Source organism: Gammaproteobacteria bacterium, from assembly GCA_034522055.1.
Taxonomy (GTDB): domain Bacteria; phylum Pseudomonadota; class Gammaproteobacteria; order JAABTG01; family JAABTG01; genus JAABTG01.
In genome coordinates this window covers 3,421,172-3,478,842 of the sequence record JAXHLS010000002.1, presented here as the reverse complement: position 1 = coordinate 3,478,842, position 57,671 = coordinate 3,421,172, and the positions used below count along the sequence as shown (strand labels likewise).

The 57,671-nt window shown below is 60.9% G+C and carries 47 protein-coding genes and 6 pseudogenes (1 of these 53 cut by a window edge); 15 read left to right on the top strand and 38 right to left on the bottom strand.

The annotated features are described in order from the left end of the window. Nucleotides 1-149: 149 nt before the first annotated feature. The 6 genes from U5S82_16765 to U5S82_16740 all read left to right on the top strand — a co-directional run bounded on the left by U5S82_16765 (nucleotide 150) and on the right by U5S82_16740 (nucleotide 4,561). Nucleotides 150-1,475: a tyrosine-type recombinase/integrase gene (locus U5S82_16765; protein MDZ7753253.1), complete on the top strand. Its 1,326-nt coding sequence runs from the start codon at nucleotides 150-152 to the stop codon at nucleotides 1,473-1,475. Between the two features lie 200 nt (nucleotides 1,476-1,675). Then, complete coding sequence (locus U5S82_16760) at nucleotides 1,676-1,864, top strand: hypothetical protein (GenBank protein MDZ7753252.1); 189 nt, start codon at nucleotides 1,676-1,678, stop codon at nucleotides 1,862-1,864. 114 nt (nucleotides 1,865-1,978) lie between these two features. After that, nucleotides 1,979-2,155: a hypothetical protein gene (locus U5S82_16755; protein MDZ7753251.1), complete on the top strand. Its 177-nt coding sequence runs from the start codon at nucleotides 1,979-1,981 to the stop codon at nucleotides 2,153-2,155. A gap of 270 nt (nucleotides 2,156-2,425) precedes the next feature. Beyond that, a complete protein-coding gene (locus tag U5S82_16750) occupies nucleotides 2,426-3,616 on the top strand; it encodes a hypothetical protein (GenBank protein MDZ7753250.1) in 1,191 nt (396 codons plus the stop codon). Nucleotides 3,617-3,647: 31 nt separating this feature from the next. Next, nucleotides 3,648-3,992 carry an MbcA/ParS/Xre antitoxin family protein gene (locus U5S82_16745; GenBank protein MDZ7753249.1) on the top strand — a complete coding sequence of 115 codons (345 nt, stop codon included), beginning with the start codon at nucleotides 3,648-3,650 and terminating at the stop codon, nucleotides 3,990-3,992. 17 nt (nucleotides 3,993-4,009) lie between these two features. Next, complete coding sequence (locus tag U5S82_16740; protein ID MDZ7753248.1) at nucleotides 4,010-4,561, top strand: RES family NAD+ phosphorylase; 552 nt, start codon at nucleotides 4,010-4,012, stop codon at nucleotides 4,559-4,561. 32 nt (nucleotides 4,562-4,593) lie between these two features. On the opposite strand, the pseudogene U5S82_16735 reads toward U5S82_16740, so the two are convergent. From U5S82_16735 to U5S82_16710, 6 genes and pseudogenes are all read right to left on the bottom strand, one after another. Continuing rightward, nucleotides 4,594-4,949: pseudogene (locus U5S82_16735) on the bottom strand (type III restriction endonuclease subunit R). Nucleotides 4,950-5,136: 187 nt separating this feature from the next. Next, nucleotides 5,137-5,911: pseudogene (locus tag U5S82_16730) on the bottom strand (IS5 family transposase). Between the two features lie 153 nt (nucleotides 5,912-6,064). Next, nucleotides 6,065-6,439, bottom strand: coding sequence for a hypothetical protein (locus U5S82_16725; GenBank protein MDZ7753247.1), 375 nt, complete (start codon nucleotides 6,437-6,439; stop codon nucleotides 6,065-6,067). 103 nt (nucleotides 6,440-6,542) lie between these two features. Beyond that, the gene (locus U5S82_16720; GenBank protein MDZ7753246.1) at nucleotides 6,543-12,116 is read right to left on the bottom strand and encodes a DEAD/DEAH box helicase; all 5,574 of its coding nucleotides are present in this window, start codon (nucleotides 12,114-12,116) and stop codon (nucleotides 6,543-6,545) included. Beyond that, the gene (locus U5S82_16715; protein MDZ7753245.1) at nucleotides 12,113-13,057 is read right to left on the bottom strand and encodes a hypothetical protein; all 945 of its coding nucleotides are present in this window, start codon (nucleotides 13,055-13,057) and stop codon (nucleotides 12,113-12,115) included. Before U5S82_16715 ends, U5S82_16720 begins: the two co-directional genes overlap by 4 nt. Continuing rightward, nucleotides 13,054-14,283 (bottom strand): hypothetical protein, encoded by a 1,230-nt coding sequence (locus U5S82_16710; protein ID MDZ7753244.1) that lies wholly within the window; start codon nucleotides 14,281-14,283, stop codon nucleotides 13,054-13,056. The genes U5S82_16715 and U5S82_16710 overlap by 4 nt, the downstream gene beginning before the upstream one ends. 1,182 nt (nucleotides 14,284-15,465) lie before the next feature. Here U5S82_16710 and U5S82_16705 point away from each other — a divergent pair. After that, a complete protein-coding gene (locus U5S82_16705) occupies nucleotides 15,466-15,600 on the top strand; it encodes a hypothetical protein (GenBank protein MDZ7753243.1) in 135 nt (44 codons plus the stop codon). A 281-nt stretch (nucleotides 15,601-15,881) separates the two neighbouring features. Here U5S82_16705 and U5S82_16700 read toward each other — a convergent pair whose 3' ends face one another. Both U5S82_16700 and dcm read right to left on the bottom strand, forming a co-directional pair. Beyond that, on the bottom strand, nucleotides 15,882-16,721 hold the full coding sequence (locus tag U5S82_16700; GenBank protein MDZ7753242.1) for a hypothetical protein: 840 nt from the start codon (nucleotides 16,719-16,721) through the stop codon (nucleotides 15,882-15,884). Continuing rightward, nucleotides 16,718-17,983, bottom strand: coding sequence for a DNA (cytosine-5-)-methyltransferase (gene dcm / locus U5S82_16695; protein MDZ7753241.1), 1,266 nt, complete (start codon nucleotides 17,981-17,983; stop codon nucleotides 16,718-16,720). The genes U5S82_16700 and dcm overlap by 4 nt, the downstream gene beginning before the upstream one ends. A gap of 315 nt (nucleotides 17,984-18,298) precedes the next feature. Between dcm and U5S82_16690 the strand changes: the two genes are divergently transcribed. Beyond that, a complete protein-coding gene (locus U5S82_16690) occupies nucleotides 18,299-18,424 on the top strand; it encodes a hypothetical protein (protein ID MDZ7753240.1) in 126 nt (41 codons plus the stop codon). A 262-nt stretch (nucleotides 18,425-18,686) separates the two neighbouring features. On the opposite strand, the gene U5S82_16685 is transcribed toward U5S82_16690, so the two are convergent. The 4 genes from U5S82_16685 to U5S82_16670 all read right to left on the bottom strand — a co-directional run bounded on the left by U5S82_16685 (nucleotide 18,687) and on the right by U5S82_16670 (nucleotide 21,906). Next, the gene (locus U5S82_16685) at nucleotides 18,687-19,058 is read right to left on the bottom strand and encodes a hypothetical protein (protein ID MDZ7753239.1); all 372 of its coding nucleotides are present in this window, start codon (nucleotides 19,056-19,058) and stop codon (nucleotides 18,687-18,689) included. A 239-nt stretch (nucleotides 19,059-19,297) separates the two neighbouring features. Further along, entirely contained in the window at nucleotides 19,298-19,744 is a 447-nt protein-coding gene (locus U5S82_16680; GenBank protein MDZ7753238.1) for a hypothetical protein, read from the bottom strand. Beyond that, on the bottom strand, nucleotides 19,741-20,295 hold the full coding sequence (locus tag U5S82_16675; GenBank protein ID MDZ7753237.1) for a Panacea domain-containing protein: 555 nt from the start codon (nucleotides 20,293-20,295) through the stop codon (nucleotides 19,741-19,743). Before U5S82_16675 ends, U5S82_16680 begins: the two co-directional genes overlap by 4 nt. Before the next feature lie 921 nt (nucleotides 20,296-21,216). After that, nucleotides 21,217-21,906: an SOS response-associated peptidase gene (locus tag U5S82_16670; protein MDZ7753236.1), complete on the bottom strand. Its 690-nt coding sequence runs from the start codon at nucleotides 21,904-21,906 to the stop codon at nucleotides 21,217-21,219. 239 nt (nucleotides 21,907-22,145) lie between these two features. On the opposite strand from U5S82_16670, the gene U5S82_16665 reads away from it, so the two are divergent. Further along, nucleotides 22,146-22,355, top strand: coding sequence for a hypothetical protein (locus U5S82_16665; GenBank protein ID MDZ7753235.1), 210 nt, complete (start codon nucleotides 22,146-22,148; stop codon nucleotides 22,353-22,355). A gap of 12 nt (nucleotides 22,356-22,367) precedes the next feature. Here the strand turns inward: U5S82_16665 and U5S82_16660 are convergent, their stop codons facing one another. The 14 genes from U5S82_16660 to U5S82_16595 form a co-directional block, all read right to left on the bottom strand. Beyond that, nucleotides 22,368-23,933: a conjugal transfer protein TraG N-terminal domain-containing protein gene (locus U5S82_16660; GenBank protein MDZ7753234.1), complete on the bottom strand. Its 1,566-nt coding sequence runs from the start codon at nucleotides 23,931-23,933 to the stop codon at nucleotides 22,368-22,370. After that, on the bottom strand, nucleotides 23,930-24,313 hold the full coding sequence (locus U5S82_16655) for a hypothetical protein (GenBank protein MDZ7753233.1): 384 nt from the start codon (nucleotides 24,311-24,313) through the stop codon (nucleotides 23,930-23,932). The genes U5S82_16660 and U5S82_16655 overlap by 4 nt, the downstream gene beginning before the upstream one ends. Then, complete coding sequence (locus U5S82_16650) at nucleotides 24,297-25,676, bottom strand: integrating conjugative element protein (protein MDZ7753232.1); 1,380 nt, start codon at nucleotides 25,674-25,676, stop codon at nucleotides 24,297-24,299. The genes U5S82_16655 and U5S82_16650 overlap by 17 nt, the downstream gene beginning before the upstream one ends. Then, nucleotides 25,673-26,785, bottom strand: coding sequence for a TIGR03756 family integrating conjugative element protein (locus tag U5S82_16645; protein MDZ7753231.1), 1,113 nt, complete (start codon nucleotides 26,783-26,785; stop codon nucleotides 25,673-25,675). Before U5S82_16645 ends, U5S82_16650 begins: the two co-directional genes overlap by 4 nt. After that, on the bottom strand, nucleotides 26,782-27,186 hold the full coding sequence (locus U5S82_16640) for a TIGR03757 family integrating conjugative element protein (GenBank protein MDZ7753230.1): 405 nt from the start codon (nucleotides 27,184-27,186) through the stop codon (nucleotides 26,782-26,784). The genes U5S82_16645 and U5S82_16640 overlap by 4 nt, the downstream gene beginning before the upstream one ends. 189 nt (nucleotides 27,187-27,375) lie before the next feature. Next, a complete protein-coding gene (locus tag U5S82_16635; protein ID MDZ7753229.1) occupies nucleotides 27,376-30,138 on the bottom strand; it encodes a conjugative transfer ATPase in 2,763 nt (920 codons plus the stop codon). 2 nt (nucleotides 30,139-30,140) lie between these two features. Continuing rightward, nucleotides 30,141-30,509, bottom strand: coding sequence for a TIGR03751 family conjugal transfer lipoprotein (locus U5S82_16630; GenBank protein ID MDZ7753228.1), 369 nt, complete (start codon nucleotides 30,507-30,509; stop codon nucleotides 30,141-30,143). 10 nt (nucleotides 30,510-30,519) lie between these two features. Continuing rightward, on the bottom strand, nucleotides 30,520-31,944 hold the full coding sequence (locus U5S82_16625) for a TIGR03752 family integrating conjugative element protein (GenBank protein MDZ7753227.1): 1,425 nt from the start codon (nucleotides 31,942-31,944) through the stop codon (nucleotides 30,520-30,522). 6 nt (nucleotides 31,945-31,950) lie between these two features. Further along, nucleotides 31,951-32,715 (bottom strand): TIGR03749 family integrating conjugative element protein, encoded by a 765-nt coding sequence (locus U5S82_16620; protein ID MDZ7753226.1) that lies wholly within the window; start codon nucleotides 32,713-32,715, stop codon nucleotides 31,951-31,953. A 37-nt stretch (nucleotides 32,716-32,752) separates the two neighbouring features. Beyond that, complete coding sequence (locus U5S82_16615) at nucleotides 32,753-33,412, bottom strand: TIGR03746 family integrating conjugative element protein (protein ID MDZ7753225.1); 660 nt, start codon at nucleotides 33,410-33,412, stop codon at nucleotides 32,753-32,755. After that, nucleotides 33,384-33,764, bottom strand: a complete 381-nt coding sequence (locus U5S82_16610) for a TIGR03750 family conjugal transfer protein (GenBank protein ID MDZ7753224.1) — start codon at nucleotides 33,762-33,764, stop codon at nucleotides 33,384-33,386. Before U5S82_16610 ends, U5S82_16615 begins: the two co-directional genes overlap by 29 nt. A 6-nt stretch (nucleotides 33,765-33,770) precedes the next feature. Beyond that, the gene (locus U5S82_16605) at nucleotides 33,771-34,127 is read right to left on the bottom strand and encodes a TIGR03745 family integrating conjugative element membrane protein (protein ID MDZ7753223.1); all 357 of its coding nucleotides are present in this window, start codon (nucleotides 34,125-34,127) and stop codon (nucleotides 33,771-33,773) included. 80 nt (nucleotides 34,128-34,207) lie between these two features. Beyond that, nucleotides 34,208-34,438, bottom strand: coding sequence for a TIGR03758 family integrating conjugative element protein (locus tag U5S82_16600; GenBank protein ID MDZ7753222.1), 231 nt, complete (start codon nucleotides 34,436-34,438; stop codon nucleotides 34,208-34,210). After that, nucleotides 34,435-34,761: an RAQPRD family integrative conjugative element protein gene (locus U5S82_16595; protein MDZ7753221.1), complete on the bottom strand. Its 327-nt coding sequence runs from the start codon at nucleotides 34,759-34,761 to the stop codon at nucleotides 34,435-34,437. Before U5S82_16595 ends, U5S82_16600 begins: the two co-directional genes overlap by 4 nt. Nucleotides 34,762-34,873: 112 nt before the next feature. Between U5S82_16595 and U5S82_16590 the strand changes: the two are divergent. Further along, nucleotides 34,874-36,207: pseudogene (locus U5S82_16590) on the top strand (BCCT family transporter). Between the two features lie 427 nt (nucleotides 36,208-36,634). On the opposite strand, the gene U5S82_16585 reads toward U5S82_16590, so the two are convergent. The 5 genes and pseudogenes from U5S82_16585 to U5S82_16565 form a co-directional block, all read right to left on the bottom strand. Further along, nucleotides 36,635-37,420, bottom strand: a complete 786-nt coding sequence (locus U5S82_16585; protein MDZ7753220.1) for a DUF6602 domain-containing protein — start codon at nucleotides 37,418-37,420, stop codon at nucleotides 36,635-36,637. Nucleotides 37,421-37,589: 169 nt separating this feature from the next. After that, complete coding sequence (locus U5S82_16580) at nucleotides 37,590-38,666, bottom strand: DUF4263 domain-containing protein (protein ID MDZ7753219.1); 1,077 nt, start codon at nucleotides 38,664-38,666, stop codon at nucleotides 37,590-37,592. Between the two features lie 91 nt (nucleotides 38,667-38,757). Continuing rightward, entirely contained in the window at nucleotides 38,758-39,426 is a 669-nt protein-coding gene (locus tag U5S82_16575) for a hypothetical protein (protein MDZ7753218.1), read from the bottom strand. Nucleotides 39,427-39,470: 44 nt separating this feature from the next. Next, on the bottom strand, nucleotides 39,471-39,941 hold the full coding sequence (locus U5S82_16570) for a PIN domain-containing protein (protein ID MDZ7753217.1): 471 nt from the start codon (nucleotides 39,939-39,941) through the stop codon (nucleotides 39,471-39,473). A gap of 634 nt (nucleotides 39,942-40,575) precedes the next feature. Then, nucleotides 40,576-42,056, bottom strand: a pseudogene (locus U5S82_16565) (ISKra4 family transposase). 2,138 nt (nucleotides 42,057-44,194) lie between these two features. Between U5S82_16565 and U5S82_16560 the strand changes: the two are divergent. The 5 genes from U5S82_16560 to U5S82_16540 all read left to right on the top strand — a co-directional run bounded on the left by U5S82_16560 (nucleotide 44,195) and on the right by U5S82_16540 (nucleotide 48,659). Next, on the top strand, nucleotides 44,195-45,370 hold the full coding sequence (locus tag U5S82_16560) for a hypothetical protein (GenBank protein ID MDZ7753216.1): 1,176 nt from the start codon (nucleotides 44,195-44,197) through the stop codon (nucleotides 45,368-45,370). A 345-nt stretch (nucleotides 45,371-45,715) separates the two neighbouring features. Then, nucleotides 45,716-46,084 (top strand): hypothetical protein, encoded by a 369-nt coding sequence (locus tag U5S82_16555; GenBank protein ID MDZ7753215.1) that lies wholly within the window; start codon nucleotides 45,716-45,718, stop codon nucleotides 46,082-46,084. 99 nt (nucleotides 46,085-46,183) lie between these two features. After that, entirely contained in the window at nucleotides 46,184-47,614 is a 1,431-nt protein-coding gene (locus U5S82_16550; GenBank protein ID MDZ7753214.1) for a DDE-type integrase/transposase/recombinase, read from the top strand. Between the two features lie 6 nt (nucleotides 47,615-47,620). After that, nucleotides 47,621-48,469 (top strand): ATP-binding protein, encoded by an 849-nt coding sequence (locus U5S82_16545; GenBank protein MDZ7753213.1) that lies wholly within the window; start codon nucleotides 47,621-47,623, stop codon nucleotides 48,467-48,469. A 1-nt stretch (nucleotide 48,470) separates the two neighbouring features. Then, nucleotides 48,471-48,659 (top strand): hypothetical protein, encoded by a 189-nt coding sequence (locus U5S82_16540; protein MDZ7753212.1) that lies wholly within the window; start codon nucleotides 48,471-48,473, stop codon nucleotides 48,657-48,659. Nucleotides 48,660-48,996: 337 nt separating this feature from the next. Here the strand turns inward: U5S82_16540 and U5S82_16535 are convergent, their stop codons facing one another. The 7 genes and pseudogenes from U5S82_16535 to U5S82_16505 all read right to left on the bottom strand — a co-directional run. After that, nucleotides 48,997-49,527 carry an IS5 family transposase gene (locus U5S82_16535; protein MDZ7753211.1) on the bottom strand — a complete coding sequence of 177 codons (531 nt, stop codon included), beginning with the start codon at nucleotides 49,525-49,527 and terminating at the stop codon, nucleotides 48,997-48,999. Then, a pseudogene (gene ltrA, locus U5S82_16530) lies at nucleotides 49,524-50,791 on the bottom strand (group II intron reverse transcriptase/maturase). Before ltrA ends, U5S82_16535 begins: the two are co-directional and overlap by 4 nt. A gap of 520 nt (nucleotides 50,792-51,311) precedes the next feature. Further along, nucleotides 51,312-51,830, bottom strand: a pseudogene (locus U5S82_16525) (IS5 family transposase). An 833-nt stretch (nucleotides 51,831-52,663) separates the two neighbouring features. Next, entirely contained in the window at nucleotides 52,664-54,091 is a 1,428-nt protein-coding gene (locus tag U5S82_16520) for a hypothetical protein (protein ID MDZ7753210.1), read from the bottom strand. Between the two features lie 355 nt (nucleotides 54,092-54,446). Continuing rightward, nucleotides 54,447-55,478 (bottom strand): IS5 family transposase, encoded by a 1,032-nt coding sequence (locus U5S82_16515; GenBank protein MDZ7753209.1) that lies wholly within the window; start codon nucleotides 55,476-55,478, stop codon nucleotides 54,447-54,449. 503 nt (nucleotides 55,479-55,981) lie between these two features. Next, on the bottom strand, nucleotides 55,982-56,725 hold the full coding sequence (locus U5S82_16510) for a phytanoyl-CoA dioxygenase family protein (protein ID MDZ7753208.1): 744 nt from the start codon (nucleotides 56,723-56,725) through the stop codon (nucleotides 55,982-55,984). 708 nt (nucleotides 56,726-57,433) lie between these two features. Then, nucleotides 57,434-57,671 carry the 3' portion of a hypothetical protein gene (locus U5S82_16505; protein MDZ7753207.1) on the bottom strand. 428 nt of this gene lie beyond the right edge of the window, so 238 of the gene's 666 nt are visible here — the last part of the coding sequence; its start codon lies off the right edge, out of view — the gene reads right to left on this strand; the stop codon is at nucleotides 57,434-57,436.

Here is a 57,671-nt window from a genome sequence, read left to right as displayed (position 1 = left end):
AGATCTGCAATTAACTTACTGTTTCTCAATATGTTACGCCTCTCAAGAGTCTCCTTCCCTAACGCTTCCAAACACCCCGGAACAGGGGTAGTCTGGTAGACAATTGGTAGATAATTTTTCCGACCAAGACCCACTGAGAGAAAATTAGTATGTCCAGGAAGCGCATCAACGACCAGGTGATCACCAACGCGAAGCCACCCCCCGGCAAACCCAAAGTTGACATCTTCGACGACTTGGTAACGGGCCTCTGCTTGCGAGTGGGCACCCGGACCAAGACGTGGTATGCCGTCTACGATCTTGGCAGCAAGACGGTATGGCAGAAGCTCGGGAAGGCCCGCACGTCGAAGGCGGACCCGGCCACCGGTAGCGCCGCACCAGAAGCCCGGAAGGCCGCACGAGCTGCCATCGAGCTTGCCACCAGGGGCGAGGACCCACGGCAGCAGCCCACCGAGGTGCTACCCGACACGGCCCGAGAGAGCTTCAACGCCGTCGCGGACGATTACGTTGCACTCCACGCCAAGGTGAAGCTGAAGCAGAAGACAGCCGATGCCTACGAGCGTGAGCTGAAGCGGGTGAAGAAGAAGATCGGGCACAAGCCCATCACCCAGGTGTCCCGCCGCAACATCCTGGACATCACTGAGGGCTACCTAAAAGACGGACACCCCGCGCAGGCCGTGCAGACACACCGCCTCTTGGCCGCCCTGTTCAACTGGTGCGTCGCCCGGGGCATCCTTGCGACTTCCCCCTTGGCCGGCCTCAAGATCCCCGCCAAGGTGAAACCGCGGGACCGGGTGCTGACCAACGAGGAGCTCCGGGTTTTCTGGCAGGCTACCGGAGCGCTAGGTTATCCCTTTGGGCCGTTCGTGCGCCTCCTCCTACTGACGGCGCAGCGGGAGACCGAGTTGGCCCATATGCGATGGAACGATATCGAAGGCGACGTCTGGACCATCCCGGACACCAAGCGCGGCACACCCCACCGCGTGACCCTCCCGAAGACGGCGCGGGAGATCCTGAAGAGACTACCCCGCTTTGACGACCCATACGTGTTCAGCGGGACCGGTGGGAAGAAGCCCGTCTCAGGATTTTCGAAGTCGAAGCGGCACCTGGATGCCGAGATCGAGCGGCTCCACCAGGAAGACCCCGACAGATGGCCCGTCGTCGCGCCATGGCGATATCACGATTTAAGAAGGACCGCGGCGTCTGGCATGGCCCGACTTGGTGTCCTACCCGCCGTAATCGAAGCTGTGCTGAACCACCGCAGCGGCGTCGTGAGCGGCATTGCCCGCGTCTACAATGTCCATTCCTATCAGACGGAGGGCACCGAGGCCCTTCGTCGATGGGGCGTACACATTGAGAAGATTACCGGTCGGGCCGAGCCCGAGGTGAAGTGGACTTCAGGCGATGAAGATCGAGAAGCAATAGACCGGGGCCAGGGTGAACCGAACCCTGATGTTGACCGGGCAGTGGTGCAATGAAGTGGCCGGAATGCAGTGATCGGAGATCGATTTCGATCACCGGACCTGGGAACTCTCGCGGAACCGAACGAAGAACAAACAGCCACACATCTTACCGCTGCCGTCGGCCATGCTGTCGATGCTTCGTCGACAGCTGAAATACTCACAGTGGCGTCGCCGATCGGCGGCTGCATGACCTGCATCGCATCGTCGTCACCGGCATGAACGACGACCTCGGGATCTGGCCCCACGTCGTCGAAGCCATCGTCAACCATGTCACCGGCGCCGCCAAACGGGGGGGCGCCGGTGTCTACAACCGGGCCGAGTACCGCAAGGAGCGGCGACGCGCGCTCGAGCGTTGGGGCCGCCACCTGCTCAAGCAGGTCGCCGAGGCTCGCCGAGCCCCCTGATTACCCGCCCTGCGGAAAACCGCGCACCCGGTTGACGGGGTTTTCTGCCGACACCCTACAGCCACGGACCTAGCATCGTACCCGTCCATATCAAGTTCTGACGGGAGACATACCATGCACCGACTACTCACCGACCGACAGCTGCGCGAGAAACTCGGCGGATGCTCCAGTATGACCCTCTGGCGCCTGCGCCGGGACGGGAAACTGCCCAAGCCGAGAAAGCTCGGCCAAAAGAATGTCACACCGGAAGACGAGGCGGACGTCGCGATCGCGGCACTCATTCGAACTTGATGCCATTTTTCGATCAAAACTCTTTTTAAACGCTTTTTCAATGGCTTAACCCCGTTTCGCCGACCCCCGACCTACCATTCGATCACCCTGCGTCTTCCAAATCCGGCTCAATGTCCGTTACTTGCGCAATGTAAAACGCTATGTTAATGTCAACTCCTGCGTCAATTCAAAGGCCGTATCATGTCGAATGTTGCCAAGTTTCCACGCGCTGTCCGCCCCGCTCCGTCTCCACTCGGCCTGTACTTTCGTGCCGGTCGCAATGATCACCGAGTGCTTTCTGAGCTGATTGCGGCGGGAGACGGCTCGTGTACCGGGATCGTCGTCGATGCCACCCATGCTGATCGTCACAAGGAGCTACGGACGCAAGCGGTGGAGCATCGAATTCACGTCATTCTCGACCCCAAGACAATGGAGATGGCAACGCCGGGCGGTTTTACCGACGCGCAGAATAAGTTGCCGTGGGGAACGGGTGGGCAGCATCGTGCCGATGACTTTCGCGGACACGCCGGACAACACTTGATCGGCGCGTTGGGTGATTTCGCGGTGGAAGGCGGTTACACCCAAGTGCTGGCGCCAACCCACCTCATCGAGTCGACCGAAGATGGCTGGCTCGACATTGACACCCAATCCGCACAGTTGCTGAAAGCACACCTCGACCGCAAAACCAATGGTCAGGTCTCGATCATCTACCCCTTGATCCTGCCATACAGTGTTCTTCGTGACCGTTCGCAGCGCCACGCAATTATCGATGCACTGCGACCGGTGAACGTCGATGCCATCTGGTTGCGTGTGGGCGGAATCAGTGCCAGCGCCGGCACGCCAGCCGCAGTCAAGACCTACATCGCCGCCGCCGCGGATTTTCATGCGTTGGGCTTGCCAGTGGTTGCGGACCAGATCGGTGGTTTATTCGGCCTCTCTCTGCTCGCCTTCGGCGCGGTTGGCGGACTGTCCCATGGGATCACTATGGGTGAACGGTTCGATCACGGACGTTATCGCCGCACGAGCAACGGCGCCCCGTTCACCCCCTCGCGGAAAGTCTATGTCCCGGCCTTGGATCTGATGTTGAAGCCAACGCTCGCCGAGGAGCTCGTGCGTTCTTCGCCACGCAACAAGGCTATGTTTGGTTGTCGGGACAAGCATTGCTGTGCCCGCGGTATCGACGACATGCTCGGTAACCCGGCAAGGCATTTCATGGTGCAACGGATCAAAGAAGTATCAGGGCTCAGCCAGATACCCGAGTCATTGCGCCCACAACGTTTTCTCGACAAACACCTGCGTCCCGCAACCGACGCTGCCGTCGCCGCGACCGCTGTGTCTTGGTCGGACGACAGTATGCGCGCCAAGGCGGCAAAGCATCGCAAGCGTCTGGATGCGATGCGCATCACGCTGGGCAACCAGGCTGCGAAGCACCCGCCAGTGAGTTTCGCCAAGCACCCGAAAACACTGGCGATGACGGGCTAACTTTTTTGATCACTTCAAGACAACCAACACCATGACCGCGAACAATGCGATTTCACGAAAACTAGACGCCATCAGGACGAAAGGCGCGATGCAGTCTGTCGATGTCGCCAATCTGCTGGGCCTGCGGCCCGAAACGGTTTCTCGCTGGAATCAAGGCAAGGCATTCCCCCGGCCGGGCGCGGAGCGGACCTTATTGGAGTTGGAGTACATCGTCGACGAACTCTCAGATTTCTATGAACCCGCGGATGCCCGACTGTGGTTGTATTCGCCGCAGAAGTTGCTCGGCGGCGCCCGGCCGGCTGACCTCATCCAGGCGGGTGATACGCAGCAAGTTATAGAGACCATCGACCAACTGCGCGATGGCGTGTATCTCTAGCCACGGCATGTCGAGACGTGATTCACGACGACAAACTGCTGGATAAGCTGAGTCAGTTCGAACAGATTACCTTCGAAGGAGAGGCTTACCGAGCCACTCGCTTGAACCACGACCCGCTCGCGCCGTCACGCAATGCCGGACGCTGGGCGTTTCGCGATGAAACGCCGGTTCTCTACACGAGTCTTGAGCGCGATGGCGCCATCGCCGAGTTAGTCCATCATTGGAGTTTGCTGACCCCTGCTCCCACGAAACCAGCCGTAATTCATCAATTGCGGGTAGGCACAGACGCCGCTTTACGGTTGATGCGCACAGACCTCGCCGAAGTGGGTGTCGCGATCGAGGACTTCGCTTCGATGGACTACAGCCGTTGCCAGGCCATCGGTACTGCGGTCGCCTTTCTCGAATGCGACGGTCTAATTGTGCCTTCGGCCCGATGGCCATGCGAGAACCTAATCGTCTTCACCGACAATCAGCTGCTACCGGGAAGACGCGCCTTACTGGAACTTGTCGGATCCGACGAATTTGATTGGCAGTCTTGGGCCAGAGAAAATGTCCTAGGCACCTCATGAAAGCTGTGCGAAGGAAACTTGCGCCAGCGACATCAAACGTCCGAAAAACGAAGCCGCCAATGCGTCGTCATTCGTGTATCAGTGCTGCCCACTGCGCCGCAATCGTGTCACGCGTCTTCGCCGGATCGAACACAACGGCAAAACACCACAGTCCAAATCCACCCTGCTCATTGACCGCCTGCACCCAGGTTTCCATTGCTGCACGCTTGGCACGATTCTGCTCGCTGTCCTGGCTCTTCACCTCGAGCACGAGAGTCTTGCCGTTGTTGAGACGGATCAAATAATCGGGGACAAAGTTACGTGACGAACCGCGGTAGAGATATCGGACCTGAAACCCGAGGTGATCGTTCTTTGCCCAAGCCGCAATCCGATCCTCCTTTTCACAGATGGGAACCTCTATTAATCCCTACTTTTGCATCTCGCGGCTAAAGGACGGACATTCGCCACCTTGGACGAATATCATGTCGCGATTACGGAAAGGGCAATACCGGGATATTCCCGTTCGTGCCATGCCGAACCGAGATTGTGATGTCCTCTATGGGCTTGCTCAATGCACGCCGCGTCTCCAGGTAGGCCAGTCGCCGAATGTTATAGACGATATTCATCATGCCAATCTTCACCCGCTCGGGCCAATCCAATAGTGCGTACCAGCATCCCGCCCATCGCAGTTTGGGTAGCAAAGATATGCTCAACCCGTACACGAACCTTGGCTCGCCAATGGTTGGCCTTGATATTGTCGATGCCCACGTGGTTCTTGTAGCCGTAGTAGGTCTTCCCGTGCTTCTTCGTCCAGCGGGCCTCGACAACCTTCTGCCGCAGCTTGGCGGGCTGGCCCTGCCACGCTTCCGGCGTCTTGCCTTCCTTGACCAGGGCATTCTCTTCCCGGCGATTGCGCTGACGCGGCGCCGCCACCATGCTCGCGTCCACGATTTGGCCCCGTCGCGCGATGTATCCCGATCCCTCTATCTGCTTGGACAGCTGTGCGAAGAGCGTTTCCACCAGTTCCAGCTCTTTGAGCCGTTCCCGGAACAGCCAGATGGTGCGGGCATCCGGAACCCGACCTTCCGGCGTCAGGCCGAGGAACCGGCAGAAGGAATAGCGATCCCGGATCTGATATTCGGTCTGTTCGTCGGCCAGGTTGTACAGGTGCTGCAGCACCAGGACCTTGAACATCAGCACGACATCGTAGGGCTTGCGCCCGGCATTGCTCTTGCGCTTCTTCTGGTGAATCTTTTCCAGCATCGGGCGGAAACTTTCCCAGTCGACTACCCGCTCGATTGTCGGCAATGGGTCCCCGAGTTTCTCCAGTTCCTGATAACGGTTATCCAGATCGAAAAAGCCGGGCTGCATGGGCAGATCCTAACGTTCCAAGATGCCGCCTATGATCTCACATTTGGCGCGGTATTTTTAGAAGTTTCCTACACCACTACCTGCCGAACTTATCGTAAGCACAACGAGTAAGAAAATCGTCTGAGTCTAGAGCCTTTCTAAAACCAACCATTCTCAAGGCGCGCATCCAGCCAGGTTACCGATAGCCATTGTCGTGCCACTCTTATCCTTAATATAAACTTCCTTTATACCTTGACCTTTCAGCTTTCGGTTGAAAATCGTTTCAGATCTTGCCGCCATACAGATTGCACGCTTTGTCTGCCGAGGTGTTGAATCCCTTTCGGTATTGGTGATCACTTCAGCATTGGTTCCAGTAACCTTGATTTCTTCAATGGCGCTATACCAAGAGGTGACAAAAGGCGTAGTGCCGAACGAGGCTTTTAGTTCTGATTTTATTATTTTTGCATTTTCGCCATACACATCTGCTCTGGTTCCAATCGGCGCTAAAAAAATGCTAATAGCCAATATCTCACACATTCGATACGTCATTAGCCAACGACCTCCTAAGAAATACGTAATACGTTTTAATGCTGCGTTTTCACTCTTACCAGTTAAGTGACGAAGAAAGCAGAGTATACCGGAATATACTTGATCAGAATGGCCGCCTCAGTATTTCGAAGACGGACTTGAAGCTCACCTGCTGGCATCCTGCTGCCCCCGCCTGCGCATAGGCGTTGGCGAGCTTGGGCCCATAACGATTCGGGTCGCAGTCCCAAAGAGGATGCGTGATGATCTCGGCTTGGCTTCCCCGCCGGCCCGCCTGCAATCCACCGAATGTCACCTGCTGCCATCCGGGAGGAAGTGCGGCGAAGTACGGCCCGGCCGCGGCCACATCGACTCCCTGCCAGTAGCCGACCGAAAAGTCGATTGGGGCCGCCGGATCAAGTGCGAGCCGCGCGAGATCAAGACCTAGCCGCCAGTCGAGGATACTGTGATAGGGCAGATTGCTGAAGTCGCGAAGGCAATCCGGGCACGATGTAGTACACCCCGTCGGTCCGGTGCCTGCGTGCTGCGATCCCACCAGAAACTGATAAAACGTCGGACTGGACTGACCAACGATGTATTGTAGGAGTGCTTCTGTCTCAGCCGGGTCGCCCAGCAGCGACGCGTACCCGGCTCCGTTCTCCAAACTGTCTGACAGAAAAATCTGCCCGATGATGTCGCCAACCGCGTCTCGGAGGACTCTGAGCCCGACTTTGATCTCTTGCTCATGTACATCGAGGCGGTCCGCAGCGGCGCGCCGAGCAAGAAAGCCAAATGAGTACAGCGCGGCCCGAACCCCCAGCCCTTCGTTACCTGCGGGCGATTTACGAATGCCGGTAGGCCAGTTAGCGATCCCTAGGACCATCACGTCGGTAGATTTGATCGAGCCCAACGCACGTGAATCGGCACCGGCCCCAGAATCAATTGGCGGGTTGTCCACACCGTTGTTGGCGAGCGAGTCTCTGGTAACCCATGTTTCTCCCTGCGCCAGTTTCTCGAAGTCAAAGAGACAACCATCGTTGTCGTTGATGACATAGACGGTCTCCCGGTCTGCCCAGACCTCAAAGTTTGCTCGATGAGTCCCATGGAGGAGAGAAGCGCCCATCTTTGGCCGCGACGCGCGCGGCGTCCACTCGAATGTTCCATCGAAATCACGGCTGCGCCCGTACCAGGTTCGAAATCCTGCGGGCTGGGAGATGTTGGTGATCCTATAGCCGGGTTCTTGCTGGGCAGTGGCACCGCACACCGGGCAACTCGGCGCTGGTGGTTGGTTTCCGTCCACCGCCTGGCAGGCAGAGCACACGCCGACCGCAATGGGTGGTCCGAGGGGGCCGGCAGCTTCCACTGGGCTGTTACCCTGCGGGCGGTAGTCAACGACGCCTACGGCCGTGTGAATAAGCCCGTCCTTTACCGTCTCGGCCCCAGGGGCAAATTGACTGATCGCGATATCAAGCTCGCGATCAACAACGTCGTCGGGGGGCCACGGATAAGCCCGTGTGGGCCTATCGTGGAAGAGGTATCGGGTGCGTGTTGGAAACCCGAACATCGGCAGGATACCGGCGTTCGCCAAACGCTCACTCAGGGTGTCCTGCGGATACCTCGGGTCGGTAGACGCGGCGGTCACTTCTGCAACCATCTGTTGGATGCAGTAGTTGATCAGATCTTGTCGCTTCGCCTGCAGTGAGGGATCGCTGTACGAGAGCAAGACATCGGTGACGCGGGCCACCTCGGTTGGATTCTGCTGCAGCCAGCCATCCACCAGTTGGGCGGTTGTAATATTCGGGGGAGCTCCTGCGGGCGGCTGAGTTGCGGGTTGATTCCAATTTGCGGCGCGGCCAAATTCACCGTGGACGCTCTCGCCTCCCCCAGCGGTAAAGAGATTCAGCGCGGCAAATGCCTTGCGAAGGAGCTCTTTTGCCAGCACGCGCTTGATGATGCTGTCGCGCCGCATGTCCACGTACGGCTGTGGCGGTGCGTCCGACGTGATTCGTTGCGGCCGCTGGAAGTAGTAGTCGTCGTGACTTCTGCCGCGGCACAGCGTCAAGGCAACCGACATACCCGAACCGCGACGGCCGGCCCGGCCAACTCGCTGCTGGTAGTTGAACCGCATCGGAGGCATGTTGGCCATCATCACCGCAACAAGAGTTCCGATGTCGACGCCGGCCTCCATTGTGGTGGTCACGCTCAAGAGATCGACCGGATCGGCGAGCGGGTTCTCTTGCGGTGCTGGCAAACAGACGTCTTGGAACAGACGTTGCCGTTTTCGAGCATCCGACTTGTTCGTTTGCCCGGTAAGCTCCTCGCAGTTGAGCCGAAAGATGCTTCCGGCTTGCGTTGCGAGGTACGAGTAGTAGTCCGGCGATAGCTGAGCGGTCGCCGTAGGTTGGCCCGTCCCCAGCGGCGCGGAGCAATCCGAGCAGATGCCGCCCGAAGGGTTCATGTGGGTGCGCCGGCACTGCGTGCACTCAAAGCAGGTCTGAGATGGCCCCTCCAGGCATAGCGCTGTTGCGTTCAGGTAGTGGTGGGCCGTGTTTAAGACGCCAGCAGCCGCAAGGAAGTCGAGAACGTCGTTCCTGTACGTGTCCGGATTAAGTCCAGCTTGTTGGGCGATCGCAGCCAAGTATGCTGACACGTAGCCGGGTGGTGTGTTCAACGACGAGCAAGAATGGGTGGAGAGGCGCTTCCTCGTTCCGAACAGGAAAATCGCCCCATCGGCGCCCTCCTGAACGAGCGTGCTCGGGGCTTGGAACATGAGCCGATCGACAGTCGGAATGGCCAACAGCAGCGACTCTAGGCTGCGCCGCCCGGACGCGAAGACGATGTCCATCAGCTCTACGAGAGAGCGGTCCTGGAGCCTCTGCAAGTGCGCCTGTTGGGGTTGCGTGAGCTGCCCTTGCGGCTTCGCTGACGGTCGAGCGTCATTTGGCCATGCATGCAGATCTCGCCAGCTTCCCTCGCGATCCTGCGGGTTCGTCCACAGTACCTCTTGCGTGTAGCCGGCCGGGTTCATGCCCTGGGCGAGCATGCACTCTGCGACCTCGGTTGCGACCTGTGTGAATCGAAACGGGCCCGAGGTCGCGCGCTGAATGATCTGCTGCGCTGCCTGCTGATTCGACATTCCGTGATAGGCAGCACACGGGAGAGAAGCAGTGTACTGATTCAACCCCATCGCGAGGGTCGTCGCATCCGTAGAATGAGCTTTCGAGAACGCCACTGCCGCGGCCTGATCTTGTGGAGAAAGTTGCTGGCCCTGGCATTGCGAAGCGAATGCCTGTGGCCCCGTCCCCTGTTGGCGGAGCGAGGTAACCAAGACTTGGCGGAGCGCATCCCTGTAGTGGGAGAAGCGCATGCCCGCAGACAGCTTCGCCGCATCCTGCCGGCTGTCGGAGAACACCACGAGCTTTCGATTGCTCGACAAGGGAGGTTCGGCGAGGTCGCGAAGCAAGGTGTCAGAGAGAACCTGCGCGATCTTCTGAAAACCGGTTCGCTGTGTTCGGATTGGCGACTTGATGACGTCTCGGCGGCGCCAATCGGCGTCACACCTCGGGCAAATCGACGGGAAAGCCTCGCGACCTGCAGGAGCGTCCGGTGGGTTTGCTCCATGCACCGACGGCACAAAGTACAGATAGCCATGCACTTGGCCCGGCTGCAGCCCGAGGCCAACCCGCCCATCTGCGGGATCAAAGCTTGCCTGGCGCCAGCGCCGGCCGATTCCATCTTGGGTCCACTGCGCGGATGAAGGTGTCTGCCCCGGAGCCGCAGGCCAGAAGACGGCATACTGTTCGTAGTCACGGTCAAACGACGACAGATCCGGTGCGGCCTCAAGGTTGGGCCGATCAGGGCTCAGGTACCATTCGTTCGGATTATCGGTCTCGCGCCGGTAGCCCCCGAAGTAGACCTCCCCGCAAGGTTCGCAGTACAGGAGTTCCAGGACGCGCGATCCGCACTGGCAAGTAAGCGTCGGCACGTAGTGCAGCGATCCCGTGGGACATTGGGCTGCTCGAGCAGGCACCTGACTGCATGCCGGCGAAGTACATACCCATAGCCCCTGCAGGTTTCGGAGCATTAAGTGGACGCGCATGGGCAGAGGCGCAAGGCCTGAAGGGTTTCTAGCGTGGGAGAGAGCCGTGAGTAAGCCATCGACAGCGTTGAATGCCTGCTGCGGTGGAGCGCCAGGAAACAGAACTGGGGCGAGATCCTGCGGTGACATGGGCACGATCTGTTGGTTGATCGTGGAGCCCAAGCGCAAAGCATCGGCAGCCTGAATGTGCTCGAGCGCGGCATTGAGATTCTCTTCCACGGATGCGCCAGGTGGAGGAGTGGATGCTCCAATGGCTCCCAGAAGAGCGGTGCTAGCCTGCGGTAGTCCTCCAGAACCGGATCCGGCAATCGCCTGCCCGAAGGTTTCAAGAGCAGCAGCGTGGAGCGAGAGGCTCTCTGGCGCCGCAGCATTGGGTGGAACGATGTAAGACGAGCCCCCGATGACGCGGAATCGGTTGCGGTCGCGGCCGAAGAACTGCTCCAAGTACTGCAGGCCAGTTGTTCCACTCTCGAGAGAAGCGCTCGACGAGATAATCCTGAGTTGATCCGAGTTTGGCGCGAGGCCCAAGCGATCGAGTAGAGCGCGAAGAAGATACGCAACCTCAGTCCCCGGCGTTCCCCGGTATGTGTGGAGCTCGTCCACAACGAGGTGGAAAACGCGATCGGACGATTCTTCGAGCCACGCGCGCGTCTGATCAAAGATCGTCGACTCGATCGCTCGCATGAGCATGATGTTCAGCATCGAGTAGTTTGTGATGAGGATATCGGGCGGACTGTCCTGCATGTCCCACCGTGACCACATCTCCGCGCCGTCCATGCTCTGGAAGAAGCGCTCGGCGGGACTGCCCGCCACAGCTTGGGCGTCTTGGTGGATGCTCCGAAGCTCGTCACGAAGGCGGCCGGTATTGGACGATGTTCGCTCGCCCGAAACTGGCGTTCGGCCCGTGTAGCGGCCAAAGTAGAGTCGATTACCGCCCCGGTTCGCCTGCAGCCATGCTCGGGCTCCGGTGCCGTCGAGCGCTTCACGTAGCCGGGCGAGCTGATCCTCGACCAGCGCGTTTAGCGGATACAGGATGAGTGCGCGGATGGCGGCAGGCCGAGTCTCGTGCTCTCGCTGTGACACGCGCGGCGCCCAGCGACGCCGAGTTCCTTGCATCGTAAAGTGGTTCCACCAATCCCACTGTGCCGGTGGCTGGCCTGGAGCGGTCCAGGACGCAGACTCGCGAACGATTGACGCGACGACAGGGAGCAAGAAGCACTCGGTCTTCCCGGAACCCGTCCCGGTCGTAACGACCGTGTCGTTGCCGTTGACAACGACCTCTTCGAAAACGTCGCGCTGATGCTGGTGCAGCGCGAGATTGGACGAAAAAAGGCCCTGCGAGATGAAGTCCGCCGCGCCGGTGACCTCGTTCTCCTGCCAGCGCCCGCCAAGCAAGGACTGCGCGGCTTGCCCGAAGGACTGGTTTGACGACCGGTAGGCCGGCACGGGCTCGAGCAAGGGGTGGCGGTAGATCCTGCCGTCCTGGTCGAGGAGCTGACTGCGCTCCGCCGTCAGGTCGCCGTATCGGATCTCAAAGGGGCTATCGAGGTACCTCAGGTACATATCCCGCAGGTTCTCAAAGAATCGGATTGGGTTGCTCATCGCATCTCCTGGTGGAGTAGCTGCGCGGAGAGACGCGCGATGTCTGGAGGAACGGCGGCGTATACAAGGCGCCCCGACGATGGATCGAAACGAGGCAGGAAACCAGAGCAGAGCACAAGGGCTCGTTCGATAAGAAGGGGAGGCCTGCAGGCGGCTGGCATGGAGACGCACTGCACCTCGCCGTCATAGGCCAAGACTCCGCGCCGGCGCCGCATGACGGCGTACTTTCCCACCTGGACGGGTACGCTGTAGGTCCGTCCTCTCCAGCGCAGGTAGTAGAAGCGCTGGTGCTTCATCACGAACCGAAACAAGCCGGTGCTGGCCGCCATCGCTTCTGTTCCGGTCGTCTCGTTCCAGCCGAGGCTCGAGGGCGAGAATCGGTGCACTCTCCACCCCGGCGTTTCGGGGATGGATGCTGGGAACCACGACGTTCGATCTTGAACCGTCGGTAGCGCCGAAAGTATGGCCGCCGGTGCGTCTGGCTGGACGAGGAGCCCGAGTTGCCGGGCGGCCGAGAGCATCACGTGGCTGGAATCGCTGCGCACAAGAATCCGATCCGGGACGCCCGGCCCGGTCTCAGTGATCACATCAATGCCCTGCGTGCTTCCGAGTGCCCGAAGGAGCTTTGGCGTGCGGGCCCCAGAAAGGACTCCTTCGCTGTGGCAACTCGGGCGCACTGAAATCGCTGGCGGTACGACTCGCCAGCCTTGATCTGCCTCGCTGGCGAAGAACTCGACGTGAGCGAGACGCTGTAGAGCAAAGCGCGCGCGCTGGTAGACAGGCAGATCTGAAGTCACTACCGCTTGGCGCTCGCCTTCGTCGTCGTCCTCCTGTGATCCGTCCTCCGCATCCACGTGGAGGACTTCGACGGCAGTCCGGAACTGCGCCCAGGAGCCTTCTCCTTTCGCAGAAAGCCAGAGCAAGAGGTGATTGAGGCTCATCGCAACCTCCTTCTGAGATTGCGTGCAGCCGTCTTGTAACTCTGCCAAAGCTGATCCGTGCTCGCGTCCCGCGGCTGGACCGCGAGCCCCTTCCTACTTGCATCAAGGATCAGACGGAACCAGCGCTCGATGTCGCCTCCTCGCCGCATGCTGCGGCGGTGTCCGCTTAGCTCCCGCACGCCCGTGGCGTTCCCTATCAAGAGGACCCGACTGACCTGCTTGTCGCAATGGAGAGGTTGCGCCGGAAGCGCCCAGACCGGGGCGAATGGCGGAAGACAAAGGCAGCGAGCGCCTCTTACATCGCGCCGACGATCTGCGATGAACACCTCGCCAGGTCTGGCTCCAATAAGAACCGGATTGCTCGGTGGAGCCTGAATTGGCTGGACGTCTCCCGCCTCGCTGTCGGGATTCCTCGCGCGATTCACAGGACGCACGAGCGGACCGCAGAACGAAAACTCCCCCGCTGGATTGCCACCAGGAGCGAACGAATAGGCGGGCCAGAACCTCCAGTCGGTGTCGCTCGCAACGATCGAGTACGACGCTGATGTGTTGCTGCACCACACCTGGTGCTCGCCCAGCTTGGCCCACCCGGCCGAGGTATAGCCCTGGTTCTCAGATCGGACGGCTTCCTGGCCGTCGATCAAAACTACTTCCGTATGTTCGGGGTCGCCGTAGACGCGGATCGACGGCGGGTAACCGTGCAACCACGAGTTGTATGCAAGACGAATCCCGCCTTCGAGCGCGATCTCGACATCTGGCAGCGGCCGCAAAATGTTGAGGATGTCCTCATCGCCCCGTAGTGAAACAGCCTTGGCCGGGGCGACGCCACGAATTACTGTCCAACCTCTGGGCACGCCATCGTCTTCTGCGAGTCGTGTCCAGCTGGCGCATCCTGCTTCGCGTAATGCCTCCTCGACCTCCGGCAATCGGCGCGTAGCACAGAGCACGACATGGTCGCGCCCCAGCCCGAGTCGAGCGCACGACACGAAGCCTCGATGGGTGGCGCCAGAGGCAAGGACAAATATTTCACGGCCTGACAACACCCATTCCTGGGCGGTGCCCGGATCCGCTAGCACCAGGCCCTCGCGAAGAACGTCGCCGAGGTTGTCCAGGGCAATGTCTTGATACCAGTCGTCCTCAAGGGCGAGCAGCGCTACATTCCCGGCGCCGCCTTCAACGAGCAGCTCCTCAGGCAAGTCAGGCGGTCGCTTCGGAAGCAGGGTCACCGAGCAGTATCCGCCGCGTTGAAAAAGCACGCGTACCTCGATCGTGGCCGCACGACTCCGAAGCGTAGTGTCTCGACCGGCATTCGGTTCCGAACGGCGCAAAGGCGATGGCCGGGCGGGCGGCCGTCCTCCTCCAGGCGCGCGGTACCGGGGGGAACGTTTCCGCCTACCCGGGGTGCGAACGGGCGGCACACTCGGGGAGTTCTCTTCATGTGCCCCTACGCTCATAGAGCTCTCCTGGGCGTCACCGGCTCCTGCGAAGTTCACAGCACCAGCAGATTCTTCCTCCGTTTCTCCTGTCTCGCCGCCATCGTGTCGGTTCTCGCTCGAAGCGTTGTTAGAAGCCTGCCGCGCTCCGGAAACCTTTTGGTCGCTCCGGTCGGGGGAATCCGGGGGGGCGGCACGGGGCGAGAGGGAAAATTCATCGCTGTCCGCGCCCACCTCCTGCCCCACTGCACCGGTCCCGTCGCCGAGGTCTGGGGCAGCTGCAGCTCCCGGATGCCCCGCATCAACTCGGCCAGCGGCCTCACCATGTGGTACGGCAGGTGAAGAGCGGCTCAAATCCGCAGCCTGTCCTTCCTTTTGTCGTTCACTTGCGACGCCATCTCGCGACTGAAGATGGGAGTCGGATTCTTTGTTCGGGCCGAGGTCCTCGAACTCGGCACCGGCGCCGGCCGATGAAGCATCCGATTCTTGAGGGCCTTCGCTTGGCTCCTTCCGGTTCCGCATTTCAGCTGCGTGCTCCGCACGGCACGCCCTGCAATAGCTCTGACGGTGAACGGCCACGGACTCGCTTCCGGCGGCCGTCCACTTCATCGTCCGGTAACCGAATACCTCCTCGACCTCGTGAGACAAGCAGGTGACGCCGCATCTTGGACACGGCCTCACGTCATTGCCCGCAGCGCTCAGCCGTTCCTCCGTGTGAGGCCGCGGCTTCTGGCTCTCTCCGTGCGTCTCGATTGCACCGCCGGCAAATCTCTGCGTGCCCGTCGATGCCACCTTGCCGGAGGGCGGATGGCCTTCGGCCTCAGAATTGCCGGAAACTGCGGCAGCCTGTGGCCTCCCCCCTGCTCCCGTTGGATCCTCCTGAGGCACCAACTCAGGGGGATGCTCTTGGCGCTCAGAGGTTTCCTCGCCGTTGCCTCTTGGGTCCAGGACGCGAGAGCCTGTTTGGGGATTTGCATGGATCCCTTCACGGCCAGTCTTGTCGCCGCGGGGAGCGCCATCGAGTGGTTGTTCTGCATCCGAAGGCTGCGGGGCATCGGATCCCGCACCGGTGTCATCCTGCCGGCCAACTTCACCAGCATCGAGAGATGACGCATCGCTTTCCTCGCCTTGCTGGAGTAGAGGGGCGCCCTTGTGGCTCTGATCGGCGCCGGATTCCTCCGCCTTCTCCGCTTCTTCGTCGTTGCTTGACTGCTCTGAAGGTGTGTTCTGCTTCGGTCCCGTCTCGCCGCTGGCGGAGGAATCGGCACCACCGTCCCCAGCGGCATCTCGTTGCTCTCCCCCTCGGTCCGATTCCGGCGGTCGCTCGCGCTTGGAATCCAACAACGCACGAAGAACGGAGAGGATCGCACGCAGAAGATCCCGCATGCGTTTCACCCCATTGCAGCAGCGTATTGGCCCTCGAACCGTGGTGGTTCGGACCTATTCCGTCCAGTCACCTCAGCTCGCACCTGCTCCTGCTTCCCCTCCTCGCCATTGGCCCAATCTCGCAGCAGACCGGTCTGCTCGTGACTTCCCGAGCGTACCCCGCGCTTCTTGCAGACTGCCGCCGCAGGGCAACTATCGCACTGGGGAGCGATCGGGAGGCACGAGCGCTGGCCGTGGACGACCAGGTTGACGTGGAAGGGCCTCCGGCGGCCTTCCGGGACGGCGTGCTGCAGCCTGTCGTGCAATGACCTGTGTCGATAGACTGCAGTCTGCGGGATGACGCCAGCGCGCTGCAAGATTCTGAAGGTGTTCCCATCCACGGGAAACACCGGGCGGTCCAGGCTATACATCAGGACGCAGCGAGCCCCCTTCCAGGATAGACCGGTAAGCCGAGTGAGAATGCGTTCCGCGCTCTCATTGCTCATGCCGGCCAACTGGGTGAGCGAAAGCTCCCCAAACTGGTGCCGCACTGCTTGTAGCAGAGCTTTGATCGTACGTGCTTTCTGTTGGTGGAGGCCACCGGCCCGCAGGGCGCGGGCAACATCAGCCCTGCTTGCGCGCTCCACATTCTCCCAGCTCGGGAACGCAGCGCGAAGTTCCCGCCACGTCTCTTGAAAGCGTGCCAGATCCGTTTGGAAGCTGAGGATAATATAGACCGCTTCGTCGAGTGGATCGGCGTGATTTCCAAGCAGCGCTTCGGGGGCCCCGTAGGCGTCTTCCAGAAGCTCATCGAGCCACAGCAGCGTCGCCTGGCCACCAGGAGAAAATCGGAACCCGCGGCTCATCCTGCCTTCCTCCGCCGAGTGGATTCGGCGATCTCCATTAGGACGCCGTGTATGAGGAAGGGCGGAACGGAGTTGCCGATCATCTCATACGCGAACCTGCGGCAGGCGAGTTCTTCTGGAAATGAAATCCGGTCGGGAATGCCTTGAAGCCGCGCATACTCTCGGACCGAGAGTGAACGGTGTTCGCTGAAGTGGTAGACGCAGTCATACTTGGTCGACAACGCCGTCGACGGCGCGTCAGGGTGAAGGCGGCGATAGGCAGAATCATACCGCCGAGAGAGGCCATTTAGCTTGTGCCTCGGGATGTCTCGAGCACAGCCCCCCGGGGGGATCATCTTCAAGCGCTGTATCGTCTCCTTGCGAACGGCGGGCGTGCGCGTGTTGGTGAGAGGGTCAGACGACCCGGCACGCATCGCTCGCTGGTATGCGTTGCGGGGGGGGGTCGCATACGAGCGCACTAACTCTGGCTCGCCCGCCCCCAGTACCGGGAGATCGGACAGCGCTTGGCGCCCGGAGGTCATAGAAAGGTCGTCTGGGTCCGCCAGGCATTCGGCATAGCTCTCAAGCTCCGCAGGAATCTCTCCACCGTGCCGCAGGCTTGCGTACAGCGCTGTTAGATCGGCTGAGTTATCCGGTAGATGCTCTTCACCGGATCCGTGCCGCACCGCGAGGATCAGAAGTCTCCGGCGGGCCTGAGGTGTTCCGTAGAGAGCAGCATCGTAGACGCCGTACTCGACCCGATAGCGGAGCCCCCGCGGACCTGGGCGATCCAGGTTCTCGAGGAGGAGGCGTAGCGTTTCACCACCATCGTGCCGTGCCAAGTCGGGTACATTCTCGATCAGTACGAGCCGGGGCCGAAAGAGCGCCACGTACTGCGGCATCGCCAGTAGCACGCGGTTGTGGGGGTTGGGCCGATCGTGATGGCCGTTGCGGATTTGGCTGAACCCCTTGCAGGGAGGACCAGCGGCAAGAAGGTCGACGTCACCGAGCTTGCGGCGGTCGCGCCTGACCGTGGCCAGGCCTTCTTCGGTTACGAGGTTGCATACGCTCGCGACCGGTTCCGGAGCGTTGTGGTTGTAGATCGCGGTAGCGGCAGACCACGAGTCGTACGCCTTCACGACCTTGTATTTCGCCGCTGCGAGTCCGATACCAATCCCACCCATGCCGCAGCACAGCTCTACCGCCGCGTACTTCGCTCTGGTTAAAGCCATAGGCCAATAAAATCCGCGGCTCGCGGAGGCCTTGGCCGAATCGGCTTTCATGAGACCCCCTTCCTGTCCTTTCTCTTGCTCTTTTCCTGGCGCCGCGATGCGTTTTGCTGTACACCTGCATCTGACCGGAGAGCGCATTCCAGCAAGCTTATGCAATATCCCAGGATGGTGACATCCAGACTCTTCGAAGCGGATGCAAAGCAGGCGATTTAGCTCGCCTTCGCCGCGGATGCGAATCTATCGCTCTCTTAAGTCTCGCTCAACTCTGGGTTTCGCATGGGACTCAAGTACGGATGAGACTCAAGTAGACCCCTGAACCCCTGGTATTGTCAACGAGGAACATAGAGAAATGTGTCTCAATGAACCGTGCCTGAGCGCGGTCCAAGCCCGCCGCTGCGCCTCGACACCGCCAACCCTCATATCGTCGAGGGGTTGATTTGGGCCGCCCTGTGCGCCGCCACCCTGAAACGCTACTGTGCCCACCGCACTTAGCAGTTCTTCGAGGGGGCCGTCTCCACCCTGCGGGTGGCCAAGTGCATCCATCATGTCCTCAGAAACATCCTGGCGGCTTTGCTGTATGAGCCCGGCCGCCTGAAGCATCACATTGAACACGCGTTGCGTTACTTGGCGGGCAATGCCCAACGAGCCCATCCGGACCGCGACCGCAAGACAGGGCGCCTCAAGCTGGCACTGGAACATGTATATCTTGGGGCTTAAGAACTAACCTATGTAGCGATTATAGTTAACGTCTACTTTAATTGTGGTGGCTGAATCCGGAATTGTAGGTGAGACCTTCTATGGGAAAGCCATTCTTTTCATAGCGTCCGAAACTCCACCATTCCGAGTGTTGCATGAACGTATCCCATACAATAAGACCAAAGAAGCAAGCGGCTGCGTCCTGATCCTCGATACAAGCAACGTCGTAGATGGGCTGAAACACAGTTTCGGTCCAGTCAGCACCCGGAATCCAACTCGATGTCTTGATCTCCGCTCCCTCTATCCGGCGATTCAGCTCTTCGATACTCGCCGCATATTGCTCGACCGTAAGTCGACTTCGCCACCGTTCATAATCTCGGTGGTGGGGAATTGAAGTAATCTCCGAGTTTGAGTCGATGGAAAAGAGCATGGGTCTAATGACCTCTTGCAAGTGTTATGGCGCTGTTGCGATATGCGGCGAAAATTGTAACGAAACATTGCATTTAGACATGACTAGGGTCCCTCCTGATGCTGGGATCTTAGCCTATAATATTCGGAGAAGCAGTTTCGCTTATAGAATAAGCGAGCCCATCTGGGAACGCTAATCCTTCAGCATTTCATGAATTGCTGAAATATTTCGCTTCTGGGAGAAGCGAGCCAAACGTCGCGTTAGCTCGCAGTTCCGTTTGCATTGGCTTTCTTGATGTCTTTAATAGTTTGCAGGACGAGAGATTCTTGTAGTTGGCTCAGATCTTCTGAATGGCTGGTACATATTAGCAATTCCAATGCCTGAGCCGTATCAAGCACGCCGATTCGATTAATCTGCCCCGACATAACTTTTTGACGTAGGTCGGCCACGTTGAACTCGTAGAACGCATCGAGCTGTATCCACGTGTTCTTATTAAGAAAACAGCTCCCCTTGACAAAATTAAAGTTGGGGAATCGATCCAAAATTTGGCAGCCGTAGCGAATTCCATATCGATCACCCCGCGACGTGCTCTTCGCGGCCACATATTGGCCTGAACCGCCATTATTCAGCACGACGAATATTTTTTGGCCTCTTTCTCCGTCGTGGAATTTGAAATTTGTGTCAAATAGGAAAGTACAAGGAGTCAACTATAGTTCTCCTTGAACTCCTTATCGTCGATGATGTTCTTGAGCGCCTGGTCGTACTCGGATTTCTTTAGAGCAAGCTCATAAGGAATCAGGTGCTGTTTCTGACCTTCGACTTCGTAGATTTGATGCCACGGGAGGTTTTCTAAATGGGTCGCCTCAACCATATCGTCCGCGTAGGAATTAGCGTACTCCTTACTAAGACCAACTAGCAGCTTCATCTCTCTTTTAGAGAAATGCTCGCCCGAGAACCCTTGCAGGGGCGCGATATCGTTAATGACGTTGCCATTATATGCGGTCCTCTTCGTAACCTCGACGACGCCTTCAAGTATCGGACCAGGCGATTCGACTTCGTCGAATATTTCCACCGGTACGGGGCCTTTCGGCCACGCGAAATACTCTAGTCCCGTGACACTTCGTCCGGTTTGAGAGAAATGCTCGAAATCTAGAAAATAGAGCAATTTGAAGAGCTTCGTTTTGCCACAGTACTTTGTGTTCTGGACAAAGTAGATGATGGCATTCCGGAGCTTTTCCTTAGAGCGGTGTACAAGCATGGTCGTATCTAAGCATGTAGATGATGCGAGGCCCTAATCCTGCAACCCAAAGCCGCCCTTGAGCGGTCCGGCGCGCGGAGCGCGCGAATTCGACGGGCTGGTTAGGTTGAACTTGCACTGCTTTAATAACGTTCTAAAGACTTTTTGACTGCTTCTACACTGTAAGGTGCAACGTAAACGTACTCAACTACCGCGCGAAAAAGCTCATCCATCGCCCAGGTCATAGGTACCGTGACTTTCAGACGTGCAGTGTGAGCCCCGGCGTTCCCCAGATCGCGGATGATATTGGTCATGTCGGAAAGCACGGCCGGTAGTTCTCCGCGAGACGTCAGTTCCACCAACCGAGCATGTAGGGTCCCAGGCTTTATCCCGCGGTCGTCACAAACCATCTCCAGGCCTCTCCTCAACAGGACTGCATAGGACGACGGAGATGCGCGGCGGACTCGTCCTGCCTCCTCGTAACACCCCTGAATCTCAGCGGGAATAGCTCGATGGAGCGTGCGCCCAGCAGGATAGACAACGTGAAGCCTGGATATGTCGTCTTCATGATAAAGGACTAGTTCGTTGCACGTCCGACAGATCCGGGCTTCGTAACGGCTCGATAGCGAGAAGTCAGACTGACTGCCATCTTCTTCGTACAGTTCTCGATTCTCGAACTCGTGCTCAAGCGCGAGTCTCTGAGGGGCAGTATTGCCGCAGTGAGGGCAGCGTCGGATAACTTCGTCCTGCACCTCTACTTCCTTCAACTTAGCGCCCTATTAGACGGCTGGCAGGAATACTGTGATAGGCAGCGATGACTGTAACGTAACGTTACATTTCGACATTGCTAGGGTCCCCCCTGATGCTCGGATATTAGCTCATGACGCTCGGTGAAGCATGATGCGCTCCTAGAAGAAGCGATCGCGTTTAGGAACGTAGTTTCTAGGAACTCTTCCCCGGGCCAATCACCTCTCCAACTGGTTCCATCTGTGCTGGCACGTTGCCCAGGTTACGGGAGACGGGGTAGGCCTGCAGCCACTCATTCGGGCACGGCCTGACGAGCTCACGGGCCTCATCTACCTCGCCAAACATCCAGGTGTCCCCCAGCTTCAAGTCGAGGATGACCGGCATGCGGTAAGGGTTCTTGCCTGTGTTGTGGAACGGCCTCATGAAGTCGTTGGCCTCCGTCGTGACGATGCCCACCGTGGCCCCTTCATCAGTCCCGTCCTTCGACGACCAGGAGTTCCAGAGCCCAGCGAAGAGGAACATGCTGCCGTCCGCCGGCCTGATGCAGTGACGTTGCTTCTCGCCGTTGACCTCAGGCCACTCGTAGAATCCGGCTGCCGGCAGCAGGCAGCGCCTCGATTTGAAGGGTGAGGCGTACATCCGGCTCTCCTCGAGACGCTCTCCCCTCAGGTTCCACGTCGGCATGCGCCAGGCCTTCTTGTCGGACTTGGGGGGGAGGAGCGTCCAGTACATCTGCTCCAGGGCCCGCTCACCGTCCGCAGCGGCCCGCACCACCGGTACCAGACTGGTGATTCGGACGTCGTAGGCCTGTTGCCACCAAGGGGGTACGTGAGAGACGTAGCCCTCTATCGCTCGCTGGTCCGGCGTGATGTAGCGAGTGCACATGACGGGATCCTACCACTATCCGCCAGCTTCCAAGCGCTCCGGAGGGCGGTGGAGTCCCATACGTAGGCTTGTATAGGTGCATCCTGCGACTTTGAGCTTGCCCTATCCTGCCCTCCTTCGGCGGTGGAAATCAGCCACCAGATCGGACAACAATCCTTGCGTGAGCGGGCCCAAGGGGGGTGTCTCGTCGGGAACGATCGCCTATCCTTTAAGGGATGAACAGGTACAAGATTGCTGCAGTGGGAAAACTGGCGGTCGGCATCGGTAGCGCTGCTGTCGGGTTAGTGTCAGCCCTGTTCGGCATTTTCCGGGAAATTCTTACCTCGGCCGAGTTGGAAACCGACCATAAAAGCCGGCTGCACGACTCGGACCTGATGGGTGAATACAATCACAGGACTGGACGCCTGGATGCGGGTGTGGACCCGTACGGTTGGTATGATGAAGATTAGGTTTGGCGGCTTCTAGCGACGCATTCCTTTGCCGACTGTCGCTTTTGCCATAGCGCCGCCCCGCCGTCCGGCATCCTCGCCAGTTTGTGTGAGGGGTGCTGAGGCGCTCGTTATCGATCGCCCGACCTTCACCCCCACCCACGCCATCATCCCGCTCCAGAGCAACGGCAGCCCCAGATAGAGGCTGGTCGTGATCATATTGAGCAGCATGCGCTTGGCGTCGTGCTCGCCTGGGTTGGCGAAGATCTGCAGGAACACGTCCACGTCCGGATACATGGACTGGATCAGATTCTGGTCCACCCACATGGCCAGGTACCAGAGCACGCTCCAGAATTTAATCGTGAAGATGGCCATCGCCCCGACCGCCATCATGGAGAGCGAATAGCGGGAGAGGACGACGATCATGGGAAGCAAGGCGTAGACACCGAGTAGCATCAGCGCCTGGACCATGGGTAGCGCCTGCAGCACGGCGGTCATGGTCACCGAGAAGAGCGCCGAGGCGGTGATCACGCCGCCAGTGGTGAGTCCACCTTTGACGATATTCTCGGCCGTGGCGAGCCATCCGGTGCTGGCCGTGTTGCCGGCGACGAGTTCGTTGCTCGACCAGGACGGGGGCGCGTTGTTGAGCACCGTCCGGACGACAGCATCTTCCTGCTGTTCGCTGGCCAGGATGGGGGCGACGGCGACGACCAGACCGGAGAACCCCGCCGAGGTCGCATCGGCCTCGACGATCAGTTTTTCGCGCAGGCCCTGGGCGCCGTCCTCCCACCACTCCTTGCAGGTCGGCTTGCCCCAGGTGGGCGGCGTTGCGGGGTCGTACTCGGTGTCGCGGGCCGGGTTGTAGGTCCACCCTGGGATCTGTTTCGTCGGGCGCAGGGTGTCGTAGTAGCCGGCGGTGTCGCGATAGACGTGCGAGCCCATCCAGTCCGGATCGTCCTCGCCGTAGGTCGTCAGTATCCCGGCGACTGCGGCCGTCGCGGGCCGCTGGGCCTGATACTTGGAGCGGGCCGGCACGTAGCACTCACTGAAGAAATCGCTGGTCTCCTGGCGCAGGCGCGGGTCCGCGATGGTGGCGAGCCGTGCCTGTTGCTCGTAGGTGCGCAGGTCGCTCGCCGCGGGCAGGCCTTCGACGACGGCGTGATTGAAGCCCGAACTCATGGCCAGCACGGCATACCACCAGACCGGGATGTTCACGGTCACTGGCGATCCGTTGAATCCGGTCGCGCCATAGGTGCTCTGCGGCGCCGCCACCGTGGCGGTCGCCGGCGTGGGATCGGTGAGCGTGGGCTGCGGCTCGTAGCTCAGGGTGCCCGCATTCAAGGGGGTGAGCGCCGCCGGCTGTCCGGCCAGCACCACGACGAGCAGCGCCAGGAAGAGCTCGATCTCCATGCGCCGCAGTGAGAGTCCGGTGGCCGTACCGAATTGCCCACCCTCGGCGGGATCGCGCCAGTTATCGATGAGGATCCCGAGGAATGGCAGGTAGACAATCCCGGTGCCGACCAGCACGTCCCACAGCACGCCGTAGAAGGCCCAGCCGAACAGGGTCGTGAAGAGCTCGAGGTAGCTGTCGACACTCATGGGAAGGAGCCCGGGATCGTGCCGAGAAAGCGCCCCATCAGATTCTGTCCGAGGACGAGCTCGATGACGAACAGCCAGCCGACGACGCGCCAGCGCAGTGCCATCCAGCGTGACCGTTGGCTTTCGGCCCCATCGCGGCTGCCCCACCACAGTGCGGGCAACCGCGGCCAGGCGAGGGCAAGCAGGGTGATCAGCGCGAGGCGCAGCCAGCCGAGGTACGGTTTCACCTGCCCTACCCGCTCCGACACGACCGCCAGCGAACCGAGCCCCACCGCCTGCCACAACAGCAGGCCGACGGCGATCACGCCGGCGAGCGCGACCAGCGACAGCGTGAAGAACCAGCGCCGGCAGATCGGCAGGGATCTACTGCACGCGGCCATGGATCAGCGGCCTCGGATCGGTGGGATGAGTCTGGGGGACATCGAGAGAGGCCTGGCGACGCGCGGCCGCCCGTTGCAACAGCACGATCAGGGTGTCGGAGACCACCTCGCGGCGCACCCGCGTTTCGAACAGGAGGCTCTCGATCTCCTTGTCGAGTTCGGTAATCGCCGTATCGGCATGCTGGCGTGCGACCTCGGTGGCGTACACCTCCGGCACCTGGCGGCCCGACAGCAGTAGCCGCCGGGCGTACAGGGCCTTCTCCACGGTGCGCGCTTGGCTTACCTCGGCGACCAGCCGGCCGATGATAAGCCCCTGCTCGGTGGCCGGCATCTCGCGGATGGCCTCGATGACCTGACGCGTCACGGCAACGCCCGGGGCCGTGATCCGTTCGAGGTTGGCGAGGGTGGGCGGGGCTGCACCGCTGACCAGGTTTTGCAACTCGACGGTCACGCCGGCCGCCTCGCTGTGGAGCTTGGGCAGCAGGCCGGTGCCTGGAATGCTGTCCTTGCGGCAGGTGTCGCAGGTGGTGACGATGTTCTCGCCCACCACATCGACCACCCAGATCCGCGCCGCCGCCGGCGTCGGCCAGATCTCGGAGAGCCGCGTGGCGGAAGCGGCCGGCACCGCGGCCGTCGAGGTAATCGGCCGGTTCATGTTGATGTTGTAGCCCGCCTGGACGATGTCTCCGGTGAAGCGCAGGGTCGGCTGCCCCGCTCCACCGGCCTGGCCACCGATCCACGGCACACCGTTATCGCCGTTGGACGCCTCCACCGAGTCTTTCGCGGTGACAGCGTCGTTGCCGCCGATCCCCATCTGCACCTTCCAGTCATTGCCCTTGGAGAGCGTGATGAGATCCGCGTAGGGGTTCTTGCCCTGGGCGATTTCGGCCTCCATCTGCTCGCAAGATTTGGTAGCGAGCTTCATGGTCTCTTCGGCCTTCAGCAGCGCGTTCTGGAACAGATCGTAGAGCCCGGGATTGGCGCGCTGCAGGATCAGCGCCGGCAGCGCTGCAATAGCCGAAGACGCGGCCGCCGTCATGGCGCTCATCATGTCGTCCGCCCCGGACTTGATCTCGTTCAGGGAATGGGTCACCGCGCGCACCGGATCGAACTTGCCGCAGCTGTAGCCGAGCCCGAGTTGTGCCGAGCCGCCCAGGGTGACCGAGACCACCGAGGGATTCGCCGGGGCGGACACCGGCTCTGCCCCGCCGATCTCGTAGTACCAAAGGCCGTCTTCCGTGGGCCCTTGCGCGGCATGCACCGAGGGACTTGCCAGCAAGAAGGTGAGCAGCCCGGCGGCCAGGGGGCGATGTCGTCCACGGCCGGTTGTGATCTCGCAGTGCTGTGCTGGGTGAGCGATCATGGCGGATAAGCGAACCAGTCGATATCGAACAGGAACCACTGACCCCGGCGGCGGCAGCATTTATAGGGGCGCCAGAGGTTCCAGGCGTAGTCGCCGGCGGCGTCCACCCGCCCACCGCCCCAACCGCCGATACTGTTGAGATCATTGGTGCCGAACACCCTGCAGCTCGACTCAGGCCTCGGGACGAGCATCTGCCAGGTTCCCGTGCGATGGTTCTTCTCCATCAGCGGACCGGGCGGCCAGACCTTCTGGCCTGAGAAGAATGCGAACCACCTGTTAAGCAGGTTCCCGAATCCGTCATCGACCCAGCGGTCGAGGATCCGGGTGACATCGTTATGCATGTAGGAACTGCCGGAGAGTGGCACGTAGACATGGGGCTGGGCGGCCCGGGTGACGATGTCGCCGGCCCTTTGGGCATTGATGGCCGCGGCTTTGGGCTCCTCCGCCTGGGTCGTCCAGCCGGTGCGCGGATGAACGTTGCCCCACGTCTGCAGGGGCCAGCTGCCGATTTCGCGCAGGCCGGGGATCCAGCTCGCCGGATAGAAGATCTCCGGCACCTCCTGCCGCCAGGACAAGATATCGAGGGCCGATTGGAAGTACGGGAAGAAGGGTGTGGTCTGCGACTGACACAGCAGACCCACGCCAGCCGCCACACCGGCCAGGGACCCCATGGGATGGCCGATGGCATCGGTCTCCCGAAACACCATGTTCTTGTGGCCTCGCGGCTCGGAACGCCCCTCCGTGCGATTGCCCGCACTGTCGATGGGGACCGGCAGCAATGATCCCAGGAGCCCGGTGGCCGCGGCTTTCTGGGCAAGCCCCAGCGACGCGCGGATCTCCGCCCAGGGGTTGCCACCCAATTCGTTATAGGCGCTGACCACCAGATCCGGGTTGTAGTGCCCGACCTTGAGCGAAGTGCGCACGCGGCAGCCCCGCCAGCCGCAGCGCAGCCAGAAGCACAGGCCCACCGGCATCCAGCGCATGCAGGTCAGCGCCCCGGCCGTGGTCTGGGCGACGATTCCAGGAGTGGTGATTGTCGCCGCATGAGTCATCAGCGGCACCTGCAGCAGCAGGACCAGGAGGAGCGGTGTGATGCGGTAACGCCTCATCGCGCCTGGCCCTCACGCCAGAATGCGTAGCGCTCGAGCGCATCTTCGAGATCCGTCACGCCATAGATCACGGCGCTACCATCAAAGACGACGGCGGGATAACAATCGACGCCATACTGCACGGCCCTGGCCAGGCCCATGGCGGCACTTCTGGCCGGCGCCATCCGGGTGTCATCGAGCTGCTGGATGCGCCGGAGCGCCTCCGCCTTCGCGGCCTCCGGATCCGCTGGGAGATCTGCGGATAACCCCGATTCGAATCGCCCGAGGCCATCGACGGTGTAGATCGTGACGGTGGCTGATCGAAGGCGCCCCTGATCCGCACCGCTGATCGCCCGCTCGCTCGTGGTGAAGGCCTCGATGCTCAGCACCTCGCCCGCCCAGACCGGAGTGCCGAGGACCATAAGCCCGAGGACCCTAAGCCCGAGGACCAATAGCCCGAGGAGCTTCAGTCCAACCCGCATGGGAGAGGGGATCAACATGTCATTGTCATTGGTCGTGAAACGGTGGCGCCATCGTCCCCATCGACAGGGAACCGTGGAAGGGAAAACCCCTGCGGCACGGCGTCTGGTTTCTGGGCCACGGCACGGATCTCAGCCACCGCGTTGCGCCGCGATCCGCTCCGCCACGATGTGGACCGCCTCGAGCTCGGTGCAGCCGCGCTCGCGCATGATCGCGGCCCGCTCGGCCTTCTCGTGCTTCTCGGTCATGGCGAGCGCCAGCGACAGGGGGGGTGGCACGTTGCGGAACAGGGCCTCCAGGTTGTCCGCCAGCACGACGCCCTCGACGTACTTGCCCGGCTCCTTGCGGGCCGACAGCAGGAGGCTGCGCTGCTCTTCTGTCAGATCCTTGAACCGCGCGATCTGCTCGACCTCCTCCTTGGGCATGACGAGGCACAGCCACCATTCCATCATGTTGAGCATCCGGCGGCTGGCGTCGGGGAAGTCCTCGAGGTTCTGTGTCGCGATCCAGAACCAGGCGCCGAGCTTGCGCCACATCTTGGTGATCTTGACGACGTAGCGCGCGAGCAGCGGGTTCGTCGTGATGATGTGCCCCTCGTCGGTGACGACGAGGGTGGGCCGCGCGTCGCTCTGGTGGCGCTCCACCAGATCGTTGATGTGACTCATCATGGAGATGTAGGCCACGGTCAGCTGATCTTCGTAACCTTCGCGGGCGAGCATGCCCAGCTCGAGGATGGTGACATCCGCCGCCGGCCAGGGCTTGCCGGGCCGGTCGAAGAAGTGGCCGGCGAGGCCCGAGCAGAAGAGCGCCATGCCGTCGCCCATCTCGAGCGCCCGGTTGCGCCGGTGCTCCGGCAGGCCCGGATCGCGGCCGATGATGGTCAACGCCGCGACGACGTCCCGCGTGAGGACCTGGTCGCGCCCTTCGGCGGCCACGGTCTTGGCTGATAACAGAATGGCATTGCGGATCAGCAGACGATCGGCGCGAGTCATGCGGGCGTCCTCGCGTTCATCGCCACCGGTGATCATAATGCGCGCGGCGATCTCCATTTCACCGAGGATGTCGCGGCCCGGGCTTTCGGCATCGTCACCGTCGTCGTCTTCGTCCGGCACGTCGAGCGCCTCGGGATCGGTAACGCGTTTCACACGTCGATCCGTGTAGAAAAGACGCAGCGCGTCCGCGAACGGCGGCAGGCTCACATCCGTACCCGGGTTCAGGGTGACTTGATTGACTGTGAGCCCCTGGCTCGCAAAGTGCTGACCCAGGAGGGCAAACGAGCCCCCGGCCTCGATGATGAAGATCCGCGGGCGGTGCACCGCCGCCATCTGCTGCAGCAGATAGACGAGCAAGGCGGATTTGCCGGCCCCGGTGGGTCCCAGGATCAGCATGTGCGCGTTCTTCTTGCGATCCGCGCGGTGCAAGGGGTCGAACACCAGGGGCTCGGCGCCCCGGTTGAAAAACACGAGCCCCGGATGGCCGGTGCCACGCGAGCGGCCATAGAGGGGCAGCAGGTTCGCGATGTGCCTGGAGAAGACCAGGCGCGAGCGGCGACTGACGCGGTCGAGTCGGGCGTCATAGGCCATGGGCAGATTGCGCAGATAGCTGTCGAGGGCCAGCAGATCCGCCTCCTGAGCGATGGGCTGCAGGCCGTTGGGCAGCAGCAGGGCATTGATCTGGTTGACGTGGGTGCGCAGCGCCGCGAGATCCTCGCCGCGGACGTAGAACGCCAGCTGCAGGGGATAGAGTTTGTTGCCGGTCGCCATTTCGCGCTCCACCGCGGCGGCGTCCTCCCGCGTCAACTCGGCTTCCGCCGAGTCGCCCACCGCGGCGCGCTTGACCAACCCGATGTGGTTCCGCACCACATCCTGGGGCTTCACGATGATGGTGAGCACCATCACGGTGTGCTCAGGCATTCGATCGAACAGGGAGAACACATGATCGCCGGATGGGCGTTCCGCGGTCATGTGGCCGATGTCGGGCGCCCGCCGGAGCCCCTGCACCGTGACGAGGGTGTGGGGCAGCCCATCGAACCACCAGGTTGCCGAGTCGTTGTCCGATTTGGGACAAGAGAGGGTCAGCAGCTCGCCGAGATCCGCACCGAACGGCAGATCTTCATCGCCGGGGTATGGGGCGGCAGCCAGCAGTTGCTCCACCGCGCCTTCAGCACACTCCGGGCGCGGGTTGAACCAGGGCAGCAGCCAGCGGTAGAGATCTGCCCCCGTGCCGCGCCGGCAGCGGATCCCGGCCGCGGCGAGGGCCGCAGTCCACTTGGTGGCGACGTCGTTGAGTTCGGCCTCCACTTCGAGCGCGCTTGGGCTGCGGCTGCGCGGATTCAGTCGCCGATAGAGCACCGCCCGCACCCGCCGCACCTGGCCACGCCAGACGGTACCGGTGAGGGCTGAGTCCTCGAACAGGCCACCCGGGCGGCTGATGTGGGCGCAATGGGCCTTCAGCACTTCGAAGTAATGGCGGGTGTACGCACTCTCGCGCGCGCCCGGCGGCAGGTAGGCCTCGAACTCGCGCAGCAGATCCGACAGGCTCGGCTCGTCCTGCACGTAGATCTGGAGGATCCAGGGCGCATCCATGAGCTCCGGGATCGCCTCGGTGATCGCGGTCTGGAGCGCGTCGCGCAGCTCCGCCATGAAGCCCGGCGTGCGGGCCTCGGTGCCTGCGGGCGTCAGCTCGAAGAGGGCGCCGACGCTCACCCCATCTTCGAGCAGGAAGCAGCGGCTCTCCGGCAGGTACTCGACCCAGGGCAGAAAGTCGGTGAAGGACGGCGGCCGGGCGTACAGGGCCTTCACCTCACGCGTCGTCAGGGGACGTGCCGCGGTCGCGGCCCTGCTCGAATCGGCCGTCGAAACCGTGCGCGGCGCGGTCAGGGAGAACTTGGGCATCCTCAACGCTGCCCGCTCGGGACTTCGCCCGGCAGTGCGTACTCGACCCGCTCGTAGAGGGTGAAGGTCGTGGCATAGCCCGGCACGGGTACCCGCTCGGCATCGGCGAGGTGGGGGAATACGTACATCACCAGGGTCGGGTTGGGCAGCCGCGGGAAGAGGGTCTCGAGCTCGGTGTGGGCGGTGCGCGAGTACCCGGCCAGGTCGACATCGTCATCACCCAGGGGCCGCGTGCCCAGCTCCCGACGGACGGCCAGTGGACCATCGGCGCCCATGCCCGTGAGGTGCCCGTCGTAGATCGCCTTCATCGACGGACCGTCCTGCGGCAGCACGGACTCCTTGGTGCCGGCGCACCCGCCCAATAGCAGCATAGGCGCGAGGCTAATCCAGACGATGGTGACGATCGGTCGCAGTCGAGCGTGCATGATTGAGTTTCCTGCCTTCGGTATGGAAGTCGATGGCGAGTTCGCGATCGACGTGAATGGCGACTCCCGTGCCAGCCGGCACGAACACGGCATCGAAGCTCTGGGACTGGCGTTCGAGCAGCCACTTGGCCACTTCCTCGCTGCCGCCGGCCACGGTCTTGCCGAGCATGTAGGTCCCGACATCGCCGGTGACGCTGTCGGTCACGCTGCCGAGGTCACTGATCACCGAGGTCGTCTCGGCGGCGGCTGCCGCGTCGGCCGCGGCCTGGATGGCCTGCACGCCGATCCGCTGGGTCAGAAACGACGCGGCGTTGGTCTTGCGCTCACCGCTGATGCACGGGATCCCCTGGGGATCCGAGATCCAGCCGAGGGCTTCGTTACGTCCGCCCTGGCCACTCGCCCGCCCGCTCACCTGGCCGCTGCGATCGTCGCTCGAAATCGTGCGGATGGTGCCGTCGTCGAACACGAAGGTGACGGACTCGAGCCGACCGGTGACGCAGGACAGCGTCCAGTCGCCGACCGCGGTACCGCTCCAGACCATGCCTTGCACGCCAGGCACCGTCAGGCCGTTGGCGGCCAGGTTGTCGCTGCCGGTGATCACCTTGAACGGCATCGGATCGCGGACCTGGCCCTGGATCGGGATCCGGCCCACCAGTGCGGTCATGGCCGTCGAGCCCATGAGCGTGGCGTTGCGGGGGACCGTGTAGGCAGGTCGGCTCTTCCGCGCGTCCACTCGGTCTCGCGCGTCGGTCACCGCCTGCGCGGTGCGCGTCCGGGCACCGTCGAGATAGCCGCCCGCCGTCTGCCCGGCCCGATCCAGCAGCCCGGACTTTGTTGCGGTCGCGGCCGGCGCATCGAGCGGTTCTACCCAGATGAGGCCGGGCGCCGGCCCTTGCGCGCCCCCGAGGCCGTCGAGACCGAGTCCCACCGGGATGTCGGCACCGCTGCCCGGCCCCACCCGGGCCACGGACGCCGCCAGCCGGTCGACCCGATCGGTCAGCGAGGCGAGCACGCCGGAATCGATGCGGCCCTGGTTCTCCGCGTCGCGCTCGCGGGACAGCAGCTCCCGGCGCAGCCGCGTGGCGACGTTCTCCTCGATCTGGGTGCGATGGGCGACGAGGTTTTGATTCTCCCTGGCCAGGGTCGCATTCTCGCGGCGCAGTGCCTCGACCTCCGTGGTCATGGCGGCCACGTTGGCCGTGAGGGTTTTGATGGTGTCGGCCGGCGTGTCGGCATCCGGGGCCGGCGCCGTCGGCACGCGGTCCAGCACGGCGCCGCTACCCTCGTCCTGGGAGCAGGATTTCAGCGTCACGAAGACCAGCATCAGTACGACGGCGCCGCCGAGGAGGGGCAACAGGCGATTGGCGGTGGCGGCAGGCATGGTCGATTACCGCAGCGAGACCGCGAAGGGCCGATCTGAGATCAGGTACACCACCGTGCCATCGGCCTCGCTGCCGGCCTCGTGCAGCCGGTTGTGCTGGAAAGTCGCGGTGAGCCAGCGGCCGCGCAACGTCCGCGGATCCAGGATCTGCGGCTGGTGGGTCTCGTTGGTGAGCTTGGCGACGGTGATATAGAGATCGCCCGCGCGCCAGGCGATGAGGGGTAAGGCCTCGACGGCGCCGCCGCGCACCAGTGCCACCGGCTCGCGCTTGATGGGCACCCGATTGAGGCCGGGGAGGTCCTGGAGCAGTCGCGCCGGGGCGTACATCTGTTGGGCGGCGAAGCGTGTCAGCGTCACGTAGCCGTATTGCGGTGGATCGGGGGCCTTCGTCGACGCCGAGTCGTTGGCGGGCTCCTCGTCTGGCAGATAGATCCGAATGGGGCTGTTTCCGTCGCCCTCGGCCACTGCGGACAGGTCGAGCAGGTAGATCGGTCCGTTGCCCATCCCCCGCACGATCACGCGGGTGGCGGCGAACGGCTGGTTGGCCAGCAGGTAGAGCGTGCCGTCGATGCTCTGCACGCGCAGCGCCCCCTGGATCTGCGGTGGCACGCCAACCTTGACGCCTTGCGGAAAATGGACGAGCCGCTCGGCACCGACGGCGAGCTCGATGCCAATCGGTGTCTTGCGCCAGGCGATGCGCTCCGGCACATCGGGCGCCGCGTTGACGCCCGCTGTCTGCAGCAGGAGGAGTGCGGCGAGCAGGGCGGACATCCACCACCGCCACTCGGGCGTTGCGACTCCAAATGCGCTATGCACCACCATCGGTACCCCCCGTGTCCCCGAGTTCGGCATCGGTGAGCCGCCGCGGCCCCTCGGCGCCGAATCCGTCCAGTGCCAATCCCCAGGGGTTGGCCTCGGGATCGACCGCGTAACGCACCACGCGCAGCGGGTAACGGATGGCGGTGCGCTTGACCGTCATGCCCTTCACCGACTCCAGGAGATCGAGATCCAGCCAGACGATCCAGGCATCCTCGTTAAGCAGGTCGACGCGTCTTTCCTCGTAACCGTGGCCGGGGATCTCTTGGACACCCCGCACGCGGTAGGCGAGTTCACCCTGGCGGCCCTTCTGCTCGAGCTCGGCGGTGAGCATCGCGCGATAACGGGGCGTGAGGTAAGGCGAGATCCGGAAGATGGCGCGGCCATAGTCCGTGGCACCGTCTTCCGGCCAACGGTTGAGCTGCTGAAAGATGTAGAAGGCAAAGGCATACACGTTGGGTGGCGACACCTCTTCCACGGCCAGCACCGCCCCCGAGCGCAGATCGGGCGGGATGTGGACGGTCATCTGCTCGGGCGCCCGGCTCCAGCCGAACCAGAGTGCGGCGATGATGACCACCTGGATGGCGATCACGGCCCACAGCGAGCGCAGGTGGGCGCGGACGTTATCGATCTCGTGCCGGTAACGTCGCATGTGCCGTCCTGCCGATGTCCCACGCGCCGCTCCGACGGACGAAGGGCGCGCGTCGCATGCCGCGGGCGTCGAGCCAGAGCACGACGCGCTGCTGGTAGTAGCCGTCCGGGCGGTTCCTCTTCAGGCGCTGGAACAGACTCGCCATCAGCAGCACGGTCGCGACGATGCCGACGCCCGCGATGCCGAAGCCCATCGTGACGGCACCCGCGAGCCCCGCCAGGATCAGACTGGCGGGCAGCCACAGCAGCAGCGAAACGCCAACGATGACGCCCAATTCGCTCGACGAGCAGCCCTTTAAGATCGCGGGCTCGGCATTCAGCCGATCGGCGAGGATGTCGTGACGGTCCGCCATGGGGAATCAGATGACGCCGGCCGCTTCGGTGAGCAGGAAGCTCGCGAAGATCAGCACCACCGCCCCGACGATGCCGAGCACGCCGACCTCGGCCCACTCCGCCTTGCCCTGGCGCGCCTCGTTGAACTTCGCGAACGCCAGGTACGCGACCCAGAGGAAGCCCAATACCGCAATCGCGAGGCCCAGCACCAAGCCACCGTCCTTGATGTAACCCTGGATCAGTCCAATCCAATCGCCGGCCGCCGGCGCGGTGCTCGGCGCGACCGGGGTAGGCAGTGCCGCCGACACGGGCATACTGGCGGCGAGACCCAGGAGGCCCAGCAGGGCCACCGTCCTCTTCTTCCCTTGTGCGAACATCATCATTTCTCCGAATTTGCAGGGCAGATCCCTGATCACCACATCCCGGGCGTCGCACCCGGACCGAGTCGGTTCCGGTCACCCCGTCACCGCAGATAGAAACCAAGCACGAGCAGCACGATGCTGGCCCGCAGCGCCGCCCACACGAGGTCGAACAGCGCGACCTGACCGTCCTGCCAGGCCCTGAACGTCCCGACGGTCACCCACATCACCCAGACGAAGACCAGCACCAGCACCACGCTCGCGATGGTCGTCAGTAGCGTTCCCGGCGTGACGCCCGACCCGGCCTGGAACGCTGCGCTCTGTGCGGGCGTCACTGGCGGTAATCGCCGCGTAGCGGCGGAAACGTCCGCGGCTCGTTGCGGGGTGCGTCGATGTGTTCCTGGACTCCGCGGCGGATCCGCTCGAAGTCCTGGCGGAGCCAGTCGTAGCGGAAGCGAATGCGGACGTCGGGGCTGGACTGGGACGCAGCCGTCGCGACGAGCGGCTCGAGGGCTTCGATCTCGTAGATCAGGCGTGCGAGGGCTTCGCGTTCGGCATCGGGATCAGCGAGGGCTGTGTTGCCGAGGAGCAGGAGGCCGACAAGCGATGCGAGCACTTTGGCGTGGCGGGGGGCGGATTTGGATTGTGCGCGGTCCATGCGGCGTATCGTGCGCAGGCCGCACGGTCCGTAGTAGCGAAAACGGCATCAAGGCATGTCGCGGTTTGCGGCCGGGGCATACGACGCCGAGGCGCGGTTCAGCCGTTAACAATGGCTGCTGTTCAGCCGCTACGGGCGGATACGCCTGGGGCAGCCCGGCGACCAGCCGCGTTTCGGGCTGACGTCCTGGTTCGCCATGCTGTTCAGCGCCGGCATGGGCATCGGGTTGGTGTTCTGGAGCGTGGCCGAGCCCATCCTCCATTTCCAGAAGCCGCCGACGGGCGCTGGCGGGACTCCGGTAGCAGCCCGCTAGGCGATGATCTACACCTTCTTCCACTGGGACCTGCACGCGTGGGCGATCTACGTGGTGCTCGGTCTGTCGGTGGCCTATTTCCGCTATCGCCACCGTCTGCCGCTGACCATCCGCTCCATTTTCTATCCTCTGCTCGGAGACCGGATCTACGGCCCCATCGGCCACCTCATCGACATCCTGGCGGTGTTCGGCACCCTGTTCGGTCTGGCCACCTCACTGGGCTTCGGTGCCATGCAACTCAACACCGGGCTGAACCTGCTGACCGGCATGCCGGTGTCGCAGTGGTCACAGGTCGGCATCATCGGCGACATCACCACCATCGCCGTGCTGTCGGTGATTTCCGGGCTGAACCGCGGACTCAAGTGGCTGAGTGTTCAACCTCGACCTGGCCCTGCTACTGCTCGCATTCGTCCTGCTGCTCGGGCCCACGCTGTTTCTGATCCGCTTCCTGCTGGACGCCACCGGGGGATAATCTGCAGCAGATCATCGAACTCAGCCTGGCCACCGACCCCATGCAAGGCTCGGAGTGGCAGAAGAACTGGACGATCTTCTACTGGGGCTGGTGGATCGCCTGGTCTCCCTTCGTGGGGATCTTCATCGCCCAGATCTCGCGCGGACGGACCATTCGCGAATTCATCCTCGGTGTGCTGATAATGCCCACCGCCTTCGTGCTGTTGTAGATGGCCACCTTCGGTGGCACCGCCCTGGAGATCGCCCTGGGAGAAAATGGCACCGGAATCGCCGCCGTCGTGGCTAAGGACACCACCGTGGCGTTGTACGTCACGTTGGCGCAACTGCCTCTGGCCGAAATCACCTCGGTGTTGGCGACCCTGCTCATCGCCACGTATTTCATCACCTCCTCGGATTCCGGCACCCACGTGGTGGACGCGCTGATCTCCCGCGGCAGCAAGCGCTCCCCGCGGCGCCAGCGCGTGATCTGGGGAATCACCGAGGGCGCAGTGGCCGCAACGCTGCTCCTGGTAGGTGGCGCTGACGCACTCGCCAACCTGCAGACCGCCTCCATCACCGCGGGCCTGCCGGTGGCGGTGATCCTGGCGTTTGCCTGCATCAACCTCGAGCGGGCCCTGCTGCGCGAATACCGGGTGGAAGGGGTGGAATCGCCGTGGAAATAGCTCGGATATTGCACGAGGGCGGGCTGAACAGCAGAGGAGCTTCTCATGGAAATCACCCAGCAATTCTCAGGGATCCTCTCATTCTTTGAGCCTCTTAAAATCAACATGTTACCGACGGTCCGTTGGCCCCGGGCTCCCCTGTCTCAACGGGAACTCAGACACCTAGCACGTCGCCTCGGGAAATGAGGGGATCCCTGAACCAGCAATCCCGTTTCGACCGCTGGCGACAAATGCTGGGGCCGCCGCGGCGAACAGCACCGCAGCGGAAACTCGAGAGAATACCAATAACCTCCTTGCTTGTTTAACATTCATATTTTCTTATATAAAGTGCTCGCCGCGCTCAAACCGCGGGCTCGTCCAACACCGGGATAAGATCGCGGCTACGCGCGACCTATCCTTATTCGTTGGACATTCTTTGGGGCCGGGCTCATACAATGCGTCCGAGGATCACGTCCGGAGGCAGATAGGCGATGAGGTCCGTGGATCGCGCCCCGGCCTGCCGAAGCCAAGAGTCGAACCAGATAAACCATGCCAGCAGTGCATTTTCGTCCATTTCCCCAACCTCCGCGGGCTCTGGGACTAGGTGGCTAAGGTCGGCTCCATGCTTTGCATGTAGTTGGCCGCGGAATGAACTGCTTGGCTGCCCGAGCTTCGAGAGCTCAAGGTACGAGCCAGCGCGGGCAACCAGACGGTCTGGAACCAATAACAAGTCAGGCTGCTCACCGCGCAGCACATCTGAGAGCGCCGCTGCGAGATTCTTCTTAAGCGTGACAGCCTTCGCTGAATCGAAGGACCATATGACAAAGAGGGAGTCAAAGATCCTTTGGTTCTGCCCCGTTTCACAGAACCTCCGCTTGAGTGCTTTGAACCGGCGACACTTTGCGATGGCGTCCTCGAGATCGGACGGGCTGATGGTCGTCTTTACTTCAATGAGTGCGTATACCGCTTCAACCGGCCAAAGCTGATTGCGCTGACTCGCATGAAGAGGAGCGTTGTTCAGTGCGTCAACCACTACAAGGTCTGCTTGATTGGAGAACGCCCCATCGTGCGATATCACCATTCCACTGCTTATCCCAAAGCGTTTTGGAAGGTGATCCTCAAGAAAGTGAGCTACAAGATCCTCGCGGTTCTCACCGGCAGACAAGTGATGGCTCGCGTAGTCGCGCCGGATCGAGGCCGACCGTGCCCGCATCTCCCGTGCGACATCTGCCAAGTACGCTGGTAGCACCACAAGTGAATCCCTCCGTCCAACGCTGCGCATCACCGGCAGCAAGAAGCAGAGCGACGAAGGAGCGGCGCTTTTTGCTGTCCGAGCGCATGTGATTGTTATAACTTACTTTCCGGCAAGCTTTGCTGCTTCTTCTATCCACTTAGAAAGAACTTCATTCAAAATCTTCTTCCCAATCGCCATTAACGCCTATTGAGGCTTCTTCGTAATCATCATTTGGGCTCACAATTTGTAGCAGCCGCTCACCTTGTGAGAGCAATTGATCGTACGTCATGACGGTAACGCTCGAAAGGCGATGATTGAGACCGTGCAAAGCCCTTAACTGTGGATCTGGCCAGTCGCTAGACCTTCCTATGACAATAATTGCCCTTGGATGATAGGCCACGATTTCTGGATGATCTCGTAATCCGCTGGCCGCAACCTCGTGAAGGACGTCCAAATACCTATGACATTGGCCGATTGCCTTCGATACATCAGCTGACCAGAAGTAGTTACGATGAGCTTGATCGTACCTGAGCACCTGCATATCAGGCCTTTTCAGTTCAACTAAATCTCGGTAGCCAGCAATCACAGTAGGAAGCAATAAATCGAGATTATCACTGGCAGTAATATTGCGCACTTCATCGTTTACGACGTATGCGCTACCGAAGGCCCAAGCGTGGTACTTACACCATTCTTGATAAATTTGTTCATCGGTCAAGCCTTGGTTCAAATTTTTTCGCAGTTCTGATACAGCCGATTGCATTTCCCTGACCCGTATAGCACCACGCAGTGAGTTAACGAGCACATCGCTCAGCTCGGCTCCAGCTAGATGCTGAACAATGTCTTCTTGCCCCAATACTCGCGTAAGTGCAGAAGCCACCAACGCAGGATCGTGTTGACCAATATCAGTTGCGCCTTCAGATACCCTTAGAAGAAGAAAATTTCCATCTTGGTTTTCAGTGGCAACTGCCAAATGCTGTTGTAGAGAATTGAGCAACAACCTTGAGGCCGCTTCATTGAGAGTGAGTGTTTTTTCTTCGTTTATCAACCAGCCTAGCGCACCACCCTCTTTTTTGTAGGTTGTCAGTTTGATCGAGAGCTCAGAATGATCTGAGTGTGGAATGAAGAAGGGCGTGAGCGTTACCCGTGATCGAGACGTTTCATGAAGTACGACAGAATCGCCATAACTCACTCGCCCGGAGGATGCGGCTCTCCTGTTGACATTCCCAATTGCCTCGTCACCTGACATTTTTATCCTCTAAGGCCCGGCATGCACGGCCGACAGGCTGCGTAGTGGACTGGCGGTCCGAGTGAGCGAAGCGAACGCTGCGATGCCGTTGTTATGCATGACTCGGGCTTGTACTGGGCCGAACCAGCTCTAGTCGGATTCGAACGGATTCAGCGTCGATCTTCTCGACCCTGAAGTCTTCCCACACCTCGCGGACCGGCCTGGGCATGGAATCGAGAGCGATCGAACCCGTGTGCCCCGAGCTGATCTTCTGCCACAGCGGGTCGATGATAGAAGTAACTTGGTCAAGAGCGTGTCTCTGCCATGGTGGGTTCTCGGTTGTTTCAGGATGCGCCCCCGACCAATGCAAGTACTGAGACAACTTACCCCACGACTTTCGCAAGTCCGTGATGTTCCATCGGTTAAGCCTTGGGAGCCCGGGCAAGAGGGATCCAACGATCGTGTTGAATTCCTGCAATCGATCGTAGTCGGGGACAAGGCGGTTGAGCACCTTGTCGAGCTTCCTTGGTTCCAAAAGGCATCGCTTATACGAATCTTGGTCCAACGCGCCGCCGGCGGTAATGACGAGCTGTTCGAAAATGAGGTGTTCGATTGACAGCCTTGCGTCGATGCAGGCGTAGTGGAAAGGTGCGAAGTCACCTGAACGGTGCGCGAGATCGAGCCACGATGCGGCGCGGTATCCAAAGCCCTGAGCATCATGGTAGATGTGCTCCGAGACGATCTCCTGAGCCGTACGGTTCCTGTGACTAGGTGCGGTCATGCATAACGCTCAGTTGGGCGCAATTTCCATTGACGTCGTTGCTTCTAAATCCCGAAAAGCGAACGGTATCTTGCGGAAGCGATGCTCTCATTTAGATCTATGAGTTGAACGGCGTTGCCTAGATTTTTCGCGAACGCCTTGTCCAGCGTTACTAAATATGCGTTCTCAATGCAGGCTATACAGGCAAATACCAAATCTGCCCCTCTCAATCGATCGAAACCGGGCTTCTCATGTAGCTTGTAGCTTTTCTCGATAAGTCCGCGATCTACGTCATAGAGAACGGCATTCTCGTCCATCAGATAAAACTCGCGCAGTATCCGTTTCCCTTCTCGATGCATCCGTGAAGCAGTCGCAGACACTTCAAATACCGCCAAACTCGGGAAGATGTTTTGGTATGGGCCAGGTATCCAGCCGTCAGAGAGATCCTTTATGAGGCTGTAGCCTGGCGAGTATCCGGTGTAATCCGGATCCTTAATGTTGATTATTGCGGAGGTGTCCCAAACGAACCTCTGCATTGGGTCTACCTCGCTAGCTGGCCCTGACTCCAATTACGGCTCCGTCGTAGGGACGCCGGTTACCCGGCGCCCCGGTACAGTCCCGGACGTGCGGTTTTCCCGCATCCGGTTCCTCGGTTGTACTCGCTTTCGCGCGGACCTTCACAGTTACCCGTTACAAGGCCCAGTTGCTATTGCCCGCAGTGAGGTGGGCTCATGTTGATCCGATCCAACGTGTCCGGCACGAGTTTCCTTTGCGGACTGCATACTCCCGTCGGGTCCTTCGCCTTGTGGCTGGCTTTCCCAACCTCCGACTATTATACTCGATAAGACACCCCGTTCGCATGCGGCCGTTCCCGGCCTACCTGTCCGCTCCCTGTTCGGCCCCTCCACCCGAGCATACGCCGTGTCCAGGCTCTTCACCCTTGCGTGTCCCAGCTCTGTCGGTTTCATGGCTTCACCTCGTTCAGGAGCTTGCGGGGCTTCCCGAGTTCTACGGCGCCTCTCTTCCTGCATGCCACGGCCTGTGGACTCCGGCGGACCTCCACACCCAAGCTATTCCGGGTGCTTCGTGTTGTCTTCCAGCAAGTTAAAACTGTCGACATCCGCAATAAGCTTATGGGTGCGGCTCTTTTGGGACGACATCCACCAGCCCCTATGCGGCCAGGCAGCACGGCTGGCCATACCCGGTCGGATAGTTGCGGCGCCGCTCTTGGCTGCGATGGAATGCAAAGTAGTCCTGTAGGTCTCCGCTGGCATGCAGGGCACGCAGCTTGAGGATGGCCTCAGCACCCTTCAAGCCCCATCGGGCGCCGGTGATTTCCAGGCGGTCCTTGACCAGGTAACGACAGGCACCCTCGATGACGCCGGTGGCGATGGGCCATCCGTGGGCCAGTGCCTCGGCATAATCCAGGCGCGCCTTGTTCTTGAGCAGGTAGCGGGCACAGGTGTCCACGGCCTTGCGCCGCGCTGGCGTCAATCCCTGGCGTGTCGCGCTGCGGCGCATGCCGGCAGCCACGCTGCTGGCCTCGCTGTGCAGGACGCGCAGAGCCCGCTCCATGACCCACTGCTCGGCGCCCTGCGAGCCCGCGGGATGGAAGCAGTAAGCGGCCTTCCACAGATACTCCAGCACATGGATGAAGTCCTGGATGACCACCACGTCGCCCCCGTAACGCGCGATGCACCCGTTCACGATGTCCAGCTGCTTCTCGTGCCCGTCTACGAGCACCAGCCAGCGCCGCCGGCGCTCTGGATCACGCCGGGCAGCCTCCTGAAACAGGCGCTCGATGACCATCTCCGGGACTCCTCCAGGCTGGCCCATACCCGTTTCCCTTCAGGCCGGGGCCGGGCATCGCCCGAGCGCTCCTCCACACCCATGATCTGCTCGGCACTGCGCCAGTGCGGCGCCACGTCGTAGATAGCCGCCACGGTGGCCATCCGCTTGCGGTTGCGCTTCTCGCCCCGGCTCAGCCGCGTCTTGAGCTTGTGACAAGCGCTCTGGGCCGCCTTGCGGGTCGCCGGACGCAAATCCTCGGTCCGCACCACGATACCCTTGCCGTCCGCGCTCATCACCAACAGATCGGTGTCCTCGGCCGGTATGCCCGCACGGCACTGATAATAGGCGTCAAAGTCCTCCACCACGACCGTAGACAGCTGCTCGGCTTGGCGCTTGGGCACATGGCCTCCTGTGTTCTGGCGCACCGCGCTGACCGTCTCGTCGAAGGACGCCTTCACCACGGCCTTGACCACCCGCTCACGCAGACCGTGGGAGTACTTCTCCCGCGGCAGGTTCAGCGACTCATCCAGCGGAAAGACGCTCGCCAATCCCCGCTCGCTGTAGCCTTTGCGCCGAACCTCCACGGTCCCGAACACGGTCTCAAGCTGCCGGCTGCGGTCGCCGCGACACTCCCCGCGCACTTGGCCATCGGCACCTGTCATCGCGCTCACACGCACCTCGTTATGTGTGCGCAAATCTACGTAACCCTGCATCAAGCGTCGCAGAACTTCCCATCCTTCCTCCTCAATGAGCCGTTCCACCTGGCCGTGCTCCAATGCCTCGTTGTCCGCGCTGCAAAGCTCACCCACCAAATGCTCAAACCCCTCTCGGGCCGCTGCAAACTCGTCAAATCCATCCACCTTGGTATACGCTGTCATCGTCGGAAGGGCCTCCCAGTGGTACATAACGGTTTCGTAGCTTGTTACATACCATCGGCTGGCCCTTTCGGCTACCCCTAATCACGCTATCTCATTGATTTCATTGCGTCCTAAAAGATCTGCACCCTAAGCTTATTTCGAAGCTGTACCAGCACTTCAGAGCCTGCCCTCGCGAAAGCGGGGGGTGCGCGACCACCCCTACGGCCTACAGGATTCTCTGTGTACGCTGACCTCACTTGTCGTTTGCGGGTTGCCCAGCTCCTCATTGAGATCAACACTCGATACGGGTGGGTGGCTAACCCTTGCGACAGGGACTTCCACCCCGCAAGAGACGCCGAGCTTTGCTCGGCGCGACAACGCTCAAGCTCAGTGGCACTTGAGGCGGCGCCAATGGCTGCGTTAACGGCCAGGGACGACCGGTCGATATCCGCCACAACGCCTGATTGGAAATCAGCCTCCGTAATCATCGCCTTCTGTAAGGAAGGTCGTCGCGGTATTAGGCGGTTCCGAATGTGTACTCATATCTGAACCACCTATATCTGCGGGCGGTGGTGGTTCTGGAACGTCGACTTGAGGTTCGGCCGGGGCCGGGTCGGGTGCCGGATCAGACGGTGTTGTTGCCTTAGACATTGTGGTCTCCTCGGTTGGGATCTGGATGGTGGCCTGAACCATGGTGAGGACTGTCGTAACAATCGCGAGAACGAATGACGCGATCATAAGCCACGAGGTCACTCGGAGAATCCTCGCACGACTTCGATTGGTTCGAAAATTGTGCGCATACGCGTAATCAATTTTAGCAATGTGGCCCGAAAGAAACGAACTGTACACCTGAGGCCGTGAAGTCTTCAGGAGCTTATAGGCCTCAGCCGAGAACTCACCCCATCCTTTTTCTGGTATGGCCCGATACCCCTTTCTTGCTGGTATCGCATATAAACAAACTCCAAACGCGATTGCGGCAAGTAGGCCGCTTATGCCACCGAATACCACTGCGCACCGGCTCTCAAGTAGAAACGCATGGTAGCGGTCGAACGCAGCACCATATGCACCTACCAGGGCCGCGGCAACCCATAGGTACGTGCGGCCGACATTAAGCTGATGCCTGTTAATGTCCAGAATCCCAGCCCAGTAATCCCGGAGCACACCGTCCCGAATAGCTTCCAGGGATTTGGCGTACCCGTCGTAGTCGGGTGACGGCATAGATTTTGGCTCCCTGTTGCCCAGTTTAAGTGACAGGAAACCTTCCGTGCTTAAACATGGAAGGTTTCCGTCTATCCACTACGCTCAACTCTGCCATCGGGCGTCGCACCTCACCGGCACCGTCGGAAAAACCCAACCCATTCATGCTGTTGGTGGCTCCGGCTTGCGGTTGGTGGGGAACATGACCCGCGGGAGGGGGGCGTGGAAAGGTGGAGGGTTCGCATGCGATCCCGGAAACGAGAAGGGTTTGAGAGCCGCCGGAGCCCATGATTTATCGGCGGATGTCCATGGTGTTCAACGTCCTTGGTGGGGCCTCGTACAGATTCTACTCGTCACCACATCTAGGACAAGGCCGTCCATCCTCCTCACGGTCAGGCGCCGGGAGATCTCGCTATTAGAAAAAGCGATCTCTTTGCTCTAGGTCAAGCGATTTCCTGACCGCGACACTTGGTTACTGGTTCGCTTTTGGGGAGAAGCGAACATCGCAGCGAACGAAGTAAGCTTCCCAGCTAGATCCGGGCGTTGGGCACCAATGCCCCCCGGCAGTCTCCATGCCGGGCGCCGCCGCAGCAGGGGGCGTTTGACGAGACGGGGTCAACCTCAGCAGGATCCCGTGCGGTCTATGGCGTCGGCGTCACGGCCACGGCGGCGGCTGCCCGGGAAACAGGTCGGAAGGGCAATGCGCGCCGGTGCGGCCGTCTTTGGGAAGAGTTCCGGACCGTGACACCGTACTGCACGCTGATGGGCGAGCGAAAGCGGCCTATCGACGGCAGATACCCGGGCCGATCAGGCGAGACGGCCCGCCGCGAGCCAACGAAAAGGGGTTTAAGCTACCGATACACTGGTGTCGGTGTCGGCCTCATCGCAGTCTGTAGAGCCGGCGCAGCCATCGTCGGTCCGATGAGCACAGAGAAGGTATGCGCATGACCTGCCCTCCCCGCGGCGTCTTAGACATCGAACTGCTCCCACCGTTCAGGGCCCGGGATGTGGTCCATCGCCTGGAGGCGCTGCTCCTCGCGTCGGACTCGCTCCGCGACAGCATCGCCTACTGGACCATCGAGCAGGACCTCCTGGGTCCAGACCTCGCCCGGTGCCTGACTGGCCCCCAGGGCTTCATATGCGTGGACATCCATCGGCCCACGCACATCGACTTCCTGGCGGACCTCCGCAGCAGGGGCGCGGCCGTCTACCTGCACTTGTTCGACCTGGCGGGCAACACGGAGGCCCCCGGGATCAAGGGACTGCCTCCCTTCCTGCTCCACTCCAAGGTGATGCTCTTCGACCTGAAGGACGGGAGGAGCGTCCTCTGGGTCGGGAGCCACAACGCCACCCAGCGGGCGCTCCTGGGCATCAACATCGAGACTTCCCTGCTGGTCACCCTGGAGCGGAGCGCACCTCTCTACTCGGATGCGGCGCACTACCTGGAGAGCATCCGCTCGAGCTGCGACCTCGTCGAACTCCACTTGGTCGACTACTACAAGTGGCTCCAGGGGCTGGACGGCGCAGCCAACGTGATCGAGCTCGAGGACGACAGCGGAGCCACGCTGGAGAAAACTCGGATCACTATCCTGGGGGACCAACTCCGAGACTACACCAGCCTGAAGCAGGTGGACGCTTCCCTCTTCGTGGCGATCACCGACTCTGTCACCGCAAAGGAGCGCTTCTACCAGTCGACGATCTCCGAGACCGGGAAGCTCGAGTCCTCGGCCAGATCCCGCGGAGCCACGACCTTCGGCGAGCGAAGGTGGGCCTTCCGCTCCGGGATGAGCCTCCCGCTGCTTCAGCCCACATCCGCCATTCCAGCCAAGTTCTATGGGAGATCGAAGTACTTCGTCACCATTGCGCTGGGCGAGCTGCTCCCCGAGGACACCATCGCCAAGGAACCCACCGGAAGCAATCGATGGCGGGACTACGAGGACGAGGAGGAGGCCACCGAGAGGCTGAAGCAGCCCTTCACCGGTAAGAAGGGGGATCGCCGCCCTCGCATCCGCAAGGCCGTTCCACCTGACGCAGTCAAATACGATGTCCTCGAGCTCGAGGATCGAAAGCGGATGAAGAACCATGAGCTGGTCCGGCGGAGGGTCATTCAGCGAGGCTAGCGTCCGATTCTGGTGCCGGGTGAGTAGCGCCACCTATTTTGATGGTGATTTCGCTTTCTGAGGTCTAGTTTGGTGATGGTTTGAGGGGGATCCCCATCGGGGATCTTGACTAGAAGATCCCCTCCGGGGAGTCTCCGGTTACCAAGCCAGGAGACCCTGTAAGTGTGCCACGTCCTACTGCAAGATCCCGCTTTTTTTCATCTCCTTATCTCCATCGACCAAGAACTCGCCGCGACGACGCGGCTGCAGGGTTGCCGGGCGTGCGGGGGGCCACTGCATGTGGCGGACTATCCGCGTAAACCACGTGGCTGTCCGGCGGCGCTACAGGAGGCTTATTCCCGGCGTTTGAGCTTCACCTGCGGTCGCTGTGATCACCGCACGACGCCGCCGTCGGTGCGGTTTGCGGGCCGTCGTGTGTATCTGGCGGTGGTGTTTATGTTGCTCTCGCCGCCGGGCAGCGCTTCGGCTCGAACCGTGTGCGCTCGGTTGCGCATCGCGGCGGTCACGCTGAAGCGCTGGCGGGCGTGGTGGTGCACCACTTTTCCCGCGACACCGTTCTGGCGATCGACCTGCCAGCACTTCATGCCACCGGTGGCGATTCACCAGTTGCCGCAGAGCCTGTTGCAACGCTTCGAGGCGAGCGCGCTGAGCGATCGTCTGGTGCAAGCGCTGCGCTTCATTGCGCCCCTGAGCACCCGTGCCATGGTCAGGTAATTCGCGGGTTGCCCGCTACCCGCAGAGGATGTCGATAGACTGCCGATCAGGCACTTTGTAGCCTGCGTTCCCATCAACAAGGCCACGATGGGAGCGAGCATGAGCAACGAGGACGATCTACCGCAACGCGATCGTTGGGCGCGACTGCGCTTTGCGATCATCGGACCGCTGCTCGCCGCGCCGCCGGCCCCGGGCCAGTTGCGCGCCGCGCTGAAGGACTTGGCTGCGAAGACCTGGCGTCATCCGTTCACGGGGCTGGAGATGCGGTTCGCCGCCTCGACGCTCGAGCGTTGGTTCTACGCCGCCAGGCATGCCGCCGATCCAGTGCGGGCGCTGCGCAATCAGGTGCGGCGCGACATCGGCCGCTTTCCGAGCCTGTCAGCCGAGGCCGTGCAGGCGCTGACGACCCAGTACCGCGAACACCCGGGCTGGACCGCCCAGTTACACCATGACAACTTACGCGTGACCCTCGCCGACGCGAAGTCGCCCTCGTATCCGAGCGTGCGGCGCTATCTGAAAGCCCAGGGACTCGTGCGCCAACGAACGCCCAAGCGCGCCACTGACGGGGCGATGGCCGCCCGCGACTGGCTCGAACAGCGCGAAGTGCGCAGCTACGAAGTCGCGCATGTGCTGCAGCTCATGCATCTGGACTTCCATCACGGCTCGCGCAAGGTCCTGACCCGCCGTGGCGAGTACGTCAAACCGCTGCTGGTCGGCTTCATCGACGATCGCTCACGGTTCTTGTGCCATGCCCAGTGGTACACGAACGAGCGCACCGAGGAGCTGGTCCACGGCCTGTGCCAGGCCTTGCAAAAGGTCGGGTTGCCGCGCTCGCTGATGACCGACCGCGGCGCGGCGATGATCTCGGCCGAGTTCACCGCGGGGCTTCATCACCTGGGTATTGTGCACCTGCCAACGTTGCCGTATTCGCCGCATGTGAATGGTAAGCAGGAGAACCTCTGGGGCCGCGTCGAAGGGCGCCTGCTCGCCATGCTCGAGGGCGAACCGAACCTCACACTCGAGCAGCTCAACGTGGCGACCCAAGCCTGGATTACCCGGGAATATCATTGCACCGTGCACAGCGAGCTCGGCGAGACACCGCTCGATCGCTTACTCGCCGGCCCCAACGTCGCGCGCGAGTGCCCCGGTAGCGACGACTTGCGCGCCGCCTTCCGCCTCGAGGTCAAGCGCAAGCAACGCCGCTCTGACGGCACCGTCAGTCTCGACGGCCAGCGCTTCGAGCTGCCGTCGCGCTATCGTCATCTGAGCGAGGTGCACCTGCGCTATGCCCGCTGGGACTTGAGCCGCGTCGACCTGGTCGATGCGCGCACGGGCACCATCCTCTGCCCGGTGCGCCCGCTCGATAAAACGGCCAACGCCGACGCCCTGCGCCGGCGCGTCGAGCCGACCCACCCAGCGCCGAGCGCCGCGACCAACACCGGCATCGCACCGCTGATGAAACAAATGATCGCCGACTACGCCGCCACCGGCCTGCCGCCGGCCTATTTACCCACCAACGAGAAGGATTGACCCCGCATGAACCAGAAACTCCTGGCGCTCTATGGCCTCAAATGGAACCCCTTTACCCCCGACGTGCCGACCGAAGCGCTCTATGTGCCGCCCCAGATCGAGAACTTCTGCTGGCGTATCGAGCAGGCGCACCTGCGCGAGGGCGGCTTCGCGCTTGTCCATGGTGATCCCGGCTCCGGCAAAAGCGTCGTCATGCGACTGCTTGCCGAGCGCCTCTCACGCCTGACGGACTTGTCGGTCGGCGTCATCCACCATCCGCAAAGCAACTTGAGCGACTTCTACCGCGAGCTCGGTGACATCTTCGGGATCGCCATGCGCATGAGCAACCGCTGGGGTGGCTTCAAGGCGCTGCGCGCCCGCTGGCTCGACCATCTCGGCTCCGCCAATCGACGCCCCGTCATCCTCATCGACGAAGCCCAGGAAATGACCCCCATGGTCTTGAGTGAGCTGCGCCTGCTGGCCAGCGCACGCTTCGATTCCCAATCGCTCCTGTGCGTGGTGCTCTCTGGCGATGCTCGCCTGCTCGACAAGCTGCGCCGCGAGGAACTCATCCCCTTGGGCTCGCGCATTCGCACACGCCTCGCCACCGGCGTCGCAACCCGTGAAGAGCTCCTCGCCTGCCTCGAACACCTGCTCACCACCGCCGGCAACGCCGGCCTCATGACCCAGGAACTGCGTCACACGCTCGCCGATCACGCCGCAGGCAACTACCGCATCTTCATCAGTATGGCCGCCGAACTGCTCATGGCCGCCGCGCAGCGCGACATCACCGTGCTCGACGAAAAACTCTATCTGCAGGTCTTCGCTGCACCCGCAACGCAACCGCCTCGACGCAGCGCCGCTGGAGTCCGCTGACATGCACGACGATGCCGATCGCTTCGCCTTCCCCGAACTGCCCGACGAAGCCGTCGTTGCACTCAATGAGTTCCTCGAAGACTTCTATACCGCCTTCCAAAACCACTACTTCATACAAATACACCGCTGGTACCACGACCAGCGCCCCCACGATAACCAACTGACCCTGCCCTTCGACCCCTCGTCCTGATCTGTGCGTGTGACCGCGGCGGCAACGCCGCCCTCACCACTGTCGATGGAACCATCACCAATCGTGAAAATCAGTCCATCAAATCGGGTGACCGCTCTCACCGGGGAACGTCTTTCGCAGCAGGGTGGATCGTGCGTCATCGCTAGAAGTGACTTCCACGGCTCAATGCCGGACGACGCGGAATATATCTTCCGACCTAGGGAAACACTGAACTAATTCCAATTCGTCCAACGACCTGCCCGCAAGGGCAGCCTGGACCAAGTGATTTCGTTATGCGAAGCGTTTCTGGGTCTTATTTTGAGCCTTTATTTGCCCGTTTTGCCCTGAATTCTCGATTTCAGGACGGATCACGGGTATCGAGGGCGAGTAATCGCCCCCGCGCCATGAAGAGATTGGCCAAGCCGAACAGGACATAGAGCTGGGCCGTGTTCTTGGCCAGCCCGCGGTACCGGGCCTTGCGGTGACGGAAGAGGTTCTTGATGACATGAAACGGGTGCTCCACCTTTGCTCGCAGCTGCGCCTTCGCCCGCTCGTACTGTTCGCGCAGCTGGTCCACCGGGTCAGCGCCCAACGCCTTGCGCTTGCCGGGACGCATGGCCACATGCCAGCTGACGTCCAGGTCCTTCGTCTCGGCCCGTTTCTCCATGCCTTGATAGCCCGCATCCCCGAGCACATCCGTCTCCTCACCATGCAGCAACGCGTGGGTCTGACTCACGTCGGCCACATTGGCGGCCGTGCCCACGAGGGTGTGTACCAGGCCAGAGTCCGCATCGACGCCGATATGCGCCTTCATCCCGAAGTGGCGAGTCGGCCGCGGGAACTGCCCCCGCAGCCGCTCACAGAACCGTACGTGACACTCTCGCGTCATACGGCTCCCGTTATCCAACCTGTGGTCCGGCTACGCGCCAGTGATAGAACAACAGTGGTGCTGATGCACGGATCTTGGCCAGCCAGTCAACGCTGGCCCGCTTGCGGCGGTGAAGAGCCCTGTACTTTCGTCGGGCCCAACGTTCAAGCGCTCTATCGATGTGCTGGAAGATGCCGAGCATGGCGGTTCGGTAGAACGCGCCATAGTATTGCCACCACCCCTGTATCACTGGGTTGTAGAGCCGAGCCACCTCGGCCAGCGTCACGTGCGTCTGGCGATTGAGTCGCCAACGGCGCACCGCCTGCCGCATCCGCCGCAAGGCATCTGCACTGGCTCCCGGCAGGAAGCTCGTGAAGAGCTGGTCTTGCTTGCTGTGGGCCTTCCTCGGCCTGAACGTAAAGCCCAGGAAGGTAAAGCTCACGTGAGGATGCTGTTCGGTGCGGTTGCTGTCCTTGCAGTACACGACATTCGATTTGTCAGGATGCATCGTCAACCCGTAGTCCGCCAACCGTGACGCGATGGCTCGCATCACGTACTCCGCCTGCTTCCGACTGCGGCAGTGAACCACCGCGTCATCTGCGTACCGGGCGAACGGACAGTTCGGGCTGGTGCGTTGTATCCACGTGTCGAAGGCGTAGTGCATGAACAGGTTCATCAGGATGGGACTGACCACTCCGCCCTGCGGAGTGCCGCGTTCGCGTGGAAGGCGAGCGCCGTCCTCTGTTTCGAACGGCGCAACCAGCCACCTTTCGATGTACAGAAGAATCCAGTCTTCCTTGATGTGGGCGCGCACCGCCTTCATCAGCAGCCCGTGGTCAATCTGATCAAAGGCTGCCTTGATATCAAACTCCACCACCCAGTCATATCGCCAGCAGCGCTCACGAGTGATCGCCACGGCTTGCTTCGCCGACCGCCCCGGCCGATACCCATAAGAGTCCGGATGGAAGATCGAGTCCAGCTCTGGCTCGATGAGAAGCTTGACGACGGTTTGCGCGACACGGTCAGAAACCGTGGGCACTCCCAGCGTGCGCATGCCTCCTGATGCCTTGGGAATCTCCACTTGCTTGACCGGCGGCGGGAAGTATGACCCCGACGACATCCGGTTCCACAGCTTGTACAGATTCTTCGACAGGTCCTGTTCGAAGTCGGCGATGGTTTCATCGTCGATGCCGGCAGCACCGCAGTTGGCCTTGACCTGCTGGTATGCCTCCCATACCGTGCGTTTCGCTATGCCGTAAGGTTTCGCCGAGTTCACGCTGCTCATCCCCGGAGGTTGGCAACATTCGTCGGCAGGATAACGCCCCCCCTTCGCTCCACCCCCATTACAGGGACTTCGTCACTACTACGGGAGGCTCCGCCCCTCGCTCCAGCATCGGTATTCTTCCTCATGGTGTTGGCCACTTGTCATTTCCCTTCGCATCTGGAACAAGGTTCTCACGTTCCGTACCAAAGCCTGTATTGAGATCATGCCGCCTATACACCGGCTGCCATCGGGTCCGTAAGCAGGTAGCGCCCCGATTCGTCCTGAAGCCAATGGTCCACCTCCGTTTCGACAGCGTCTTGGGCATAACGATGCGTCGTCGGACGGTTTGCTTTCGCTCATCTTCTCAATACCCACCTGCCACCCCTCAAGGGGTGACTTTCGCCCGGTCGCTCACCACCACGTCTTTTGAACGCAGCAGCACCGGGTGGTTTGAAGCCTGCCCCTGCAGGCCGGCTTCGGGAGGCCTACTCCCATCTTCAGTACAGCACCACAGGTCTGCCGCCTGTGTTCGTGACACACACCACTGATTGCCCTTCTTGGCCTGGTGCATCTCCGGGTCGCGGGCCTTCTCGCGGTTCTTGGTGGACGGCGGCGCCGCAATCAGCGTCGCGTCCAGAATGGTCCCCTCCCGGAGCAACAGGCCTTTCTCGGCCAGGTGTCCGTTGATAGCCTCGAACACCTTGCGCATGAGCCCGTGCGTCTCCAACAGGTGCCGGAACTTGAGCAGCGTGGTCGCGTCCGGCGCCGACTCCCGCGACAGGTCGATGCCCACGAAGCGGCGAATGGACTGGCTGTCGTAGACCGCGTCCTCAATGCCCTCGTCAGAGAGCCCGAAGCACTGCTGGGCCACGTACATCCGCAGCATCCGCTCCAAGCCGATGGGCGGTCGGCCCCGCCGGCCGCTCTTGGGATAGAACGTCTCCAGCTCTGCCACCAGGTCCTGCCAGGGCGTCACCGCCTCAATATCGGCCAGGAAACGGTCGCGGCGGGTCTGCTTCTTCTTGGCGGCGTACTCCAGGTCGGAAAAGCTGCGTTGCATGGCTTCAGGGCTCGCTGAAATGGGAACGCGCCTATGATCTCATATCCCGCGGCGCACGTGGATCGCTGATCGCTATCCGAATAAATCAGCGGTTCCCTAGGTTGCATGAGTTGCAGCTACGCACTGCAAGCGGAGTGGTTGCATCTCATCCCTGCAAGTTTCTCTTGCAGCGCAACCGAGATCCGCCTTGCCACGCTGCCAGAAAAACTATCCTCGGGCAATCAATAGGAGTGAGCCTTGACCTTCGGAGAGGGACAGCAAGAATACCTTCCCGAAGACGTCAAGGAGAAGGTGATGGCCTTGATCTGGGTCGAGCACGCCTAGGAGGTCGGCATCAAGGCTTTAGCGCCGCCCTCCGTCTTGTCCCGACTGTCGGAGCTGCTCGGTGACACCCCGCAGGGCGTGCACACCTTATTTCGCCAACCGCGCCGCGCAAACGTGCTCTTCAACGTACGCAACATCCCGGAGGAGGCTCGAGACGAGTTCAGAGCCCTGGCACAGCCCATCTTGGAAGGCTCACGGCAGACGCGCCTGGCCGTCATTCCCTGATTGATGTACTGGGCCTTTCTTTCGCTCCTGGGACAAGCGAAACACTTCAACAGCAACAGACCCGCTGTGTTTCTTCGGGCGCAAACTATCTGGACATGCCTCTCATGGATCCTCTCATTCTTTGAGCCTCGTAAAATCAACATGTTACCGACGATCCATTGGCCCCGGCTGCGCCAGCCTCGACGGGAAATCAGATACTTAGCACGTTGCCTCGGGAAATAAGGGGATCCCTGAAGACACGCCCAGAAAGCCAAATCTTTGGGTGTAGCTCTGTAATTGACCATTCAGGCGGCACGCCTTTGCATCGGTATGACGGGGTCATCCGGGAGCACCACTTGGCCACGGTAAGTTTCTGACAAGAGTTGCCAGGCAGGGTCGAAACGATGACTTTGCATGAGTGCGCGCAGCGTCAGGATGGCCTGTCCGCCGTCATGGCGCCAGCGCATGCCGGAGCGCTTCATGCGCTGCGTGGCGAGGGATTTGCAAGTGGCCTCGATAACCCCGGAACCGATGGGCAGCGAGCGTGCCGCCGCAGCGGCGTAATCCATCCGTCGACGGTGACGCCGGAAGTAGCCGAGCACCTCTTTGATGCGCTTGCGACGTGGGTGTTTGTCGCGCAGGTGCCTGAGGGCGCGAATGACTTTCTCCACGCCGTCGCTCTCTTTGCGAAGGATATGGCGCAGCTTCTCGAACTGGGCGCGACCCTTTGGATCAGTGTCCCCGTAGGCGCTATCAAGCGCCGCCTTGAGCTGCTCGACGGCGTGAAAGAAGTCCACGCGCTCCTCGCCTTCAGGGGCCAGTTCGGTGAGGAAAGTCCAGTTGTCCCGAGCGCCGTCGGCGACCTTGACGACGGTGAGATCGGGGCGTTGAGCAAGGGCCGCAGTCACCTCCGCGCGCAGGCTCTCCTTGAGTGTCGCCTTCTTCGCCTGCGGCATGCGCCCAAAGCGCACCGTATCCAACCGTTCCCCTTGAGCATCATAGAAGGACACCGAGCCGCATCCGACCTCCTGGTAGCCTGCCGGCCCCTTGGTCTGCTTGCCCGCAGAACGCGCCTCGGCTCGCTTCACTTGGCGCGCGCCGTCCTTCATCGGCACCATCACCCCATCGAGGGATACGCCCATCGTGCAGGCCGCCTCCGGCACCGAAAAACCCTCACGCAGCCCCGCCTCGAAGGCCTCTCGCTCGGCCTCCCAACGCGCGCTCAGGCGTTTGGGCAGCCGATCCAGGCTGCTCTTGGATGGGACCATGTTGCCCAACTCACGCAGTGTGTCCTCGCATGCCTGCGGCGTGAGCTGCGCCACCAGAAAGCTCGCCTGGCGCGCCGCCAGCGGCGTCCACTGCCCCTCTATCATCCCCGCACGCAACTCCAGGGGCACCACCGACCGACCCTTGCCCGCGCGATACAGGGTGCGCGTCACCGTGACCGGCCCCACCGCACTTGTATAGGTCTCGCTCGAACGCAGCACCCGACGGTGTCGGTGGCCCTCGATGAAAACGTAGGGCACATCCACATCAAGGCCCTCCAGTTCGCTGGCCAGTACCTCGCGTTCAGCTTCGACGAATGCCGCATGGAGTTCGCGCTCGTAAGATTCGAAGTCCTCCCACGCCACGGCGCGCTCGGACAGCGCCCGCAGCATCGCCTTCAGGCGCTCCAGGCTTTGGCTGATAGGGCACGCAGTGGCGTGACGGGTCTCGGCGTGAAATACTGGCATTGGGGCAGCCCTCCGGAGTGGTTTCGCTTTCTCACCGAACATTATTCCAGAGGTCCACTGCCCCTTCCTCATTCCTGCTGCGCCCCCCTCACGACAAACTGTCACCGATGCCGCCTTGGGAAATACCGAACCCGTATATAACTCCCAATAAATCGATCGCTTACGTTGACTTGTTGAAGTCAGTTCGAGATCTACACCCAAATCTTTAGGGAACCTCTATTAATCCCTGCTTTTGCATCTCGCGGCTAAAGGACGGGCATTCGCCACCCTGGATGAATATCATGTCGCGATTATGGAAAGGGCAATACCGGGATATTCCCGTTCGTGCCATGCCTAACCGAGCTTGTGATGTCCTCTATGGGCTGCTCAATGCACGCCGCGTCTCCAGGTAGGCCAGTCGCCGAATGTTATAGACGATATTCATCATGCCAATCTTCACCCGCGCTCGAGCCAATCCAATAGTGCGTACCAGCATCCCGCCCATCGCAGTTTGGGCAGCAAAGATATGCTCAACCCGTACACGAACCTTGGCTCGCCGATGGTTGGCCTTGATGGCGCGCTCCGACAGCGGCCGCTTCGCCGTGCCCTTGGTCTGAATATGGCTTCGGTAGCCCCGTTCCTTCAGTGCCGCTTCCCGCTCTTTGGAGCGATAGGCCGAGTCCGCCCACACGTCGGCACTCGTGTTCATGGGGTCGAGCAGCCTGTCAAGAACCTGGCTGTCATGGACCGCCGCATCCGTCACCCCGAAGCGTCGGACAAGCTTGTGTTCATTGTCGATACCCACGTGGTTCTTGTAGCCGTAGTAGGTCTTCCCGTGTTTCTTCGTCCAGCGGGCCTCGACATCCTTCTGCCGCAGCTTGGCGGGCTTGTCCTGCCACGCTTCCGGCGTCTTGCCTTCCTTGACCAGGGCATTCTCTTCCCGGCGATTGCGCTGACGCGGCGCCGCCACGATGCTCGCGTCCACGATTTGGCCCCGTCGCGCGATGTATCCCGATCCCTCTATCTGCTTGGACAACTGTGCGAAAAGCGTTTCCACCAGCTCCAGCTCCTTGAGCCGTTCCCGGAACAGCCAGATGGTCCGGGCATCCGGAACCCGACCTTCCGGCGTCAGACCGAGGAACCGGCAGAAGGAATAGCGATCCTGGATCTGATATTCGGTCTGTTCGTCGGCCAGGTTGTACAGGTGCTGAAGCACCAGGACCTTGAACATCAGCACGACATCGTAGGGCTTGCGCCCGGCATTGCTCTTGCGCGTCTTCTGGTGAATCTTTTCCAGCATCGGGCGGAAACTTTCCCAGTCGACTACCCGCTCGATTGTCGGCAATGGGTCCCCGAGTTTCTCCAGTTCCTGATAACGGTTATCCAGATCGAAAAAGCCGGGCTGCATGGGCAAATCCTAACGTTCCAAGATGCCGCCTATGATCTCACATTTGGCGCGGTATTTTTAGAAGTTCCCTTAAGACGCAGCAGCACTGGGCGGTTTGGAGCCTCCGCCTGACCGGCGGCTCCGAGGGGCTTACCCTCATCTCCAGTACAGCATCGCTTGCCTCCGACAAGCGTTCGTGGCACAACCCAGAAGCAAAATATTTCAGCAGTTCATGAAGTGCTGAAGGGGCGTTGTTCCTAAGTGTGCTCAGTTGTTCTATTTCCGAGTCTGTCGGAGTTTCTTACCGCCGAAGGACCCTTTAGGAGCCACTTTTTTGCGAGGTTGCCCTTTTTTCCCGGAGCCAGCCGATTATTGGAGCAGGGGGGGTCGAAAAAGTAGCCCTACAACTCCCCGCGGCCCGGGTTGCGCAGAATCAAACGGCTCTGATCCTTTTAATTCCCCTTCGCCGCGTCGAGATACTTCCCCAAACGTAATCCCTTCTGGAACAGCACTCGATCGAACGGTCAGAATCGATGCGTCGGGTCTTCTGTAATGTACGACGGTCTCTGCAGTAAGGCGCTGAATTTTTTTGGCATATTGTCGATTGAATTAAAGGCAACAGACATTAGAATTCTAGGGGAGTGAGAAAGGTTCAGCCCCGAATAGTGCCAAGCCATTGGATGCATCGCATACAAAGCCCCAGCTTGGCCAACCAACAAGGTCTGGTTCTTCCATTCTTCAATAAATCGAGCGTCAATCGTATAGCGTAAATCTTCCTTGAAGCCGTCTTCCCAGCTTAAGTTACTACTGTCGTTATGCGGCGGCAAGGGGTCACGATGGCTTCTATTACACACTACCAGTGGTCCGTCGTTGTATGAAATATCAGTAACGAGTAAGTGGAAGACCACTGCTTGCGCATCTGGCATTCCATCCATGTAATGCCAAAAATCGAAATCCCGATGAAGCTGCCAAGCACCAGCTCCTTCTTCCAGAGTCGATGGGTGTTTCGAATTTACTCTGTACTGATATATGTACACTTGTCGGGATTGGATAAGAACTTTGGCTTGCTCCGCAAGCAATGCTATCAAGTCGTCGAGCAAGCCCGCCTCGTAGCCGTGAGCAGCGCGAAAACGACCTGCTGAATCCCATATATTTCCTGGGTGCCGGCTACTGGCTCGTCGCAATAAATAGCATTCGACCTCTTTTAGGTCGCTATTCCTAGCTGTTAGTGGTAACTTTGCAATTCCTTCTGTATGAAATTCCTTCACGGCATTTTCGCTAGGTCTTTCGTGCGGTAATGACGTACGCGTATATAGGACCATAGTAGGGCTCTAGGCTCTTATGTTCAATAAAACATCGCGACAAGTTGATAGCTTCCTCGTACTCGTTCTGTCGTTGCGCAAAGTCCGATTCTCTTACCGTGAATACTAAGTAGCCGCCTGGAGTTAGTTGATCTGCCAGCCTTTGAATAGCGCTGGGACCGCAATGTCCGGGCATAAATAGGCCCGCCGCGACTACGAAATCAAAGAATCCATGGGGCAGGAGACACGGTCTGTGAATGTCTGCTACAAGCAGACTATTGTAAGTTAATTTTTCCTTCGCGACTTTAAGCATCTCGCAGCTAATGTCTATACCGATAATTTGGAATCTCTTCGAAATGGAACCGTCGTTTGTTTTGAATCGTAGGTGCGTGCCGAGAAGGCCTGTACCGCATCCAGCGTCGAGGATGTTAATATGGCGCGATTGATTTGAGCCTACATTAAGGCCTTGTTCTGTGTATACTTCATTACGATTTAGAAGTTCGACAACAACGCGTCCTATACTCTTATAGGACTTTAGGTCATTAGCCTGCATTTCGTTGTCGTAGTCTTGGGCCCATTGAGCATAAACACGTTGCAACTCCGTCGCAGATTGCGCGGTCTCTGACTCCCAGTGATATTTCGAAGAGACCCAGCCATCGGTGCCTGAATTGGTTGTCATTTCTCATTATCCATCACTTGTTGCGTGAGGGAAAAACTTAGGACGGTGTCTATTACGTCTCTATAAGTTGATGACTCTGGTCGGAAATCGTCTTGCGCGCGTTTTAGACGAACTTTCCACCATTCTAAGTAAAAGCCGAATATAGCAGCAGATAGCTGTGGGTCAAGGAGTCTATGTTGGTAGAGTGCATGAAGCGAATAGAAGAACTGACATACACGCAATATAGCCATTCTG

Bases quoted from the DNA above. Each gene is read 5' to 3' on its own strand.
- U5S82_16655 (MDZ7753233.1), bottom strand. From the start codon at position 24,313: ATGGCCGCGTGCAGTAGATCCCTGCCGATCTGCCGGCGCTGGTTCTTC.
- U5S82_16755 (MDZ7753251.1), top strand. From the start codon at position 1,979: ATGCACCGACTACTCACCGACCGACAGCTGCGCGAGAAACTCGGCGGA.
- U5S82_16515 (MDZ7753209.1), bottom strand. From the start codon at position 55,478: ATGCAGCCCGGCTTTTTCGATCTGGATAACCGTTATCAGGAACTGGAG.
- U5S82_16595 (MDZ7753221.1), bottom strand. From the start codon at position 34,761: ATGGACCGCGCACAATCCAAATCCGCCCCCCGCCACGCCAAAGTGCTC.
- U5S82_16645 (MDZ7753231.1), bottom strand. From the start codon at position 26,785: ATGAGGCGTTACCGCATCACACCGCTCCTCCTGGTCCTGCTGCTGCAG.
- dcm (MDZ7753241.1), bottom strand. From the start codon at position 17,983: ATGAAAGCCGATTCGGCCAAGGCCTCCGCGAGCCGCGGATTTTATTGG.
- U5S82_16610 (MDZ7753224.1), bottom strand. From the start codon at position 33,764: ATGGCGGACCGTCACGACATCCTCGCCGATCGGCTGAATGCCGAGCCC.
- U5S82_16705 (MDZ7753243.1), top strand. From the start codon at position 15,466: ATGGATCCCTTCACGGCCAGTCTTGTCGCCGCGGGGAGCGCCATCGAG.
- U5S82_16640 (MDZ7753230.1), bottom strand. From the start codon at position 27,186: ATGGTCCTCGGCACTCCGGTCTGGGCGGGCGAGGTGCTGAGCATCGAG.
- U5S82_16725 (MDZ7753247.1), bottom strand. From the start codon at position 6,439: ATGACGTATCGAATGTGTGAGATATTGGCTATTAGCATTTTTTTAGCG.
- U5S82_16745 (MDZ7753249.1), top strand. From the start codon at position 3,648: ATGACCGCGAACAATGCGATTTCACGAAAACTAGACGCCATCAGGACG.
- U5S82_16535 (MDZ7753211.1), bottom strand. From the start codon at position 49,527: ATGACGCGAGAGTGTCACGTACGGTTCTGTGAGCGGCTGCGGGGGCAG.
- U5S82_16650 (MDZ7753232.1), bottom strand. From the start codon at position 25,676: ATGATCGCTCACCCAGCACAGCACTGCGAGATCACAACCGGCCGTGGA.
- U5S82_16570 (MDZ7753217.1), bottom strand. From the start codon at position 39,941: ATGCAGAGGTTCGTTTGGGACACCTCCGCAATAATCAACATTAAGGAT.
- U5S82_16620 (MDZ7753226.1), bottom strand. From the start codon at position 32,715: ATGTCCGCCCTGCTCGCCGCACTCCTCCTGCTGCAGACAGCGGGCGTC.
- U5S82_16575 (MDZ7753218.1), bottom strand. From the start codon at position 39,426: ATGACCGCACCTAGTCACAGGAACCGTACGGCTCAGGAGATCGTCTCG.
- U5S82_16760 (MDZ7753252.1), top strand. From the start codon at position 1,676: ATGAACGACGACCTCGGGATCTGGCCCCACGTCGTCGAAGCCATCGTC.
- U5S82_16560 (MDZ7753216.1), top strand. From the start codon at position 44,195: ATGACCTGCCCTCCCCGCGGCGTCTTAGACATCGAACTGCTCCCACCG.
- U5S82_16660 (MDZ7753234.1), bottom strand. From the start codon at position 23,933: ATGAGTGTCGACAGCTACCTCGAGCTCTTCACGACCCTGTTCGGCTGG.
- U5S82_16675 (MDZ7753237.1), bottom strand. From the start codon at position 20,295: ATGCTTGTACACCGCTCTAAGGAAAAGCTCCGGAATGCCATCATCTAC.
- U5S82_16540 (MDZ7753212.1), top strand. From the start codon at position 48,471: ATGCACGACGATGCCGATCGCTTCGCCTTCCCCGAACTGCCCGACGAA.
- U5S82_16630 (MDZ7753228.1), bottom strand. From the start codon at position 30,509: ATGCTGCTATTGGGCGGGTGCGCCGGCACCAAGGAGTCCGTGCTGCCG.
- U5S82_16605 (MDZ7753223.1), bottom strand. From the start codon at position 34,127: ATGATGATGTTCGCACAAGGGAAGAAGAGGACGGTGGCCCTGCTGGGC.
- U5S82_16720 (MDZ7753246.1), bottom strand. From the start codon at position 12,116: ATGAGCAACCCAATCCGATTCTTTGAGAACCTGCGGGATATGTACCTG.
- U5S82_16550 (MDZ7753214.1), top strand. From the start codon at position 46,184: ATGAGCAACGAGGACGATCTACCGCAACGCGATCGTTGGGCGCGACTG.
- U5S82_16635 (MDZ7753229.1), bottom strand. From the start codon at position 30,138: ATGCCCAAGTTCTCCCTGACCGCGCCGCGCACGGTTTCGACGGCCGAT.
- U5S82_16685 (MDZ7753239.1), bottom strand. From the start codon at position 19,058: ATGCTCTTTTCCATCGACTCAAACTCGGAGATTACTTCAATTCCCCAC.
- U5S82_16520 (MDZ7753210.1), bottom strand. From the start codon at position 54,091: ATGCCAGTATTTCACGCCGAGACCCGTCACGCCACTGCGTGCCCTATC.
- U5S82_16670 (MDZ7753236.1), bottom strand. From the start codon at position 21,906: ATGTGCACTCGCTACATCACGCCGGACCAGCGAGCGATAGAGGGCTAC.
- U5S82_16580 (MDZ7753219.1), bottom strand. From the start codon at position 38,666: ATGTCAGGTGACGAGGCAATTGGGAATGTCAACAGGAGAGCCGCATCC.
- U5S82_16615 (MDZ7753225.1), bottom strand. From the start codon at position 33,412: ATGCGACGTTACCGGCACGAGATCGATAACGTCCGCGCCCACCTGCGC.
- U5S82_16700 (MDZ7753242.1), bottom strand. From the start codon at position 16,721: ATGAGCCGCGGGTTCCGATTTTCTCCTGGTGGCCAGGCGACGCTGCTG.
- U5S82_16545 (MDZ7753213.1), top strand. From the start codon at position 47,621: ATGAACCAGAAACTCCTGGCGCTCTATGGCCTCAAATGGAACCCCTTT.
- U5S82_16625 (MDZ7753227.1), bottom strand. From the start codon at position 31,944: ATGCCTGCCGCCACCGCCAATCGCCTGTTGCCCCTCCTCGGCGGCGCC.
- U5S82_16765 (MDZ7753253.1), top strand. From the start codon at position 150: ATGTCCAGGAAGCGCATCAACGACCAGGTGATCACCAACGCGAAGCCA.
- U5S82_16715 (MDZ7753245.1), bottom strand. From the start codon at position 13,057: ATGAGCCTCAATCACCTCTTGCTCTGGCTTTCTGCGAAAGGAGAAGGC.